At 40.7% G+C, this 52,521-nt stretch carries 47 protein-coding genes and 1 pseudogene; 25 read left to right on the top strand and 23 right to left on the bottom strand.

From position 1 onward, the window contains the following. Positions 1–210 precede the first annotated feature (210 nt). Positions 211–1,425, bottom strand: coding sequence for a tyrosine--tRNA ligase (tyrS, locus tag J2Y37_RS14775; protein WP_004672280.1), 1,215 nt, complete (start codon positions 1,423–1,425; stop codon positions 211–213). A gap of 79 nt (positions 1,426–1,504) precedes the next feature. On the opposite strand from tyrS, the gene J2Y37_RS14770 reads away from it, so the two are divergent. Beyond that, the gene (locus tag J2Y37_RS14770) at positions 1,505–2,638 is read left to right on the top strand and encodes an anhydro-N-acetylmuramic acid kinase (RefSeq protein ID WP_004672279.1); all 1,134 of its coding nucleotides are present in this window, start codon (positions 1,505–1,507) and stop codon (positions 2,636–2,638) included. 51 nt (positions 2,639–2,689) lie between these two features. On the opposite strand, the gene erpA is transcribed toward J2Y37_RS14770, so the two are convergent. The 4 genes from erpA to J2Y37_RS14750 form a co-directional block, all read right to left on the bottom strand. Further along, positions 2,690–3,025, bottom strand: coding sequence for an iron-sulfur cluster insertion protein ErpA (gene erpA / locus J2Y37_RS14765; RefSeq protein WP_004672277.1), 336 nt, complete (start codon positions 3,023–3,025; stop codon positions 2,690–2,692). Between the two features lie 124 nt (positions 3,026–3,149). Beyond that, positions 3,150–4,154 carry a putative solute-binding protein gene (locus tag J2Y37_RS14760; protein WP_004672275.1) on the bottom strand — a complete coding sequence of 335 codons (1,005 nt, stop codon included), beginning with the start codon at positions 4,152–4,154 and terminating at the stop codon, positions 3,150–3,152. 286 nt (positions 4,155–4,440) lie between these two features. Next, positions 4,441–5,451 carry a putative solute-binding protein gene (locus J2Y37_RS14755; RefSeq protein WP_005194339.1) on the bottom strand — a complete coding sequence of 337 codons (1,011 nt, stop codon included), beginning with the start codon at positions 5,449–5,451 and terminating at the stop codon, positions 4,441–4,443. 142 nt (positions 5,452–5,593) lie between these two features. Further along, on the bottom strand, positions 5,594–6,595 hold the full coding sequence (locus tag J2Y37_RS14750) for a putative solute-binding protein (RefSeq protein ID WP_349033295.1): 1,002 nt from the start codon (positions 6,593–6,595) through the stop codon (positions 5,594–5,596). A gap of 254 nt (positions 6,596–6,849) precedes the next feature. Here J2Y37_RS14750 and J2Y37_RS14745 point away from each other — a divergent pair, with 254 nt between their 5' ends. Together J2Y37_RS14745 and J2Y37_RS14740 are read left to right on the top strand one after the other, a co-directional pair. Then, positions 6,850–8,775: an ATP-binding cassette domain-containing protein gene (locus J2Y37_RS14745; protein WP_349033294.1), complete on the top strand. Its 1,926-nt coding sequence runs from the start codon at positions 6,850–6,852 to the stop codon at positions 8,773–8,775. A gap of 322 nt (positions 8,776–9,097) precedes the next feature. Beyond that, a complete protein-coding gene (locus J2Y37_RS14740) occupies positions 9,098–9,655 on the top strand; it encodes a VTT domain-containing protein (protein ID WP_005194342.1) in 558 nt (185 codons plus the stop codon). 120 nt (positions 9,656–9,775) lie between these two features. Here J2Y37_RS14740 and gyrB read toward each other — a convergent pair whose 3' ends face one another. The 4 genes from gyrB to dnaA all read right to left on the bottom strand — a co-directional run bounded on the left by gyrB (position 9,776) and on the right by dnaA (position 16,079). Next, positions 9,776–12,244 carry a DNA topoisomerase (ATP-hydrolyzing) subunit B gene (gyrB, locus tag J2Y37_RS14735; protein WP_005194344.1) on the bottom strand — a complete coding sequence of 823 codons (2,469 nt, stop codon included), beginning with the start codon at positions 12,242–12,244 and terminating at the stop codon, positions 9,776–9,778. 50 nt (positions 12,245–12,294) lie between these two features. Then, positions 12,295–13,389, bottom strand: coding sequence for a DNA replication/repair protein RecF (gene recF, locus J2Y37_RS14730; protein WP_349033293.1), 1,095 nt, complete (start codon positions 13,387–13,389; stop codon positions 12,295–12,297). Between the two features lie 28 nt (positions 13,390–13,417). Then, positions 13,418–14,566 carry a DNA polymerase III subunit beta gene (gene dnaN / locus J2Y37_RS14725; protein ID WP_121930795.1) on the bottom strand — a complete coding sequence of 383 codons (1,149 nt, stop codon included), beginning with the start codon at positions 14,564–14,566 and terminating at the stop codon, positions 13,418–13,420. A 112-nt stretch (positions 14,567–14,678) separates the two neighbouring features. Then, positions 14,679–16,079, bottom strand: coding sequence for a chromosomal replication initiator protein DnaA (gene dnaA, locus J2Y37_RS14720; protein WP_004672259.1), 1,401 nt, complete (start codon positions 16,077–16,079; stop codon positions 14,679–14,681). Between the two features lie 668 nt (positions 16,080–16,747). Between dnaA and rpmH the strand changes: the two genes are divergently transcribed. From rpmH to mnmE, 5 genes and pseudogenes are all read left to right on the top strand, one after another. Next, positions 16,748–16,882 (top strand): 50S ribosomal protein L34, encoded by a 135-nt coding sequence (rpmH, locus tag J2Y37_RS14715; protein ID WP_000831329.1) that lies wholly within the window; start codon positions 16,748–16,750, stop codon positions 16,880–16,882. Between the two features lie 27 nt (positions 16,883–16,909). After that, positions 16,910–17,305, top strand: a complete 396-nt coding sequence (rnpA, locus tag J2Y37_RS14710; RefSeq protein ID WP_004672256.1) for a ribonuclease P protein component — start codon at positions 16,910–16,912, stop codon at positions 17,303–17,305. Positions 17,306–17,314: 9 nt separating this feature from the next. After that, a pseudogene (gene yidD / locus J2Y37_RS14705) lies at positions 17,315–17,521 on the top strand (membrane protein insertion efficiency factor YidD); the annotation flags it as partial. Positions 17,522–17,640: 119 nt separating this feature from the next. Then, on the top strand, positions 17,641–19,398 hold the full coding sequence (gene yidC, locus J2Y37_RS14700; protein WP_004672253.1) for a membrane protein insertase YidC: 1,758 nt from the start codon (positions 17,641–17,643) through the stop codon (positions 19,396–19,398). A gap of 88 nt (positions 19,399–19,486) precedes the next feature. Next, positions 19,487–20,842: a tRNA uridine-5-carboxymethylaminomethyl(34) synthesis GTPase MnmE gene (gene mnmE / locus J2Y37_RS14695; RefSeq protein WP_349033292.1), complete on the top strand. Its 1,356-nt coding sequence runs from the start codon at positions 19,487–19,489 to the stop codon at positions 20,840–20,842. Positions 20,843–20,925: 83 nt separating this feature from the next. Here mnmE and J2Y37_RS14690 read toward each other — a convergent pair whose 3' ends face one another. Further along, complete coding sequence (locus J2Y37_RS14690) at positions 20,926–21,486, bottom strand: GNAT family N-acetyltransferase (RefSeq protein ID WP_004672232.1); 561 nt, start codon at positions 21,484–21,486, stop codon at positions 20,926–20,928. Positions 21,487–21,660: 174 nt separating this feature from the next. Here J2Y37_RS14690 and J2Y37_RS14685 point away from each other — a divergent pair, with 174 nt between their 5' ends. Both J2Y37_RS14685 and J2Y37_RS14680 read left to right on the top strand, forming a co-directional pair. Next, positions 21,661–22,512, top strand: coding sequence for a helix-turn-helix domain-containing protein (locus tag J2Y37_RS14685; RefSeq protein ID WP_349033291.1), 852 nt, complete (start codon positions 21,661–21,663; stop codon positions 22,510–22,512). A gap of 188 nt (positions 22,513–22,700) precedes the next feature. After that, positions 22,701–23,399, top strand: coding sequence for a DsbC family protein (locus tag J2Y37_RS14680; protein WP_349033290.1), 699 nt, complete (start codon positions 22,701–22,703; stop codon positions 23,397–23,399). Between the two features lie 54 nt (positions 23,400–23,453). Here the strand turns inward: J2Y37_RS14680 and J2Y37_RS14675 are convergent, their stop codons facing one another. The 3 genes from J2Y37_RS14675 to guaD form a co-directional block, all read right to left on the bottom strand. Next, positions 23,454–23,705 (bottom strand): GlsB/YeaQ/YmgE family stress response membrane protein, encoded by a 252-nt coding sequence (locus J2Y37_RS14675; RefSeq protein ID WP_004672229.1) that lies wholly within the window; start codon positions 23,703–23,705, stop codon positions 23,454–23,456. Positions 23,706–23,872: 167 nt separating this feature from the next. Continuing rightward, positions 23,873–24,400 carry a hypoxanthine phosphoribosyltransferase gene (gene hpt, locus J2Y37_RS14670; RefSeq protein WP_004672228.1) on the bottom strand — a complete coding sequence of 176 codons (528 nt, stop codon included), beginning with the start codon at positions 24,398–24,400 and terminating at the stop codon, positions 23,873–23,875. 222 nt (positions 24,401–24,622) lie between these two features. Next, the gene (guaD, locus tag J2Y37_RS14665) at positions 24,623–25,939 is read right to left on the bottom strand and encodes a guanine deaminase (RefSeq protein ID WP_349033289.1); all 1,317 of its coding nucleotides are present in this window, start codon (positions 25,937–25,939) and stop codon (positions 24,623–24,625) included. Between the two features lie 181 nt (positions 25,940–26,120). Between guaD and J2Y37_RS14660 the strand changes: the two genes are divergently transcribed. Beyond that, positions 26,121–26,720: a nucleotidyltransferase family protein gene (locus J2Y37_RS14660; protein ID WP_349033288.1), complete on the top strand. Its 600-nt coding sequence runs from the start codon at positions 26,121–26,123 to the stop codon at positions 26,718–26,720. Between the two features lie 48 nt (positions 26,721–26,768). On the opposite strand, the gene J2Y37_RS14655 is transcribed toward J2Y37_RS14660, so the two are convergent. Both J2Y37_RS14655 and J2Y37_RS14650 read right to left on the bottom strand, forming a co-directional pair. Then, complete coding sequence (locus J2Y37_RS14655; protein WP_349033287.1) at positions 26,769–27,722, bottom strand: TerC family protein; 954 nt, start codon at positions 27,720–27,722, stop codon at positions 26,769–26,771. A 363-nt stretch (positions 27,723–28,085) separates the two neighbouring features. Beyond that, positions 28,086–29,003, bottom strand: a complete 918-nt coding sequence (locus J2Y37_RS14650; protein WP_349033286.1) for a LysR family transcriptional regulator — start codon at positions 29,001–29,003, stop codon at positions 28,086–28,088. 106 nt (positions 29,004–29,109) lie between these two features. Between J2Y37_RS14650 and J2Y37_RS14645 the strand changes: the two genes are divergently transcribed. The 4 genes from J2Y37_RS14645 to J2Y37_RS14630 are packed head-to-tail and all read left to right on the top strand — an operon-like array spanning position 29,110 to position 32,934. Beyond that, positions 29,110–30,342 carry an acyl-CoA dehydrogenase family protein gene (locus tag J2Y37_RS14645; RefSeq protein ID WP_349033297.1) on the top strand — a complete coding sequence of 411 codons (1,233 nt, stop codon included), beginning with the start codon at positions 29,110–29,112 and terminating at the stop codon, positions 30,340–30,342. A gap of 12 nt (positions 30,343–30,354) precedes the next feature. After that, on the top strand, positions 30,355–31,476 hold the full coding sequence (locus J2Y37_RS14640; protein ID WP_349033285.1) for a phosphotransferase family protein: 1,122 nt from the start codon (positions 30,355–30,357) through the stop codon (positions 31,474–31,476). Beyond that, complete coding sequence (locus J2Y37_RS14635; protein WP_349033284.1) at positions 31,473–32,171, top strand: histidine phosphatase family protein; 699 nt, start codon at positions 31,473–31,475, stop codon at positions 32,169–32,171. Before J2Y37_RS14640 ends, J2Y37_RS14635 begins: the two co-directional genes overlap by 4 nt. A gap of 19 nt (positions 32,172–32,190) precedes the next feature. Further along, the gene (locus J2Y37_RS14630) at positions 32,191–32,934 is read left to right on the top strand and encodes an SDR family oxidoreductase (RefSeq protein WP_349033283.1); all 744 of its coding nucleotides are present in this window, start codon (positions 32,191–32,193) and stop codon (positions 32,932–32,934) included. A 247-nt stretch (positions 32,935–33,181) separates the two neighbouring features. On the opposite strand, the gene mpl is transcribed toward J2Y37_RS14630, so the two are convergent. Continuing rightward, entirely contained in the window at positions 33,182–34,543 is a 1,362-nt protein-coding gene (mpl, locus tag J2Y37_RS14625; RefSeq protein WP_349033296.1) for a UDP-N-acetylmuramate:L-alanyl-gamma-D-glutamyl-meso-diaminopimelate ligase, read from the bottom strand. Positions 34,544–34,750: 207 nt separating this feature from the next. Here mpl and J2Y37_RS14620 point away from each other — a divergent pair, with 207 nt between their 5' ends. From J2Y37_RS14620 to J2Y37_RS14605, 4 genes are all read left to right on the top strand, one after another. Further along, positions 34,751–35,107, top strand: a complete 357-nt coding sequence (locus tag J2Y37_RS14620; protein WP_349033282.1) for a DMT family protein — start codon at positions 34,751–34,753, stop codon at positions 35,105–35,107. A 136-nt stretch (positions 35,108–35,243) separates the two neighbouring features. Beyond that, positions 35,244–35,756, top strand: a complete 513-nt coding sequence (purE, locus tag J2Y37_RS14615) for a 5-(carboxyamino)imidazole ribonucleotide mutase (protein ID WP_005194389.1) — start codon at positions 35,244–35,246, stop codon at positions 35,754–35,756. A gap of 11 nt (positions 35,757–35,767) precedes the next feature. Further along, on the top strand, positions 35,768–36,889 hold the full coding sequence (locus J2Y37_RS14610) for a 5-(carboxyamino)imidazole ribonucleotide synthase (RefSeq protein WP_349033281.1): 1,122 nt from the start codon (positions 35,768–35,770) through the stop codon (positions 36,887–36,889). Between the two features lie 640 nt (positions 36,890–37,529). Continuing rightward, positions 37,530–38,831 (top strand): lytic murein transglycosylase, encoded by a 1,302-nt coding sequence (locus J2Y37_RS14605; RefSeq protein WP_241324026.1) that lies wholly within the window; start codon positions 37,530–37,532, stop codon positions 38,829–38,831. Between the two features lie 50 nt (positions 38,832–38,881). Here the strand turns inward: J2Y37_RS14605 and J2Y37_RS14600 are convergent, their stop codons facing one another. The 4 genes from J2Y37_RS14600 to J2Y37_RS14585 all read right to left on the bottom strand — a co-directional run bounded on the left by J2Y37_RS14600 (position 38,882) and on the right by J2Y37_RS14585 (position 42,928). Continuing rightward, a complete protein-coding gene (locus J2Y37_RS14600) occupies positions 38,882–39,253 on the bottom strand; it encodes a hypothetical protein (RefSeq protein ID WP_004672197.1) in 372 nt (123 codons plus the stop codon). 133 nt (positions 39,254–39,386) lie between these two features. Then, entirely contained in the window at positions 39,387–40,241 is an 855-nt protein-coding gene (locus J2Y37_RS14595) for a matrixin family metalloprotease (protein ID WP_349033280.1), read from the bottom strand. A 426-nt stretch (positions 40,242–40,667) separates the two neighbouring features. Further along, the gene (locus J2Y37_RS14590) at positions 40,668–41,582 is read right to left on the bottom strand and encodes a matrixin family metalloprotease (protein WP_349033279.1); all 915 of its coding nucleotides are present in this window, start codon (positions 41,580–41,582) and stop codon (positions 40,668–40,670) included. 437 nt (positions 41,583–42,019) lie between these two features. Further along, positions 42,020–42,928 (bottom strand): matrixin family metalloprotease, encoded by a 909-nt coding sequence (locus tag J2Y37_RS14585; protein ID WP_349033278.1) that lies wholly within the window; start codon positions 42,926–42,928, stop codon positions 42,020–42,022. Positions 42,929–43,171: 243 nt separating this feature from the next. Between J2Y37_RS14585 and J2Y37_RS14580 the strand changes: the two genes are divergently transcribed. Next, the gene (locus J2Y37_RS14580; protein WP_349033277.1) at positions 43,172–44,056 is read left to right on the top strand and encodes an MBL fold metallo-hydrolase; all 885 of its coding nucleotides are present in this window, start codon (positions 43,172–43,174) and stop codon (positions 44,054–44,056) included. A 282-nt stretch (positions 44,057–44,338) separates the two neighbouring features. On the opposite strand, the gene dnaK is transcribed toward J2Y37_RS14580, so the two are convergent. The 3 genes from dnaK to J2Y37_RS14565 form a co-directional block, all read right to left on the bottom strand. Beyond that, complete coding sequence (gene dnaK, locus J2Y37_RS14575) at positions 44,339–46,285, bottom strand: molecular chaperone DnaK (RefSeq protein ID WP_004672183.1); 1,947 nt, start codon at positions 46,283–46,285, stop codon at positions 44,339–44,341. A gap of 202 nt (positions 46,286–46,487) precedes the next feature. Beyond that, positions 46,488–47,036: a nucleotide exchange factor GrpE gene (gene grpE / locus J2Y37_RS14570; RefSeq protein WP_004672181.1), complete on the bottom strand. Its 549-nt coding sequence runs from the start codon at positions 47,034–47,036 to the stop codon at positions 46,488–46,490. Positions 47,037–47,195: 159 nt separating this feature from the next. Then, on the bottom strand, positions 47,196–48,089 hold the full coding sequence (locus tag J2Y37_RS14565; RefSeq protein WP_349033276.1) for a LysR family transcriptional regulator: 894 nt from the start codon (positions 48,087–48,089) through the stop codon (positions 47,196–47,198). Positions 48,090–48,197: 108 nt separating this feature from the next. Here J2Y37_RS14565 and J2Y37_RS14560 point away from each other — a divergent pair, with 108 nt between their 5' ends. From J2Y37_RS14560 to J2Y37_RS14540, 5 genes are all read left to right on the top strand, one after another. Further along, positions 48,198–49,061 carry an MBL fold metallo-hydrolase gene (locus tag J2Y37_RS14560; RefSeq protein WP_241324020.1) on the top strand — a complete coding sequence of 288 codons (864 nt, stop codon included), beginning with the start codon at positions 48,198–48,200 and terminating at the stop codon, positions 49,059–49,061. A gap of 388 nt (positions 49,062–49,449) precedes the next feature. Beyond that, the gene (locus tag J2Y37_RS14555) at positions 49,450–49,680 is read left to right on the top strand and encodes a hypothetical protein (RefSeq protein ID WP_004672175.1); all 231 of its coding nucleotides are present in this window, start codon (positions 49,450–49,452) and stop codon (positions 49,678–49,680) included. Positions 49,681–49,969: 289 nt separating this feature from the next. Continuing rightward, positions 49,970–50,167, top strand: a complete 198-nt coding sequence (locus tag J2Y37_RS14550) for a hypothetical protein (RefSeq protein WP_005194417.1) — start codon at positions 49,970–49,972, stop codon at positions 50,165–50,167. 242 nt (positions 50,168–50,409) lie between these two features. Continuing rightward, positions 50,410–51,480, top strand: coding sequence for an alpha/beta hydrolase (locus J2Y37_RS14545; protein WP_004672170.1), 1,071 nt, complete (start codon positions 50,410–50,412; stop codon positions 51,478–51,480). A gap of 130 nt (positions 51,481–51,610) precedes the next feature. After that, the gene (locus J2Y37_RS14540) at positions 51,611–52,168 is read left to right on the top strand and encodes a peptidylprolyl isomerase (RefSeq protein WP_349033275.1); all 558 of its coding nucleotides are present in this window, start codon (positions 51,611–51,613) and stop codon (positions 52,166–52,168) included. Positions 52,169–52,521: the final 353 nt, after the last annotated feature.

Genomic DNA, 52,521 nt, shown 5'->3' with positions numbered 1-52,521 from the left:
CCAAATCCTTGTTTCTCAACAAGTTTTTATCTGCATCACCGCCGATGGATGTGCATTCTACAGCATTTCTAACTCCACACAACCCCTTTTTTTAACTTTTACTTTCGCTTGTTTCTTTTTTCTACTAATTCGGTGTTTCCGTTGTTTTTATCATCTATTTATGGATAAAAAGCAGGCTCAAAGCCTGCTTTTTATTTATTTTTATTTGGTTTAGTCGGTAAATGTCACGCGTGCAATGGCTTTTTTACCCGATTGGATGATTAAAGTGACATTCTCTTTTACAGAGAAACTCATATCGACCACATTCCAATCCACTTTAACGGCACCACGACCAACCGCATCTTTTGCAGCCGCCGCATTCGCGTTTAAACCTGCCACACGCAAAATGGTTGCAATGAATAACTCGCCACCAAACTCACCACGTGAGATGGTCACTTCAGGCGTATCTTCTGGTACTTCACCTTCAGTAACACGGTTACCTGCGCTCTTATGCGCATTTTCAGCCGCTTCCGCATCATGGAAACGTTCGACCAGTTCAAGCGCCAAGATACGCTTAATTTCCTGTGGATTTCGTCCTGCTGCCATTTCATCAAGCAAAACTTTGATTTCATCCAGTGATTTAAAGCTCAGTAAATCAAAGTAACGTTCAATCAAGCTATCTGGCATCGACAAGATTTTTTGGTACATCGCACCCGGTGTGTCAAATACACCAATATAATTACCCAAAGATTTAGACATTTTATTGACGCCATCTAAACCTTCAAGAATCGGCACAGTGATGCAGACTTGTGATTCTTGACCATAGCGACTTTGTAAAGTACGCCCCATCAGCAAGTTAAAAGTTTGGTCTGTTCCACCTAACTCCACATCTGCTTCAAGTGCAATGGAATCATAACCTTGGACTAACGGATACAAGAACTCATGAATCGCAATAGGCTGATGGTTGTTATAGCGCTTGGTAAAGTCATCACGTTCTAACATACGAGATACGGTTTGTTGACTTGCCAATTGAATTAAATCGGCCGCAGTTTTTTGATTAAACCACTCCGAGTTAAAGCGTACTTTGGTTTTGTTTGGATCTAAGATTTTAAAAACTTGTTCTTGATAAGTTTTGGCATTGGCTTCAACTTGTTCACGAGACAACGGCGGACGTGTCGCACTTTTCCCAGATGGGTCACCAATCATCGCAGTATAGTCACCGATCAAGAAGGTCACTTCGTGTCCCAAATCTTGAAAAGTTTTAAGCTTATTAATCAGCACCGTATGTCCTAAGTGTAAATCAGGAGCCGTTGGGTCAAAGCCTGCTTTTACACGCAGTGGACGATTCTCTTTGAGCTTTTTCAGTAAATCTTCATCAGAAATAATCTCGTGCGTGCCTCGTTGAATGAGAGCAAGCTGTTCTTCGGCTGGCAAGAAATTTGACATCACAAAACCTAAACACATCAGTTATTCAATTTGTGCGATATACTAACATTTTTTCAGCGTCTTGCAGGGGAAGTTGTACATGAGCGCAATCTATATTGGTGTAATGACAGGCACAAGCATGGATGGTGTTGATATTGTTGCAACTTCATTTGAACCTTTAACCGTACATGCCACTTTAACAGTACCTTTTGAGCCTGAGTTACGTGACGAACTCATGGCATTAACGCTACCAGATGACAATGAAATTGATCGTATGGGCAAAGCGGATGTTGCTTTAGCGAAAATGATTGGGCATGGCATTAATGCACTGATTGAAAAGAATCATTTAGATCGAACGCAAATAAAAGCAATTGGTTCACATGGGCAAACCATTCGCCATCGTCCTGAATATGGTTTTACCTTACAAATTGGTGATCCAAACATCATTACTGAGATCACCCAACTCCCTGTTATTTCCGATTTTCGTCGACGTGATATGGCTGCAGGTGGACAAGGTGCACCATTGGTACCAGCATTCCATCAAGCATTATTCCAACATGACAGTATCCATCGTGTCATCTTGAACTTAGGCGGTATCGCCAATGTCAGCATGCTGCCTGCGAATAATCCAAACGCGGTTTATGGCTTTGATACAGGCCCTGCCAATATTCTCATGGATGCTTGGTGTCACCGCCATACTGGTCATCCCTATGATGAAAATGGCGATTGGGCCGCGTATGGACAACCGATTCGCTCACTACTTGATCGTTTACAAACACATGAATATTTTTCTAAAGAGCCCCCAAAAAGCACGGGGCGTGAAGACTTTAATCTTGAATGGTTAGATGATCAGATCAGCGATTGGCGCAATGATCTCGAATATGAAGAACTCGAAGATACACCTGAAAATGTCCAAGCCACGCTAATGAAACTGACCACACGTGCGATCAAGAAAGCGATTTATCGAAGCAAAGATTTGATGCCGACAGGTGAGGTCTATGTCTGTGGTGGCGGGGCTTATAACTCATTTCTACTTGAACAATTACGCTGGCGTTTACGTAAACATAATTGGTCAGTGCAAACAACTGATGTACTTGGTTTAGCGCCCACGTGGGTCGAAGCAACTGCTTTTGCTTGGCTGGCAATGCGCTTCGTTGAACAGCTCAGTGGCAATTTACCAGCCGTCACAGGCGCATCAGGCGATCGTATTTTAGGCACGATTACGGCGGTATAAGCAATAAAAAAGCTTCTCAATCGGAGAAGCTTTTTCGAGATCAAGCATTTATTAGATCGAAAAAGATGACCCACATCCACAAGTGGTCGTCGCATTCGGGTTTTGTATCACAAAACGAGAACCTTCCAATCCTTCAAGATAATCAACCACTGAACCAACTAAGTATTGATAGCTTAACGAGTCGACCAAAACTTTGACATCACCGTTGCTGAACTCAGCATCATCTTCATTGACACTTTCAGCAAAATTAAAGCCATAAGAGAATCCTGAACAACCGCCACCCGTGACATAAACACGTAGCATGAGGTCGTCATTCCCTTCACTTTCGCGCAATTGGCGAACTTTTTTGGCAGCATTATCTGACAATTCGAGAGCTTGGGCGTTCATGGTGGATATTCCTCAGACTTCAATACGTCTTTAACAAATTAAAAGACCCGATATTAAGTATAGCATACTCAATATCGGGTCTGTCTTTGAAGTTTTAAAGTGCAGTTAATGACTTTTTACAAGATTATTTATAATTCTCATCTTGTAAACCACACTCAAAATTCTTGGCATCTTCACGACAACGGAACTGCCATAACAATTTCATCATGCGTTTGTCATAAATACCGCGTTTGGTTAAATCAATACGCGCTTCACGCATTAATTTTTGATAGCCAGGTTTATCCGATGCAGGGACTTCCATCCAGTATTTTTGTGGAATGTCTGCTTTCATTTTGCCTAAAATATCAACCGCACGTGGCAGTTGTGAACTGACCCATTGTCTTGATTTTTGCCCGTACCCTTCTGGGAATTTATCTGAGCGAATAATAATATTTCCAGTCACTTGTAAAATTGGATAATTGACAATTGCGCCTTTAGTACCCAAACCTTTATGCAGTTCCAAAGGTTTAAATGCAGCTGCTGGTGCACCAATGATGTCCACTTGGCCATTATTAAATTTGGCACCAAAGTTAGTGACGTCTGAACTCACCGCCTGAGCACCGACTTGAGACGCCATAATTTTCTGGGCTTCATCATAGTCCAGAACCGCAATTTTCTTTCCTGCAGCTTTCGCAACCGTATTAATCTCGCGATCGTTGACCATCAGATAAGCATCACCAATCGGAATGACACCGACCACTTCATATTTACCATTGACCATTGCTTTGGCAAAGGTCTGGCTCGACAAACCTTGCATCACTTTGACTGCAAACTTTAAATCGGTAATTGCCCCAATGGCATCGAGTGAACCTGTAAATTGATTAAACTGGCGACCACGCATCCCTGTAATACTGACAGCATCACATTTACCTGCTTTAAAGTCTTCAGCAAGTACAGCTTCATTTTGTCCTACACGTAACTCAATGTCTGCACCCCATGCTTTCGCAGCAAGTTGATAGTCTTTCATCAAGGCGTATACATCGCCATTCCTTCCAACCAAATCAAATACACAAAGCGTTTGTTTTGCATGTGTGCTCAGAGAAAATGTTGCTACGCTTGACGCGAGTAAAAACGTTTTAAACCATGGCATTTTATTTTTTCCTTTGCAGCGAGGCTAATTGTTGTTGCATGAGATCAAAAAACCAAACAATGAGTTAGTCTCGAATCGAAGTTTATCAAATGAATATGGGCTTAAATTTAATGGTGTTTCATCTTCCTGATCAAACATATTTTTAAATCTTCACGATTTCATCTGATTCTTATATCTCTATGATTACGGTCTTTCTAAGTAAAGACAATGACTGAAATGACACAAACAAAAAAACAAAAAGCCTAGATAAATCTAGGCTTTAAGTATGCTCTATAGCAATCGATGATTATTCACCCGGCAATGCACACTCGAAGTTTGCTTTGTCAACTGAACAACGTGCTTTCTTCAATACAGACATCATGCTCGCATCATAGATACCACGCTTGGTTAAATCCATACGGCCATCACGGAGTAATTTTTGATATTTAAGTTTATCTTCATCACTTAATTTCATTTTGTATTTTGCTGGGATTTCAGCTTCTAAACGCTTGATCATTGCAAATGCTTTCGGTAATTGCTTCACATGCCAATCACGAGATTTTTGACCAAAACCAGCTGGGAATTTTTCTGGACGAAGGACGAGATCAGCAGTCACATGCAATACAGGAAAATCAAACATCGCACCATTTGCACCTAGACCTTTGCTCAACTCTAATGGCTTATACGCATAGGCTGGCGCACCAACCATGTCGACCTGACCATTATTAAATTTCGCAGCAAAGTTCGAAATATCAGAAAGTACAGCTTGAGCGCCTACGCGTTGAACCATGATTTTTTGTGCATCGTCATAACCCAATACCGCAAATTTCTTACCTGCTGCTTTTTCAATTGAGTTGATGTTCTTGTCACGTACAAAGATATACGCAGAACCAAGTGGCGCGATACCACCGATTTCATATTTGTTGCCACCCAAATTGGTTGTCATTTTTGCAGCATTACGTGTATCTAAAACAAAGGTAATTGCACGTTGTGCAATCTCATTGCTGGTTACACCACCTAACGAATCGATTGAACCCGCAAATTTATTGTATGGGCGAGCACGCATCGATGTCATCGCAACTGCATCACATTTACCTGCTTTGAAGTTGTTATCCGCAACAGCCTCATCCGTCATTGCAACCAAGTTAACATCTGCACCCCAACCTTTGGCTGCCAGTGCCCAATCCTGCATCATTTTGTATGATTCACCAGATCTACCCAATAGATCAAATACACAAACTTCAACTTTATTTGCTTGCGCCGAAGCAGAAAAACCAACGATTGATGCGGTGATCGCAGCTAATGCAATTTTTTTCATTTTTTCATCCCTCTACAAACTAATGTGTCTGTACTCCATGTTCAAAGCAAATATTAATCATGTTTTATGGAAAAAAATAGAGCTAATGCTCTATTTTTTGTGTCGGTATTGCTATTTTTTGTCATTTTTTAACCAGTTTATTTTACTCACCACTTAAAGAACATTCAAAATTGGTTCTTTCAACGGTACACCGTGCCCGTTTCAGTACATTCATCATGGTGGCATCATACACGCCCTGCTTGGTTAAATTCATGCGTCCATCACGTAACATTTTTTGATAACGCACCTTGTCATCATTTGACAAGGTAATTTTTGCGGCATCCATACCAGCTTCTAGACGTTGCACCATTGCAAAGTTGGCAGGTAACTTCCGAACAAACCATTGTCGAGATTGAACTGCGAAAGCGGTCGGGAATTTTTCAGGACGAATAATTAAATCACCGGTAATATTCACGACAGGGAAATTAAATAATGCGCCATTGGCTAAACCTTTATTGATCTCTAAGGGTTTATAGGCATAAGCAGGTGCTGCAATCACATCAACTTGACCACGATTAAATTTCTGCGCAAAGTCTGAAATATTCGAGGGCACAGCAATCAGATTCATACTTTCAACAATGGTTTTTTGCGCTTGGTCATAATGTAAATAAGCAAATTTCTTACCTTTGGCTTTTTCAATGGTATTTATATTTTTATCGCGTACAAAAATATAAGCCAGCCCCACTTGAATGATTCCAGCAACCTCAAATTTTTCGCCATTTAAAGTCGCGATTAGACGGTGCTGATTACGTTTATCAAGTACAAAAGAAATTGCTTTTTGCGCAATTGCATTACTGGTTACAGCACCAACGGCATCAATCGAACCTGCAAATTTATTGTATTTCCGCGCTCGCATAGAGGTCATGTACACGCCATCACACTTGCCCGCATCAAAATCACGCTCAGCTTTTTCTTCATCCTGATATGGAATAAGCTCGATATCCCCTCGCCAAGTTTGAGCCGAAAGTCGCCACTCCTCAATCAGCTTATACGACTCTCCTGCTCGTCCCAATAAGTCGAATACACAAACTTTTTGTTTTGCTTGCACTTGCGTGCTCATGACGAATAGAGTCGCGGCACTCAATGCCCAAAATCCTTTTTTCATCTTGTTTTCCCTTATTTACTATTTTGCATATTTTTCCATCAGCATCGAATGAATATAGTCAAATTTTGATCAAAATCATAGTGCTTTTATATACATACGTCGGGTTCTTATCAGTTTTAATCATATTGATCACATTTCGAATGGGTACGCTTAGGGGTCTGTGAAAGGTCACTCGCCCCTAATCTACAAGATAAAATTTGCATTCACGCCCGATCACCTTAAAATGCAGCAATCTATCGCTATTTTGCATGCTCATGATCCAATTTGACCAAGTTTCATTACGCCGTGGTGGGCGAGTCCTCTTTCAAAAAGCGTCAATGCAGCTTCACCCGGGCTGGAAGATTGGTCTTACAGGTGTAAATGGCGCAGGAAAATCGACTTTATTTGCTGCATTTTTAGGTGACGTCGTGGCAGATGAAGGCAATCTAACGCGTCCAGCGGTTTGGACTGTGGCGCATATGGCACAAGAAATTAAAGCCTTAGAAATGGCAGCAATCGATTTTGTGCTTTCAGGAGATGAGGAGTGTTGGGGAATACAACAAAAATTGGCCGATCCAGATCAGCTCAGCAATGATGAGTTAGCGCATCTGCATGGTCGTTTTGATGAGATTCATGGCTATGCCGCCCCTGCTAAAGCCGCTCAACTGATGGCTGGTTTAGGTTTCCTCGATCACCAACTCCAATTAAATGTCTCTAGTTTTTCTGGTGGATGGCGAATGCGTTTAAATTTGGCGCGCACGTTGATGAGCCGTTCAGACTTACTCTTACTGGATGAGCCAACCAACCATTTAGATTTAGATGCTATTTTATGGTTAGAAGACTGGTTAAAAGCCTATGAAGGAACATTGGTTCTTATTTCACATGACCGCGATTTCTTGGATGCCATTTGCGATCGTATTCTGCATATTGAAAATAAAGAATTAACACTGTACACAGGCAATTATTCAACCTTTGAAACCACACGCAGTGAACGCTTGGCACAACAACAACAGTCGTTTGAAAAACAGCAAGAAACGCGTGCACATTTACAAAAATATATTGATCGTTTTAAAGCCCAAGCGACCAAAGCACGTCAAGCACAAAGCCGTATTAAACAACTTGAACGGATGCAACAACTTGCACCTGCACACGTCGATACCCCCTTTACCTTTAGTTTTCGTGAGCCCACCAAAATGAGCTCGCCGCTACTCAGTCTAGATGCAGCCAGTATTGGTTATGGCGAGACCATCATCGCAGAAAAGATTCGCCTGCAAATCACCCCAAGCTCTCGTATAGGCTTGTTGGGAATGAACGGTGCAGGTAAATCAACATTGATCAAAACATTGGTAGGTGACTTACCTTTACTGGCAGGTGAATACAAAGCGTCCGAACTGCTCAATATCGGTTATTTTGCTCAGCATCAAATGGATGCCTTGGATGCAAATGCCAGTCCAATGCTGCAATTGGCTCGCATCGCGGATAAACAGATCAGTGAAGCCGCTTTACGTGCCTTTTTAGGTGGCTTTGGCTTTAGTGGTGAACGGATGGACACCCCTTGTGAAAGCTTCTCTGGTGGTGAGCGTGCGCGTTTGGCATTGGCATTGATCGTTTGGCAGCGTCCAAATGTATTGATTCTGGATGAGCCAACCAACCATTTAGATTTGGATATGCGCCATGCGCTCAGCATGGCATTACAAGACTTTAATGGTGCGGTGGTATTGGTCTCGCATGAGCGTCAATTGATTGCCAGTGTCTGTGATGAGTTACTATTGGTCCATGCGGGGAAATGCACCGAATTTGATGGCGATTTGCAAGACTACGCCAAATGGTTACGTGAAGCGCGTCAGCAACAAATCAATGCTCAAAAAGCCTTGCAACAAACATCGACCACTCAAATGACATCGGTAAAGTTAGATAAAGACGCGCAACGAAAAGCTGCGGTACGCCACCGTGAACTCACACGGCCGATCCGTAAAAATATTGAGAAAACTGAGGGACAAATTGAGAAACTTCAGCCTCGTTTAGCCGAAATTGAGAATTTGTTAGCTGACACTGCACTGTACGAAGAAAGTCGTAAAGACGACCTCCTTAAGTTGATGAATGAACAAAATGAACTAAAAGCCAAACTTGAGCTGCATGAAGAACAATTGTTAACGCTCATGATGGAATTAGAAGAGCTAGAAAGTGCTTTTGTAGGCTAATCTAATCAAGTATTCATAGATGCTCAAATCTAAGAGCATCTGTGGATACTTGATTTTTATCGTCACGTATAAAACTAAATCAATCACTCAAGTGCTTCATCATTAAGAAAAACCGTTCAAGATGTCATGATTTTTTCAATAAGCTCAGTTACAGTAACAATTGGAATATTCCCAAAAAATTGAGCTTTGGCTTCAGGCTCGATATACTCAACCCCCTATTATTGTAAAGTTATCTCTTACAAATGAATCCTGAGGGTGTGATTCATTTAATATTTTTGTACTCCAATGTGGTGAGTACGCTATTTGGGACAACGCAAACTGAATGAATTCTTTAGACTTTATTTTTAATTTCGAGCACTTCCTGCCAATTTTAGTTCAAGAATATGGTTTATGGATTTACGCCATTCTATTTCTGATTATTTTTTCTGAAACTGCTTTCGTTTTTATGTTCTTTTTGCCTGGGGATAGTTTACTACTCGCAGTCGGTGCGCTGTGTTCTGTGGTTGAAATTATGCATCTCGGCTATATGATCAGCTTACTTTTTTTTGCTGCTGCGCTCGGCTATATGGTGAATTATCATATTGGTCGCCACTTTGGCGATCGTATCTTCAATACCGAATCGCGCTTTATTAAGCAAGCCTATCTACAGAAAACCAATACCTTCTTTTTAAAGCACGGTGGAAAAACCATTCTGCTTGCTCGCTTCATTCCCTTTGCGCGTTCATTTGCCCCTTTAGCGGCAGGTTCTAGCAACATGAATTACAGCCACTTTGTCATCTATAATATTTTAGGTGCTTTGCTGTGGATCAGTGTCTTAGTCACGGCGGGTTATTTATTTGGCCATGCAATTATTCAAGTCAGCGATTTTGTAGAAAGCTAATTAAGAATAACGTTTCACGTGGAACGTAAAGCAATTAAAAAAAAGGCGACACCCATCTTGGTATCGCCTTTTTTTCGCTCAGGATATGAAAGCTGAGCTAGATCATGAATAACTATTTAATTAAGCATCAATGTCCGCATTGAGTGCATTTTCCTCAATGAATGCTCGACGTGGTTCTACGTCATCACCCATCAAGCAAGAGAACATACGATCTGCTTCAATCATATCATCAATGGTGACTTGCAGCATGTGACGGTTTTCAGGATCCATCGTGGTTTCCCAAAGCTGTTCAGCATTCATCTCACCCAAACCCTTGTAGCGTTGGATCATCATGCCACGACGCGAGTCTTGTAAAATATGCTGCCATACTTGATGGAATGTATTGACCTGAATACGACGCTCGCCTTTTTGTAAGTAAGCACCTTCTTCAAGCAAGGTAAACCAGCTCTTCGAGTTTTTAAGTAAACGCGCATATTCAGCAGAATTTAACAGACCAGCATCCAGTAAATAAGAGGTCGGTAAGTTATGCACATAAACCGTTACACGCGGCCAATAATGTGCTGATTTTTCACCTTGTGCATTTTCACGATCAAACGCTTCAAAGGTAATTTCAGGACGCAAACTTGGTTGCAATTTCACAATTGCACCACGTAATTGCTCAGCCCATGCTTCGACATATTCACGTTCATGCGTGTGATCAATCTTAAATGCATCTAGCTCAAGTAAAGCATCCAATAAACTTGCAGGATAACGCTGGGTTAAACGCAGCAAACTTTTTTGCGATACTTGATAATCAGCAATCACACTTGCCAATGCTGCGCCTGTGATAGCAGGTGCATCTGCGCTGACATGTAATGAAAGTTCATCAATCGCATTGGAGATCAAGAAGGTTTCCAATGCATCATTGTCTTTCATGTACTGCTCATGCTTGCCTTTTTTCAACTTGTACAAAGGCGGCTGTGCAATATAAATATAACCGCGCTCAACCAACTCTGGCATTTGACGGAAGAAGAAGGTCAGCAGCAAGGTACGAATATGTGAACCATCCACGTCCGCATCGGTCATAATAATGATTTTATGATAGCGTAACTTGTCTGGATTATATTCTTCACGCCCAATACCACAGCCCAAAGCCGTGATCAGCGTACCTACTTCCTGACTCGAAATCATCTTGTCAAAACGTGCACGCTCAACGTTTAAAATTTTACCTTTTAACGGTAAGATCGCCTGCATTTTACGGTTACGACCTTGCTTAGCACTACCACCAGCAGAGTCACCCTCGACCAGATAGAGTTCAGAAAGTGCAGGATCTTTTTCCTGACAATCTGCCAATTTACCTGGCAAGCCTGCAATATCAAGTGCGCTCTTGCGACGTGTCATTTCACGTGCTTTACGTGCCGCATCACGCGCACGTGCCGCATCAATAATCTTGCCAGCAATTGATTTCGCTGCTTGAGGATTTTCAAGCAAATAAGCAGAAAATTCCTTGTTCATCGCCTGTTCAACCGCAGGCTTCACTTCACTTGAAACTAATTTTTCTTTGGTTTGCGATGAGAATTTTGGATCAGGAACTTTAACCGAAATGATCGCCGTTAGACCTTCACGGGCATCATCACCAGTGACCGCAACTTTTTCTTTCTTGAGGATATTTTCGCTTTCAAGATACTGGTTTAAACCACGCGTTAAAGCTGCGCGGAAACCAGCAAGGTGCGTACCACCATCTTTTTGTGGAATATTGTTGGTAAAACAACGAACATTTTCCTGATAACTTTCATTCCATTGCAATGCAACTTCCACTGCAATCCCACTATCGGTATCCGTAGTGAAATGGAAAATCTCATTTAAATGGGTTTTGCCTTCATTAATATATTTAACAAACTCAGATAAACCACCTTCGTAATCATAGACGTGTTCAAAGTTGACTCGCTCATCACGCAGTACAATACGTACACCAGCATTTAAGAACGACAACTCTCGTAGACGACGCGCTAAAATTTCAACGCTAAAAATGGTTTGGCTAAACGTCAACTCACTTGGCCAAAAACGAATGACTGTACCGGACTTATCCGTTTCGCCAATTACTTTTAATGGATATTGTGAATCACCATGACAATATTCCTGCTCATGGGTCTGTCCTGCACGATGAATAATCAGATGTAATTTTTTCGACAAAGCATTGACGACGGATACCCCGACCCCATGCAAACCACCCGATACTTTATAGCTATTATCGTCGAATTTACCACCAGCATGCAGAATCGTTAGAATAACTTCGGCAGCGGATATTCCTTCTTCTGGATGGATATCCGTCGGAATACCACGACCATTGTCTGAAACACTGACAGATTCATCTTCATGGATGGTGACGACAATTTCATCACAATGGCCAGCAAGTGCTTCATCGATGGCATTATCCACCACCTCGAACACCATATGGTGCAAACCAGTACCATCGTCAGTGTCACCGATATACATACCAGGACGTTTACGAACTGCGTCTAATCCACGTAATACTTTGATACTAGAGGAATCATAAGCCTTTTCATTTGTTTGTTCTGTTTGAGAGACGGATTGAGACTCTGAACTCATGGTTACTCCCTAGTAAAAATTAATCTATCAAAAAAGATGAGGAAATAAAATTATGGCGCAGCAAGGCTGACTTGACCGTGAACAACATGGAATAATTGAAAAGAAATCGACAAATCATGCAAGTGTTTTAATACCGACGTATGGTCTAAGGTGGTCATAAAAACTTGACTCCCCAACTGACTCAATCGCTCAATTAAACGTTGTTGTGCAGCTAAATCCAACTCTGCTGTCAGATCATCTAATAATACCACAGTTTCCTTATTACTCGCATGTAGCATTGCAATTTGTGACAGTTTTAATGCCATGATTAACAACTTTTTTTGTCCACGCGATAACACATGAACAGCATCGCTGCGCAAGGCATCGCCTCCTGTTTTTAAGCGTAAATCTGCACGATGCGGACCATACTCAGTATAGCGTCGCTCAAGGTCTCGGTGATGTTGAGAAATCAGATCTTCCATCAAACCTTGCTCGGTATGAAAACCAGCACTGTACTCAAGTTCGATCTGAACATCAGGCAACAGTTGCTGTAGATCTTCTTTAAAAAATTGATTCCATTGCTCAATAATACCTACCCGTTGTGAGTGCAAAATCTCACCATAATCGCTCAGCATTTTATTCCATGGCTCTAAATCAGCCAAAGTTAAATTACGCCGTGTCTTTAGCAAGCTATTCCGCTGTTTTAATGCACGCGAGTAATATTGCCATGCAAAATAAAACTCAGGTTCCACGTGGAACATCAGCCAATCTAACAGCTGTCGCCGTGGTTTCGCCCCATGGTCAATAATATCGGTACTTTGTGGATCAATATGCTGCAAAGGCAATAGTTTTGCCAACTGTCCTTGCGTGGCAATGGTGTCACCATTGACCTTGATCAGTTGCTCACCAGAAGCCAGCTTTTGCATCCCAATCCGCTCATTGATTGATTGAGCAAATACGATTGAGTCAGCCGCTTCATACTGAATATAGTGCTTAGGAATGTGGGTGCGAAATGACCGTCCTGTGGCCAATAAGTGAATTGCTTCTAAAATAGAGGTTTTACCAGAGCCATTTGCCCCGTAAAAAATATTAAACGGTTGCAACTCATTCAGTGCAACCGCTTTTAAATTCCGTACACGTTCGATATTTAAACGCGTGATTTGCATGATTTAAAACTCAAATGATCAATGCAAATTAAACTCGCATTGGCATTACAACATAAGTTTGATCTGGGTGTGCTGGATCTTGTACAAGAACAGACTGATTCGCTTCAGTCATAGTCATCTTGACATCATCACCATCCAATACACTGAGAACTTCGAGAATATATTGTGCATTAAATGACATTTCCAAAGGTACATCCTGATATTGAATGGCGATATCTTCTACCGCTTCATCTTGTTCAGGATTGTTGGCACGCAACTGCAATGAGTCTTGATTAAAGTTCAAGAACACACCACGTAATTTTTCATTACTTAAAATCGCCACACGTTGCAATGATTGTTTAAACACGTCTTGTCCAATAAATACGTGTTTGTCACCACCACGAGGAATCACACGGCGATAATCCGGGAACTTACCATCAATCAATTTGGTGGTAAAACGGACAATAATATCGCCCTGCTCTTTATCTCGACTCGGCGTATTAATGGTGACATTGAGTAATTCACGTCCAATCAACAACGTCAGTTGTTCATCTTCAATACTGAGTAAACGTTGCAACTCACCTACGGCTTTACGCGGCACAATCGCCTGAATCGGTGAAGATGCGGTTGACGATGCCAACACTTCACACAAAGCTAAACGATGCCCATCTGTTGTTACGGTACGTAATTGATTTTGATCAATTTCAAGTAAAGTTCCTGTTAGATAAAAACGAACATCTTGCACCGCCATCGCAAAGGCTGTTTTTTCAAAAAGACGTTTTAATTCGCGTTGGGTGACTTGCACTTGCGTGCCTTGACTATTTTCAGTGGTGAGCAGTGGATAATCTTCAGCAGGAAGCGTTCCCAAAACAAAACGACTATTTCCCGATTTTAAAATACAGCGTTGATCTTCGGTAATTTGTAGATCAATCAGTGCTGCGCTCGGAAGTGACTTACAAATCTCGACCAGTTTACGTGCTGGAACAGTCGTTTCCCCTGCTTCTAAACAAGCGCCTTCCGCCAGTGTGGTACTCGCCACCAATTCAACTTCTAGATCTGAGCCAATAATGGTTAAGGCATGTTGCGTGGTTTGAATTTTGACATTTGAAAGAATATTCAAGGTATGACGGCGTTCAACAGCTCCTACCACATGTGATAAAACATTGAGTAAACTTTCTTTAGCGATTTTCAAACGCACGATTTTATTCCTCTTACAACAGAAGCCGATATGAATGTTAGCAGTGTACTATGCTGCACTTAAAAGCAGTTTGCAACTCTGAAAGTAGGGTCTATTGTCATTAAACCCGCGATTAACTTTGTAATAGACGCATTAAGTTTTTATAGTCTTCATTAAAAATTGGATCTTCTTGACGTAGGCTATTCACTTTTTCACAGGCATGCATCACCGTACTATGATCACGACCACCGAAAGCCATTCCAATTTCAGGAAAGCTATCGCCTGTCAGTTCGCGCGCTAAGCCCATCGCCAACTGACGAGGGCGCGCATAAATACGCGTCCGTTTTGGTCCAACCAATTCTTTTAATGGAATACGGAAATATTCACTCACGACGCGTTGGATATTTTCGACACTAATGGTCCGTGCTCGAATTGCCAACACATCTTTTAAAGATTCACGCACCACATCTAAATCAATGACGGTACCTTTAAAACGTGAAATTGCCACCACTTTATTCAATGCACCTTCCAGCTCACGCACGTTGGCAACAACTTGTTGAGCAATAAACAAAGCACAGTTTCTTGGTAAATCAACACCACTATTTTCAGCTTTTTTCAGTAAAATTTCGATACGCGTTTCAATATCAGGCGGCTCGACACCAACCGATAATCCCCAAGAAAAACGAGAAACCAAACGTGGATCCAATTCGGTTAACTCTTTTGGATAGCGATCAGAAGTCAAAATAATTTGCTTAGACTCATCGAGCAAGGCATTGAAGGTATAGAAGAATTCAACCAAACTCGCTTCTTTACCCGCCAATAAATGAATATCATCGACCAACAATAAATCTAAAGAACGACAATTTTTCTTAAATTCTTCAACTTTGCCTTTTTGCAAAGAACTCACAAAGTCTTGTACAAAACTTTCAGAGGTCATGTACATGACACGTGCATTGGGTTTTGCTTGCAATAATGCGTTGCCAACGGCTTGCATCAAATGCGTTTTACCCAAACCCGTAGGACCATATAAAAATAGAGGATTGTGCTGTGAAGCACCTAATTGCGTGAGTACTTTACGACAGGTTTCTGCCGCCATCTGGTTAGAGCGCCCCTCAACAAATAGTGAGAAGCTAAACAACGGATTTAATTGTCTTTTCTTCGCTATTTTGGTTGGGTTTTGACTCGGTTGGGCTAAATCAGATTCTTTTTTGATTTTAATAGGTGTGGGTTGGCTGCTTAACGCGGCTGTCGTGGTGGCAGGTTGTTCACGTTGTTCACTCGAAGACAAAATGGTCCCTGGACGCGAATCAACTAAAATCTCGACCTGACGTATCCGCCCTTCAGACAATTGTTCTGCCAGTATTGAAATCAGCTCTAAATGATTGTCTTGAATATAACGCGTCCAATAAGGGTTCGGCGCATATAAACGCATTACATCATCAACTTCTTCAGCAACCAAGGGACGAATCCACATCGCAAAGACGTTATCAGATAGCTCTTGTCGCAAGCGAGTTAAGCAGTCCGTCCAGAGCATGTGCATCCCCTATATATCCATTTTAAATTTAAAAAAACAAAAACCGCCCCTTCACTTTTCAAAGGGGTCGCCATTCTAACCAAGTTATCCACATCTGTCAGGCACATTCAGGCGAGTTTCGCTGAAAAAAAAAGCATTCGTGAATTAAATTCAAATTTAAACCGATTGTGCATAACTTTTAGCACATCCTGTGGATAGTTTTAAGTCTAAAGTTATCCACAATGTATAAAATCAATAGAAACATGGTTATCCACAGAGTAACTTTATGTTTGTCTTAAGAAATACTCGACTTTCCACAGAAAAAAGCCTTACTAATAATAATAAACTTAAATTTTAAAATTTGAATTTACTTATAAGGATCACTGCAAATGTGGATAACTGAGCATATCGAAATTTAAATTCAAAATCCAAGGTTTAAATTTAAAACAGCAATTGAAGTGTGTATAAGCTTGTCGATAAGCTGTGAATATAACGCAATACTGATATAATTTAAATAGATAGCTTGTGTATGTTTTTTGTTTTCGATGTTTTTGTATAAAATTAGAATTGTTCGCTTTATGCCAAACAATAAAAACAATATGTAAAGTTTTAGCTTTTTGATTGACAGCGGACCCTTTGCCCCATAAAATCGCGGACCTTACAGAAAGATCAATTTTGGGAGTTTCAATATGAAACGTACTTTCCAACCATCTGAATTAAAGCGCAAGCGTGTTCATGGTTTCCGTGCTCGTATGGCAACTAAAGCTGGTCGTCAAGTTTTAGCTCGTCGTCGTGCAAAAGGTCGTCATAGCTTAACTGTTTAATACTGTTAAGCTGACCAGATTTGGGTGATGTCACTTTACAGTTTTAGCACTGAATTCCGTATTCGTTGTGCTGCAGATTATAAAAGTGTGTTTGATGGTGCGCTTTTTAAAGTGCATCAGCCCCATTTCCTTTTTTTAGCAAAATTAACCGAACAGCCGAATAGCCGTTTGGGTATTGTCGTTGCTAAAAAAAAGGTACGTCGCGCACATGAGCGAAATAGAATAAAACGCCTTGCTCGGGAGAGCTTTCGTTTACATCAAGCTCAATTTAATGCTGATATCGATATTGTCGTGATGCCTAAAGTAGGTATAGAAGCAATTTCAAATCAAGAATTACATCAACAATTAGATTTAGCTTGGCAAAAATTACAGCGTTTAGCTAAAAAGCATTCCAAAGTCGTTGTAACACCTCTCCAAAATTAGAGATCTCCAATGGTACGTTTACTGCATTGGTTGATAAGATGCTACCAAATCGCAATTAGTCCATTATTGGGGCCGCGTTGCCGCTATATTCCAACTTGCTCTCAATATGCAATTGAAGCTTTACAGACCCATGGTGCTGTAAAAGGTGTATGGCTATCGACCAAGCGCGTTTGCCGTTGTCATCCTTGGGGTGGTTCAGGTTATGATCCCGTGCCACGCAAAGCACTTCGTTTCATTTCGTTTCATCAAATAGATTCTCAAATGCATCACGTTGCTGTACCCTTTCGTGATCGTTTATTTAAGCAAAATTTCTCTAATCATTTGGGATATTAGATATGCAACAATGGGCCAGATTTGCAATTCTTGGAGCCATGTTTGTTACCGCATATTTGCTTATTTTGGCTTGGCAAAAAGATTATGGTCATGCTGCAACAGCACCGCAACAACAAGCGGCTGTTGTCACCACGCATGAAGTATCTGCAGATTTGCCAAATGCTCAAAATGCAACCGCGGCTTCAGACTTGCCACAAGCAAATGTGACTGCATCACAAGCCACAGAAAGTCCTTCTGTGAGTCAGCAACTGATTTCAGTACAGACCGACCTTTACCATCTTTGGATCAATCCTAAAGGTGGCGATATTGTTCGTATTGAGCTATTAAGCCACGATCAAAGCAAAAACGGTGATCAGCCGTTTGTGATGCTTGAAAATGATGCGAACCGTACTTACGTCGCTCAATCTGGTTTAATTGGTTTAAACGGACCGGACAGTAGCCGTAGCGGTCGTCCAATGTATGATGTTGAAAAAACAACTTATACCTTGGCAGATGCGAAAAGTGTGGCGACCAAAGACGGAGCAACTAGTCAAGTCTTGACGGTTCCATTGGTCTTTAAAACGCCTGAAGGCGTTGAAGTGATTAAGACCTTCACTTTTAGCCAAGGTGAGTATCCGATTACGGTTAAACACCAAGTCATCAACCGCAGTCAGCAAAACTGGCAAGGTCAGATGTTTGGTCAATTAAAGCGTGATAATTCTGATGATCCAGGCAAATCTGACCAAGGGATTTTCACTTTAGGGACTTTCTTGGGTGGCGCATGGGGTACACCTGAAGCAAATTATAATAAGTTAAAGTTTGCTAATTTCTCTGATGAGAAATTGAGTCTTGATGCGAAAGATGCTTGGGTTGCGATGGTGCAACACTATTTTGTCAGTGCTTGGATTCCAGGTCATTTAAAGCTGACTCAAGCAGATGGTCAACCTTATGTTGCTAAGCTAGAATCACGTCAGTCTGCTGATAAGATGAATATTATTGGTTTCACTTCTCCAGTGATTAATGTACCTGCAGGTACATCAATGGAAGTGGATGCTAAATTTTATTCTGGCCCAAAAATCCAATCTGAGTTGAAAGATCTTGCTGTTGGTTTAAATCAAACAGTGGACTATGGTTGGTTATGGCCAATTGCTAAATTATTGTTCTTAGGCTTACAGTTCTTCCATAACATCGTAGGTAACTGGGGTTGGTCAATTATCTTATTGACGATCTTGGTGAAATTGATTTTATGGCCACTTTCTTCGAAAAGTTATCGCTCTATGGCGAAAATGCGTGTGATTGCACCTGAAATGCAACGCATGAAAGAAGAGTTTGGCGAAGATCGTATGCGTTTTTCGCAAGAAATGATGGCGTTGTATAAGCGCGAGCAAGTCAATCCATTGTCTGGATGTTTGCCGTTATTGCTGCAAATGCCAATTTTCTTAGCTTTGTATTGGGTCTTGATGGAATCAGTTGAACTCCGTCATGCGCCATGGTTGGCTTGGATTCAAGATTTATCTGCGATGGATCCTTGGTTTATTTTGCCGTTGATCATGGGGGTTACCATGTACGTGCAGCAAATGTTAAACCCACAACCGACTGATCCAATGCAGGCTAAAGTATTCCGTATCATGCCAATCATGTTTACGGTCTTCATGTTGTTCTTCCCTGCAGGTTTAGTGCTGTACTGGATCGTCAACAACAGTATTACGATCCTACAACAGTCATTTATCAATAAAAGCGTAGAGAAAGATCGTCTTAACAAGGTTGAGACAACCTCTTAATCTTGAACTTTTACTGAATAAATCCGCTTAAGATGGTAATCTTAAGCGGATTTTTTTGGCTGAATATTAGGGTTGTTAGGTGAATAATATGCAACATCAAACCACAATTACTGCGATCGCTACACCTTTAGGTCGTGGTGGTGTGGGGGTGATTCGTCTGTCTGGACCGAAAGCCTATGTGATTGCCGAACAACTTACACAAAAAACATTACCTGCTGCACGTATGGCTGGCTTTCGCAAGTTTTATGATGCGGATGGTTCAGTGATGGATGAAGGCATTATCTTGTGTTTTCCAAATCCGCATTCTTTTACAGGGGAGGATGTGGTTGAAATCCAAGGACATGGTGGTCCTGTGATTCAAAATGCATTGCTGGCACGCTTACTTGATTTAGGTGCAATTGCAGCCAAAGCCGGTGAGTTTTCTATGCGCGCCTTTGAAAATGGCAAAATGGATTTGGTTCAAGCTGAAGCGATTGCTGATTTGATTGATGCCACGTCTCAAGCGGCAGCACGTTCAGCAGTACGATCATTACAGGGTGCATTTTCAACCAAAATTAATACCGTTTTAGAAAAACTCATTCACTTACGGTTGCATGTTGAAGCTGCAATTGATTTCCCTGAAGAAGAAATTGATTTCTTGGCGGATGGTAAAATTTTAGCGTTATTGGATGATGTGCAAAGTTCTGTTCATGCAGTTCAGCAATCTGCGCGTCAAGGGCAGCTGTTACGTGAAGGTTTACAGGTGGTGATCGCTGGTAAACCGAATGCAGGTAAATCGAGTCTGTTGAATGCATTGGCGGGGCATGAGCGTGCCATTGTGACTGATATTGCAGGAACAACCCGTGATGTGTTGCATGAAAAGATCAGTTTGAATGGTTTACCGATGACCTTGACCGATACCGCTGGTTTACGTGAAACAGGTGATATTGTGGAACAAGAAGGCATTCGTCGTGCCATCAAAGAGATTGAGCAAGCGGATTTATTGCTGTTGGTGTATGACTTAAATCAAGGTGATGAACCGTTGCAATTGGCGCGTGAATATTTTGCTGACCATCTTGAACCGAAACGATTACTTTTGATCGGCAACAAGTGCGACTTAACGGGGCAACGTGCTGAATTAAGCGATTATCAAGGTTTCCGCCATATCTGTGTTTCTGCCAAGCAAGAAATGGGCGTTCAGGCGCTCATAGATGCGATCACAGCGCATGCAGGCTTCCAGCCAGAAGAAGATACCTTTATTGCTCGAACACGCCATTTAGATGCAATGAAGCGTACTCAGCGTTATTTGGCTGAAGCCCGTGAGCAACTGGTGGTGTTTAATGCGGGTGAGTTGGTGGCTGAGTCGTTACGATTAGCTCAAAATGCCCTCGGTGAAATCACCGGTGATTTTAGTGCCGATGATTTATTGGGTAAGATCTTTGGTTCATTCTGTATTGGGAAGTGATACCTTCGCATCAGATTTATCGGACTTGAGTCTAATCAATTGAGATAAGACTCAAGACGCTAATGATAAAGCTCAGGACGCTATTAGGTCTGCGTAGCGAATTGGACTTGCCATGTGGCTTGATCGATACGGCTCAAGTGTTCAATACGGTGTTCATCAACGAGCTCGATATACTGTAGGTCAGTGCTGTGGTCATAGCGAAAACCACATTTTTCCTGGGCGATTTTAGATTGTATATTGCCATCAAAGTAGCCACACCAAAGTTGAGTTAAGTGAATATCTTGAAAAGCGTAACGCATAACTTCATGGATAGCTTCTGGTATAAATCCCTTACCCCAATGGGGTACTCCAATCCAATAAGCGAGCTCACCTTCTTGATCAGATAAGTCAAAATTACTGTTCTCGCCGATTAATAAACCGATGCAACCAACAACTTGTTTAGTTTCCTTAAGTTCAATAGCAAAGACGTGGTCTTGCTGAAATACATTTTTGATGATTTCAGCACTCTCTTCCATATTTTGGTGTACTGGCCAACCAGCGATGGGGCCGACACGTGGGTCTTTAGCGTATAAATATAAGTCTTCAGAGTCCGTTAGTTGCCAAGCGCGTAGAACAAGACGTTCCGTAGTTAATGTTTGTGACATAGGTCAATATTCTCAATAAAATGATGATCCAATCAAATATGGATCACTACCCTGTGGTGGGGGATATTTTAGGTTTTGGTTTTACATTGGAGTGAGAGCAAAAACTTGGTATGTTCGGTAATTATGAAAACAAAATTATATTTTTAGCAGCTAAATAAGAGATAATCCGTCAATATGGAAAGTAATATAGAGACGATCCTACAGCAGATGATGCACGATCATGCGCCGATCGTCATAGGAAAAAGTGATTTTCAGGAAAGCCTTGGTTATCCATTGCCTTTAAGTTATTTGGTGATTTTGATTTGTCATAAAGGTAGCGCACTGATCAATATCAATATGCAAACTTATACTGTGAAGATAGATGATGTTTTGGTGTTATCTGATGATTCCTTTGCATTAGTCCTAAAAAAGTCGAGACAGTTTGAGGTCACATACTGTTTTATTGATCGTAGTTTGGCTGCTGATATTGCTTTCCAGTTACCTCATCAGTTATTTTCATTTTTAAATGATGTACCACGTTTACGTCTCGATCAAGACCATCATGTCTGGTTAAGTCTGTGGCTAAAGCAATGTAACTTGATTAATCAGGAAGCTCATGCTTACCGTATGTTGATGCTAAAAAATCACTTGCAGAACTTTTTTCTAAAAATTACAGCCGACATGCCTACTGCTTTACAACGCAAAGCACAGCAGTTTAGCCGTCAGGAGCAGCTTTGTTGGCGGTTTTGGAAATTACTACAACATCAGAGTAAGCAACATCGTAGTGTCAGTTACTATGCAGGACAGTTAGCAATTACGCCATTTTATCTTTCACAAATCTGCAAGGCTGTATTTAATGATTCACCTAAAGATTTAATTTATCGTCAGGTAATTTTAGAGATAAAGGTTCTACTCAGCACGACTAACAATAGTATTGAAAGTATTGCTAGTGAGATGAATTTTGTTGATCCATCTTATTTAAATCGCTTTTTTAAGTGTCAAACAGGTTTATCCCTGAGTCAATACCGTAAGCAGCAAGGAATATGATGTTGTACCAAAGATTCAGAAGGACAGAAAATAAAATGTAATAAAACTTGAATACCACTTTGAAGCAGATGTTCCACGTGAAACATCGCGAGAATTGGTTTGATTTTGGTTGCGACTCAGTAAGTCGAGCTGTTTAGCTATGAGAGACGGATTACAATAGCTGCTGATTTTTGATTCGAGTATCAGTCATGTTAAAAAAAATTGGGATATTCTCATTATTGAGCTGTGTTTCTGCTCTGAGTTTAGCCAATGTGGAAACGCTCAAAAGTAATTTAAATAAAAACTATCCCAATATCCAAGTGACCAATATTCAAAGCACTGAAATGGCAGGTTTATACAGTGCAAGTCTGGATAATCAAATCATATATCTCGATGACAATGCAGAGCATATGTTTATTGGATCAATGGTGCGCTTAAAAGATCAGAAAAATCTCACCAAGGATTTAGTATTAAAGCAAAATTCAATTGATTGGAAACAACTTCCCTTACAGGATGCGATCAAAACGGTCAAAGGCAATGGCAAACGTCAGCTCGCTATTTTTTCAGACCCAAACTGTCCGTACTGCAAGCAATTAGAAGCTGAATTAGACAAGCTCAATGATGTGACGATTTATACCTTTATCTATGCTTTAAAACCGCAATCTATCGCTGTTTCTAAGCAAGTTTGGTGTGATGCAAATCCATCGTACGCATGGAAAAATTTACTGCAAAAGAATGTTCAACCTAAAGCCAAAACCTGTGCCAATCCGATAGAGCGAAATCTAGAGTTAGGACGTAAGTTGGGTGTGAGTGGTACACCAACTTTAATCTTCTCAAATGGTTTGAAAATGGTCGGTGGACGTAGTGCTGAAGATATTCAAATGATTTGGAAGGAATTAGGACTATAAAAAATAATACGCCCAATTCATTATTTTGGATGAATTGGGCGTGATCCAACGATTTTAACTTTTCTTGGTGGCGAGGTTATAAACAAATAAAATAATCACTGCACCGATCACGGATGCAATAAATCCTGCTGCTGAATTTTCCCCGTATAAACCGAGTAATCGCCCCCCATAGGTCGCCAATAAAGAACCCGCAATACCGAGTAAAGTGGTGACGATAAAACCTGCTTTATCATCCCCTGGATGTAGGGCTCTGGCGATTAGACCTGCAAAAAAACCTACGACAATTGCAACAATCAGCGTCCACATTGTTTTTCTCCTTGTTTCATAAAGCGATTTATTTTTTTATCCTGCTAGATCAAGCGCGTGCTGTCTGTAGTAGATTGCTTATTTATGTCGTATTTTTGTGCAAGATTTAGCGGTCTCTGATGAATATAGTTATAAAAAAGGCGCTTAATAGCGCCTTAACTTATCGTTTAAAGACCAATCTCACCAATAAAAGGCAAATGACGATATTTCTGATCGAAATCGAGACCATAACCGACAATAAAGCGATCTTCGACTTCAAAACCTAAGAATTTTACGTCTAAATCAATCTCACGGCGTGATGGTTTGCTCACTAGGGTACACAGTTCAATTGAATTTGGTTTACGCGTTTGCAGCATTTGCATCACTTTGTTGAGGGTATTACCTGAGTCAATAATATCTTCAACCACCAATACATCTTTACCGTGAATTTCGCCATCCAAGTCCTTTAGGATTTTGACATCACGGCTAGAGGTTGTACCACCGCCATAGCTAGAAACAGTCATGAAATCGAGTTCGTGGGGTTTTTCTATAGCACGGCATAAGTCTGCCATGAAGATGACTGAACCGCGCAGTAAACCAATTAATACCAGTTCTTTATCACTTTGAGCATAGTGTGCATTGATTTTTTCGCCAAGCTCTTTCACTTTGGCTTGAATCTCTTCACTTGAAATCATAATGCGCATTGCAATGGTCATCGGCAGATTCCTAAAACATTAAATATGGGAAAATAAAAAAGGTGTTGACCTGCAACACCTCGAAAATTTGAGCGAATGGGAGAATTTTAAAACAAAATCAGCTTTCATGCATCTTTTGATGATGAATATCTGCCATTTTGCCGAGAAGTGCTATCTCGTTTCAGCAAGATTGCAGTTCCAATCGCCAACAATATCAAACCAAGTTTTCGTTTGTTTGAGGCTTTAGTTTTGGCTATAGGCTTTTTGTCCATAGATATAAGTGGCCTCAATATTGCGGTCATCGCCCATGGTAAACAGTGCAAATAAGCTGTCATCAATGGATTTTGACCGTGACTGACGCAGTTGTTGTAAAGCGGTTGCTTGCAGATTTAGCACCACAAAATCCGCTTCTTTGCCGACATTGAAGTTCCCTAATTTATCATCCAAATCGAGTGCTTTTGCTCCACCCAAAGTGGCATGATATAGCGATTCAAAAGCGGAGAGTTTGTCGCCTTGTAACTGTTGTACTTTGTAGGCTTCATTGACCGTTTGCAATAAGCTAAATGAAGTCCCCGCCCCGACATCAGTGCCTAAACCAACTTTGACTTGTTGATCCCATGTTTTTTTCAATGGAAATAATCCGCTGCCTAAAAACAGGTTTGAGGTTGGGCAGAAAGCAATTGCGGAGTCTGTGTCATGCATGCATTGCCATTCTGTATCTTCTAAGTGAACACAATGCGCGAATACCGAACGCTGACCTGTTAGACCATAATGATGATAGACATCGAGATAGCCATTTTGCGCTGGGAATAAATCTTTGACCCATGCAATCTCATCTTTATTTTCACTTAAATGCGTATGCACATAGACATCAGGAAACTCTGCTTTAAGTTGTCCTGCTTTTTCTAATTGTTCTGGTGTAGAGGTGGGCGCAAAACGCGGAGTGATCGCATACAAGGCACGACCCTGACCATGCCACTTCTGAATCAGTGCTTTAGAATCGTCATAGGCGCTCTCTGCTGTATCACAAAGGGCTTCAGGTGCATGACGGTCCATCATTACCTTACCTGCAATTAAACGCATCTGGTGCTGTTGTGCGGCTTCAAATAAGGCATCAACTGATTCAGGATGGACGGTACAGAACACCAATGCGGTGGTAGTACCGTTTTTGAGCAGTTCATTGACAAAGAATGCGGCAATTTCTTGCGCATAAGCAGGGTCTTTAAATTGGATTTCGGTTGGGAAAGTATAGGTATTTAACCAACTGAGGAGTTGTTCGCCGTATGCACCGACCATTTCTGTTTGTGGAAAATGGATGTGGGTGTCAATCATCCCCGGAATGATCAATTGCTCAGGATAATGCTGAATGTCAACGTTTGTAGGAAGGTGGTCTTGGGCTTCATTCCAAGCGCCAAACCAGCGAATTTTGCCATTTTCGGTGATGAGTACGCCATCTTCGATATAACGCACTTGATCGGCGATTTCTGCTGCTTGGGAAACGGTTTTTTGAATATCTAAGAAGCGACCACGAACAACCGTGATCTGAGTAGCCAACGTCATAACAACCTACAGTTTTACTTTTTTCGGTTGATTGTACCTGATTTTGCCCAAGTTACTGGAATATTCGCCTAAATTAAGCGGCTAAAAAGTGTATAAATGTGAGTAATCTTTTGAGTCAATTCACTCTACTTTTGGGTGAATATGGGGAAGCTGTTTGGATAATTTAAGGATTTAAACAACAATGACACTGTATCAAATACACCATCGAAAAATTCTTTTCGATTTGATCCTAAATACCCCCGAACTCTATGCAATGTTAAAACAACTTGCACGGATCGAACCACGTGCATATTTAAGTGCAGGTGTGATTCGCAATACAGTTTGGGCATTTTTGCATGGTCAGACTTTTGATTTAAAAGATAGCGAAATTGACGTGATTTATTATGATGGGCAGGAACGCAATAACGATGTACATCAGCGATTAAAACAAAAATTAGAAGACTTATTCCCTCAGCAGCAATGGGATGTGGTGAATCAAGCTTTGGTGCATACATGGTATCGCAAGGAACGTGGCGAACAAATTCAGCCCTTAGCATCCATCGAACATGCTTTATCGTTATGGCCTGAAACGGCAACCGCTATCGCGCTTCGTTTGAACTCATCTGGAGAGCTGGAGCTGATTGCACCATTTGGTTTACAAGATTTATTTGAATTACGACTCTGTTGGAATCCTGCACTGGTCAGCTATACCACCTTCAAAAATCGTGTTGAGTCTAAAAAATGGTTGCAACAATGGCCTAAATTAAAATGGGTTGATCCAATGGAAACACATGATGCTTAAATGGAAAAAAGGGACTTGATTGAAGTCCCTTTTTTCATGTTCAGCGTATTATTGCGCTTGACGCTTATTGTGACGTAACGATAAATACGCCGTAATACTTAATACTATGATGATAAAACCGAGTGAGATCCAAATCGGCATGTGGAACACATCCAGCAACAGCATTTTTGTCCCAATGAACAACAAGATAATGCCCAAGCCATAAGGTAAATAATGTAATTTCGTTGCAGCACCTGCCAGTAAAAAGAACATCGCACGTAAGCCTAAAATCGCCATTAAGTTTGCTGTGAGGACAATAAATGGGTCAGTGGTCACGGCGAATATTGCAGGAATCGAATCCACCGCAAAAATAACATCGGACGCTTCTACCAATACCAACACCAAAAATAACGGCGTCGCCCACAAAAGTCCGTTTTGACGAACAAAGAATTTGTTACCTTCAAGTTGAGGGGTGATCCGGAGGTGTTTGCGTAACCATTTGAGTAAAATATTGTCTTCAATATTGCTTTCTTGCTCTTGTCCTTTCAGGAATTTAAAGCCTGTATACACAAGGAATGCGCCGAAAATATACAGTACCCAAGAGAACTCTTGAACGAACCAAGCACCGATGAAAATGAAGATCGTTCTCAGCACAATCGCACCGAGCACACCATAGAGCAAAATTTTGCGTTGTAAGGCTGGTGGGATGGCGAACGCGGCAAAAATCATCAACCAAACGAAGACATTATCAATCGCCAATGATTTCTCAAGCAGATAACCTGCGAAGTACTCCATGGTTTTTTGATTGGCGATATTTGTCCCGATGGTTTGCTGTAAATACAGCCATAGACCTCCACCAAATAGGATGGCCGCAGTAACCCACGCCACACTCCAATAAGCGGCTTGCCGAATCGGCACGTCTTGGTTTTGTTTCTGTTTAAAGCCTAAAAAATCGATCAATAGCATCACAGTGACGATGCCAAAGAATACAAGATACAACCATAAGTTGCCGATAGATTCCATTACCACTCCTGATCTGGCAAATGGAAGCGGCATAAAAAAACCTTGACCAGTTGCCAGATGAATTAAAAAAAACATCTGTTTCAACATGATCAAGGTCTTGCCTACATCATCCTTGGGGATGATGCTCAGAGTCCGACTTTTTGCAAAGTGTAATGACGGAACTCTGACACCGAAGCATTTTAATTTCAGTGCTTCGGTTTGAAGGAGGCTACTCCCCTTGTCAAACGAATTTCGTATGGATGGTGACATCCAAATCTGCGCGTAGCATTACATATTTTTAGATGTACCGCAAATGATTGTGTGCAAGGCTCGAATCGCCGATATCCTCCACCTCTGTGGCTTGTGTGCATAGTGCTTATGAGCTTAATTAAAAATTTTTAAGATCTCTTGACGTAAAAACTGATGACGTGGATTTTGTTTCACATGGTCATGCCAATACATGCCCATGCTGATTTTTGGCAGTTCGATCGGTAAGGCATGAATATGCAGATTTTCTGCATAATTGAGGTGCTTTAAAATGCTTTGTGGAATGGTCAAAATCGAACTTGGATACTGTGAGAGGACTTGCAAAGCGGTTGAATAATGCTGACAACGCAGAAAAATTTGGCGAGACAGTTGTTGGCGATTGAGATAAATATCCTCCAACAGTATGCCTGTGCGCCGTGAGGAAACCCCGATATGCGGAGAGGATAAATACAGCGATAAATCCATTTCCGCTTGTTGAGTACACACCACAAAGTGATCTTCAATCAGGTTTTCAAATTGTAAATTCGCTTGATAGGGTTGCACTAAATCAATCACAAAATCGATTTGTTGGGCGGATAAATCCGCCAGCATGTTTTTACGATCCAGTTTTGAGCTGAGAAACTGAATATCGAGATTCAACGCTGCAAAGTGATTGACCAATTGTGGAAAAATAATCGGCTCGATTTCATCGTGAATGGCAATTTTAAGGCTTTGTAGCATACTCGGTACAAATGTTTGTTGCGGCATAGCAATACTTTGAATACTCAGCAAAGCGGTTTGAATCGGTTGGTAAATCTGCTCGGCATAAGGTGTCGGTCGCATTTTCTGACCACTACGCACAAACAGTTCATCATTCAATTGCGTGCGTAAGCGTTGTAAGGCATGACTCACTGCGGATTGACTAATACATAGCAGTTGTGCAGCTTTAGAAATGCTTTTTTGTTCAAAAATCGCAATAAAAAGCGGGTATAAATTAATATCAATACGATGGAAATGCCCTACTTCTAAAGGGGTTGTATTATGAATATTGTTCATAGTTCTAAATAAAATAAAATCATTTCATTCATAATAAAATTTCGCTTATGGTGATGTAAAGCAGCGAATGATCTTTCGCCACATTTTTACCTTGAGGAAGCTGATGATGTTTGCATTATCTGAACGCGCACAGGATTTTATTGCACGAACGCAAGCCTTTATTCAACAAGAAATAGAACCGATTGAAAAAGCGTTTTGGGATGAGGTACATCAACTCAATGTCGATGGCGATTGGACCAAATGGCAATGGCCTGAACAATTACAACAACTGAAAAGCAAAGCCAAAGCCGCGGGTTTATGGAATATGTTTTTGCCTGATGCCGAGCTAGGTGCTGGTTTATCGGTACAGGAATATGCACGTATTGCTGAACTTACCGGACGTAGCTTACTTGCACCGACGGTATTTAACTGTAATGCACCTGATACTGGCAATATGGAAGTATTGTGGCGTTATGGGAGTGACGCGCAAAAGCAACAATGGCTGCAACCTTTATTGAATGGAGAGATTCGCTCGGTATTCTGTATGACTGAACCTGCTGTGGCATCCAGTGATGCCACTAATATGCAAGCCACGGCGGTTATTGATGGTGATGAGATTGTATTAAATGGGCGTAAATGGTGGTCATCTGGTTTGGGCGATCCCAATGCCAAAGTGATTATTTTTATGGCTTATACGCCTGATCCGAGCAAAGACCGTCATCATCAACACTCTATGGTGTTGGTGCCGATTGGTACGCAAGGCGTAACGATTGAGCGAATGTTGCCTGTATTTGGTGATTACGATGCGCCGCATGGTCATGGCCAAGTCAGTTTTGACAATGTCCGTGTCCCTGTCAGTAGTTTTATTGGTGGTGCAGGACAAGGCTTTGAAATTGCTCAAGGGCGTTTAGGGCCAGGGCGGATTCACCATTGTATGCGCTGTATTGGCGCAGCAGAAAAAGCCTTGGAGTTGATGATTGATCGGGGCATGTCACGTAAAGCTTTTGGTCAAGAACTCCTGAAATTGGGTGGAAATTTAGAGCGCGTGGCTGAAGCACGTGTACAAATCGACCAAGCTCGCTTATTGACGCTGTATGCCGCATATAAGATGGATACCATGGGCACTATGGCTGCATTGACTGAAATTTCTGCGATTAAAGTGGTTGCTCCAACGGTATTGCAAAATGTGGTGGATATGGCGATTCAGATCCACGGTGGTGAAGGTGTATCACGAGATACTCCACTCACGGGATTCTTTAATCAAGCACGTAGTTTACGTTTAGCCGATGGACCTGATGAAGTTCATAAAGGCATGATTGCCAAATTAGAACTAAAAAAACGTGGCTATGGTCGTAAATAAGGATATAAGAAAATGACAGTGATTGATGTGGGTGGACAGGTTCGTCATGGTGAAGAGCTGGATATTTCCGCAGTGGAAACATGGTTAAAAAAACAAGCTGTGGTGCTACAAGGGCAAGCGCAAGTGACCCAATATTCAGGCGGTGCTTCCAATTGGACTTATCGTGTGCAATATGACAATGCAGATCTGATTCTACGCCGCCCACCCAAAGGCACCAAAGCCAAATCCGCGCATGATATGGCCCGTGAATACAATGTGCAAAAGCACCTCGCCCCGTTCTATCCAGTACTGCCTGAAATGGTTGCGCTATGCCAAGACGAGAGAGTCATCGGTTGTGATTTTTATGTGATGAAGCGGATTGAGGGTATTATTCCGCGTGCCAATTTACCCAAAGAATTACAACTTGATGAGCAACAGGTACAGCAACTTTGTCTGAATGTCTTAGATAAATTGATTGAACTACATCAAGTCCCTTATCAGGGCACTGAATTAGAAAAAATCGGTAAAGGTGACGGCTATTGTCGACGTCAGGTGGAGGGCTGGGATGCGCGGTATAGCAAAGTACTGACCCCGAACGTGCCTGATTTTGCTTTTGTGCGTCAATGGTTGCAAGTGCATATCCCTAACGACGTGAAAACCTGTGTGATTCATAATGATTGGCGTTTTGATAATGTGATTTTAAATCCAAATCAACCGACTGAAGTGATTGGTATTTTGGACTGGGAAATGGCGACCTTGGGCGATCCGTTGATGGATTTAGGTAGCGCCCTCGCCTATTGGATTCAGGATGATGATGATGCGTTGATGAAGTCCACTCGCCGTCAGCCCACCAATCTAAAAGGCATGCTGACGCGTCAACAAGTGGTGAATTATTATCTTGAGAAAACAGGCTTACAACCTGAAAATTGGGCTTTCTATGAAGTGTTTGGTCTGTTCCGTTTAGCCGTGATTGCGCAACAAATTTATTATCGCTACTACCATCAACAAACCGATAATCCAGCCTTTAAAGATTTCTGGATCATGATTCATGCTTTGCATATTCGGGCCTTAAAACTGATTGCTCAAGATAATACAGAGGCGCAGCAACTTATTCCTGAATGTGTGGCGAAATTAGAGGATATTTTAAAGCCATGAGCACAATATATTTGGTGCGACATGGGCAAGCGTCCTTTGGTGCAGCAAGTTATGACCAGCTCTCAGCCAAAGGCGAGCAACAAGCGCAGATGGTGGGTGATTTTTTTAAGCGCAGCTTAAAGCAAACCCCATTTGTGCTTGCAGGTTCAATGCAACGTCATCAACAAACCGCGCGATTAGCTTTGGCACAAAGTTTTCAGAATGTGCTGATTCAGACTGAGTCTGCATGGAACGAGTTTGATCATCAGCAGGTGTTTGCACAATACGAACCGCGTTTTAAGCAACCTGAATTACTCAAACAGGATATTGCACAAGTGGCAAACCCACGTGCTTATCTGGCTAAAATCTTTGATGGTGCGATTGATCGTTGGATTGGAGAGCAATACGACCATGAGTATCATGAAACGTGGTTAGGCTTTCAATCACGAGTGGAAACAGCGTTGCATGGACTGTGTGAAAGTATGGATGCCACACAGCAGCGTCAAGCGGTGGTGTTTAGCTCAGGCGGTGTGATTTCAGTGGCGGTGGGCAAGGTATTGGGTCTAAATGCCAAACAAATTTTTGCGCTGAATTGGTCACTTGCCAATGCCAGTATCACGACGTTGCGTTGGAACAATGGTCATTTGCAATTACTCAGTTTTAATGAGCATCATTATTTAAAAGCACAAGATGCAGAACTTTTAACATGGATTTAAACAAGAATAGGTGGCAGACATGGCAAAGACGATTTTAATTACAGGTGCAAGTTCAGGTTTAGGTGCCGGTATGGCGCGTGAGTTTGCTGCCAAAGGCTACAACCTTGCGCTTTGTGCACGACGTTTAGAGCGGTTAGAAACCCTCAAACAAGAGCTAGAAAACCAATTTTCGGTTCAGGTCAAAATTAAAGTTTTGGATGTCACTCGTTATGATGATGTTTTTACGGTGTTTAAAGACTTCCAACAAGAGTTCGGCACTATTGATCGTATTATTGTCAATGCAGGTGTCGGTGAAGGACGTCGCATAGGCAAAGGTCATTTTGAAATTAATCGCGCCACGGCAGAAACCAACTTTATTTCCGCATTGGCACAATGTGAAGCGGCGGTTGAAATCTTTAGAGCGCAGAATCAAGGGCATTTGGTGGTGATTTCTTCGATGAGTGCAATGCGTGGCTTACCGAAGCATTTATCGACCTATGCTGCGAGCAAAGCCGCAGTTGCACATTTGGCCGAAGGGATTCGTGCTGAGTTGCTGGATACACCAATCAAAGTTTCAACGATTTTCCCTGGTTATATTCGGACTGAGTTGAATGAGGGCGCAAAAAAATTGCCGTTTGAAGTGGATGAGAAAACGGGTTGTCGAGCTTTAGTGAAAGCAATTGAGAAAGCACCAATAAAAGCGTATGTACCACAGTGGCCGTGGTTGCCTGTGGGGATTGCAATGAAGATTTTGCCGTTGAAATTAGTGAATAAATTGAGTTGATTGAAATTTAAATAAAGAATTGATATGGGCTTTTTTAGTATGAATGCTCGGCTAAATATTGTTTGAATAGCAGACTTGTTTGGATGTAGATAATTCCTTACTTTTCAAAGATGAAAAGTAACAAAAATCTTTTGTTGGACTGATGGTATATCCTTATACTACAGTCCAACTGGCGGCATCCCTGCCGCCTGTCACGGTAGTAAATACCGTTACAAGATTAAATTATGAAAGTGGGATATAGGCTAGATTACGACAAAGCTGTAATCAATTTTTGGTGTAAACCACCAAAACCACCATTAGACATGATCACCACAGCATCGCCCTCACCTGCTTCATTCACCACACGGGCAATGATGTCATCCAAAGAACGGCTGACTTCGGCCTTATTTGATGATGCAGAAATGATGGGTTGTAAATCCCAATCCAAACCTTCTGGTTGATACCAAATGACTTCATCCGCTAACCGTGCTGAATGCGCTAGACCATCTTTGTGGCTACCCATACGCATGGTGTTTGAACGTGGCTCAATAATCGCCCAAAGTTTACGCTCACCTAGACGCTTACGTGCGCCGTCCAGTGTGGTTTCAATCGCGGTTGGGTGATGTGCAAAGTCATCATAGACTTCGATGCCACGGATTGTGCCTAACAATTCCATACGACGTTTTACACCGCCAAAATTCGATAATGCATCGCAGGCTTGTTCAAGGCTGACACCAACATGTTGCGCGGCAGCAATAGTCGCTAAAGCATTGGCAACGCTATGCTGGCCTGTCATGCTCCATTTTACTTCACCGATCACGTTACCGTGTTCAAGCACTTTAAAATGACTACCATCTGTATTGATCAATTCAGCAGATAAAGCGACTTGAGTATTAGGCTCTAGGCTGGTACGAACCACAGGTGTCCAGCAGCCTTGTTCCAACACTTCATCAATATTGGTTTCGGTAATCGGTGCAATAATACGCCCTTCGCTTGGAATGGTGCGCACGAGATGGTGGAACTGTTTTTGAATCGCAGCAAGATCATCAAAGATGTCAGCATGGTCAAATTCAAGGTTATTTAAAATCGCCGTTTTAGGGTGATAGTGAACGAACTTAGAACGTTTATCAAAGAAAGCCGAGTCATATTCATCTGCTTCAACACAGAAATATTTGCCACCGCCTAAACGCGCGCTTTCACTAAAACCAAGTGGCACACCACCGATCAAGAAGCCGGGGTTTAAACCTGCTTGATCGAGTACCCAAGCGAGCATGGTCGTGGTGGTGGTTTTACCATGTGTCCCCGCGACCCCCAGTACATGTTTACCTTGCAACACGTGATCTGCTAAGAATTGTGGACCTGATATATACGGCAAACCTTCATTGAGCATGTATTCGATCGCATCTATGCCACGTTTCATGGCATTGCCGACGATGACTAGATCTGGATGCGGTTGCAAATGGCTACGGTCATAGCCTTGCATCAGCTCAATGCCTGCATTTTCCAATTGAGTTGACATCGGTGGATAAACATTGGCATCTGAGCCTGTGACTTTATGTCCTAAATCTCGTGCTAATAGAGCCAAAGACCCCATAAATGTGCCACAAATACCCAAAATATGCAGATGCATCATGCTTCTCTCTTTATCCAATCACGCAATAAACGTGTGTAATGCAATTAAAAATTTGCCTCAAAAGATAGCAAGGCTGATATGGAAAAGATAGTCAAAATTCGTTGTTGTTGTTTACTTAAAATTAAAGCAAGAAGTGTTAATATTTCAGCGCTTTTATATTGACTCCAATCTCCCTATTAAGCTTGTATTCTGAATCAGAAGGACATGAACTTGAGCCCTACTCTTTTAGCATTGTGTCTATTGGTGATTTCCAATTGTTTTATGACCTTGGCATGGTACGGCCATTTAAAATATTTACATGATGCACCGATCTGGCAGGCGATTTTATTAAGTTGGTGTATTGCCCTACTCGAATACAGTTTTATGATTCCTGCCACCAAACTATTGAGTCAAAATGGTTGGGGTTTGGGGGAAATGAAAATTACCCAAGAAGTGGTGACCTTATTGGTCTTTGTCCCATTTTTACTGTTTATGTTTAAACAGCCTTTTAAGCTGGATTATGTCTGGGCAATGTTGTGTTTACTCGGTTGTGTCTATTTTGTTTTCCGTAATCAAAACTAAATTTTTTGACGGTTTTTAAAAGCGTTCTTTAGTTGGGGATGCTTGAAAAAACCGCTATAATATCTGCCAATTTATTCCTTTGTGCTTGGCGTAAGTCGAGACACTGCTCTATTTTTATCAAGTTTTGGAAAAGCCAATGAATGCGGTCGCAACAGATAGCCAACCTTTAGTCGGGATTATCATGGGTTCTCAATCAGATTGGGCAACGCTTGAACATACAGCAAATATGCTCAAACAATTGGGTGTTGCATTTGAAGCTGAAGTGGTTTCTGCGCACCGTACCCCAGACCGTTTATTTGAATATGCTGAAACAGCCCGTGATCGTGGTATCCAAGTGATTATTGCGGGTGCTGGTGGTGCAGCGCATTTACCGGGGATGTGTGCAGCCAAGACTGATTTACCGGTACTCGGCGTACCTGTTAAATCTTCTATTTTAAATGGTGTCGACTCATTGCTTTCAATCGTGCAAATGCCAGCGGGCATTGCGGTGGGAACATTGGCGATTGGTCAAGCCGGTGCGACCAATGCTGCAATCATGGCGGCTCAAATTCTCGGTTTAACTCGTCCTGAGATCGCAAAAAATGTTGCGGATTTCCGTACTGCACAAACTGAAAAAGTGTCGAGCAAAAACATTCCTGGTCAAGTATAACGAGGTTGATCATGAATAAAACCATCGGTATTTTTGGCGGCGGGCAACTTGGACGCATGATGGCGCAAGCAGCCCTCCCACTGAATATTCAATGTAGCTTTTTTGAAGCAGAAACAGATTGCCCTGCGGCGATTTTAGGGCCTGTGTTCTCAAGCAAAAATGAGCATGCTTTGCAGGATTTTATTGCCAGTGCAGATGTATTTAGCCTTGAGTTTGAAAATACCCCTGTCGCGGATGTCGATGTTTTGACCCAAACCAAGACATTGCACCCTCCTCGTCTTGCTTTGGCAACTGCACAAAACCGCTTAGCTGAAAAAAGCTTATTCGATGAATTAGGTATTCCAGTTGCGCCGTATCGTGCGGTAGACAGCTTAGATAGCTTAAAACAAGCTGTAACCGACTTAGGTTTGCCTATCGTACTGAAAACCGTGACAGGCGGCTATGATGGCAAAGGTCAATTTGTATTACGTTCAGAAGATCAAATCGATACCGCTTGGGCTGAACTTGGTCCTGCCAAAAGCTTGATCGCTGAAAGTTTCGTAAAATTCAGCCGTGAAGTATCGATTATTGCGGTGCGTGGTCAAGATGGCGATGTCAAAACATGGGCGCTCGCTGAAAACCACCATCACAATGGTATCTTGTCACACTCCATTGTGCCTGCGCCAAATAGCACGGATTTACAACCTGTTGCGCAAGACTATATTACCCGTTTGTTGAATCACCTCAATTATGTGGGTGTATTGACGCTTGAATTGTTCGTGACTGAACAAGGTTTATATGCCAATGAAATGGCATGTCGCGTACACAATTCAGGTCACTGGTCGATTGAAGGTGCGATTTGCTCGCAATTTGAAAACCATATTCGCGCAGTTGCAGGATTACCGCTTGGTTCAACTGAGGTGATTCGTCCTACGGTAATGATCAATATTATTGGTCAGCATCCTCGATCAGAAGACGTTTTGGCGCTCAATGGTGTGCATTTACATCTTTATAATAAGTCTGAGCGTGCAGGTCGTAAGTTGGGTCATATTACTTTGATGCCGAATAATCGCGATGATTTAACTGTTTTATGCCGCAAATTGGCAAAAATTTTGCCAGTACCTTTAGCGCTAACAGACGATATGCACCTATAAAGTTATCCACAAATGCTTGAAAAGCGATCTACGGATCGCTTTTTTATGCCCGTTATTTTTTTAAATTCAAAAAATGAATGCTGTTGGATTTATGCTGAGGTGTGGGTAACTTTATTTCCGACTTTTGAATTTAAATTATAGGGTTTGATTTGAATTCAAAACACGAGAAGTTGCTTATGTTGTTTTTGAATTTAAAAATGCGCTCAAGTTTTAAATTTAAAAGTGGTGAGTATCGTTGCTTTGAATTTAAATGATGGGCCTGTGGATATCTATTTTCTTGGGTTCTAAGTATTTAGAAGTGAGAAAAAAGCTATAAATCAGCAATTTTCTCTTCTGATCTCATCGGTTGGGTTGTTAAAATGAATTTAAATCGGAGTGTTTTTTGAATTTAAAACTGATGCGACGTTCTGGTTGTATTTTTAAATTCAAAGTTGATGTGTTGAGTTAAGCTTATTTTGAATTCAAAAGATGGGCTTCGATCTTTTTAAATTTAAATTAGCATCTGCATTTTGAATTTAAAAAGAGAACTTTAAATTTAAATCACGAAGAATGAATTCAAAGTTACGTTTCCAAACTATACATCTTGATAGAGCGTGTTAAGGTGAACAAGAAATTTGAATTCAAAAATTATGGTTAAGACATGAAACATTATTTCCCTTTTTTTCTAGGCTCTGCCTTGTTGACCTTATCTTATAGTGCCCATGCTGAGCTGATCATCAATGGCGCAAAAGTTACGACCACTACAACAACGCCAACAGCTGCAAATAACAGCAGTTTTGCGCCGACTCGGAATTTTCAGAGTTGTCTGGCGAGTTTACGATCTTCAGCTGTTGCTGCTGGTGTTTCAGCCGCGAATTATGACCGCTATACCCAAAATTTGACTGCGGATTATTCGGTGATTGATCGACTGAACTATCAACCTGAGTTTTCAACACCGATTTGGGATTATTTATCGGGTTTGGTCGATAACGAGCGAGTCCAAGCGGGACAGCAAAAATTAGCGCAACATCGTGATGTCTTAAGACGAGTAGAGCAAGCTTATGGTGTTCCCGCCGAAACCGTTGTCGCGGTATGGGGTGTGGAAAGTAATTTTGGTGATATTTCTGGACGCTATCCTTTATTACAAGCATTAGGGACATTGAGCTGTGAAGGCCGCCGTCAGAGTTATTTCCGTGGTGAGTTTTTTGCCACCATGCGTATTTTACAACGTGGTGATGTCACCCAAGATCAGCTCTTTGGTTCTTGGGCAGGTGCGTTTGGGCATACTCAATTTATGCCATCTACCTACGAGCGTTTAGCTGTAGATTTTGATGGTGATGGTCGCCGTGACCTTGTTTCCAGTATTCCAGATGCTTTGGCATCAACAGCAAACTTTCTAAAACGTGCGGGTTGGCAAACAGGGATGCCTTGGGGCTTTGAGGTGAAAATTCCACAAGGCATGTCGATTTCTGGTGAAAGCCGTCGTAATAAAAAGTCACTGAATAGTTGGATTGCTCAGGGCGTAACGCGTGCGGATGGTCGGGCTTTGGTGCAAGGAAATTTATCAGGCAGTACGCCTGCAGGTTTGATTGCACCTTCAGGTGCCAATGGTCCTGTGTTCTTGGTGTTTAAAAATTTCGATGCGATTTATAGCTATAATGCAGCTGAAAGTTATGGTTTAGCCATCGCACATTTGTCTGACCGTCTGCGAGGTGGGACGCCATTTTTAACGACATGGCCGACAGATGATGCGGGAACATCAAGAGCAGAACGTCGTGAAATTCAACAATTTTTGATTCAACGTGGTCATGATATTGGTGCTGTAGACGGATTAATTGGAGACAAAAGTCGTCAAGCGATTCGTCAAGAACAAACACGTTTGGGACTTAATCCAACAGGCCGTGCAGGACAGCAGATTTTAGCTGCGTTCCGTCAAGAACAAGCCAAAAAAATGATGCAGTAAATTGTAGTAATAAAAAAGGTCTGCTTATTGAATAGCAGACCTTTTTTTATTTATGGTGCGGCATCTAATTTTACAGCTTCTAAAATATCAAAAATCACCGCAGTCACATCTTGGCTCAAATCACGATCATTAAAAATTTCATAAGCGGTAATGGTGACATCAGTATCACTCGGCAATTGTTTTTGTTCTTCTTCGATTAAATGCTCAATCGGCAATAAGGTCTGTTTGACCTCTAAATGTAGAATTTCATCATGCGCAATATTTTCATCTTCAAGCTCGAGGATTTGCTCATTGAAATAAGGAATCAAAATCGAATGAAGATAGGGACTAATATTTTGAATATCCAAGATTTCGATATCACGAGTCTGCTCAATCGTACTGATGTGGTCATTCACTTCAATTAAGATATGATAATAACTCATGCTGATCTCCATTTAGGCTAAGATGATGTTTTCACTCCACAATAACATGAATAAATCAAAACAATCGACCCATTCTTATCATCTTACAAAAACATCAGCTTATAAATGTCCGTTAGCCTGTACAGCTCAAGCCTTAGCGAGAAAAACCCAATAGCTCCAAATCTGTATTGGTGAGTTTAAAATCTTTGGCATCTTGTGCTTTGATGCGCGGATACATCAAAGATTTTGGATCTTGGGTATGCTTTAGTCCTAAGGCATGTCCAAATTCATGCGCTAAAGTTAGCCGTAGGTCATCGATTGAAGAAAACTCATAGATAAAAATTTTGTCCCCATCAAATTGACCTTTGTGTAGAGTCTGAGGCTTAAAGGTTTGATTAAATTCAGCAATTGATTGGGTTAATTGTTGGTAAAGTTGTTTGGACTTTTCCGTTTGTAGGTCAAGTTGCTGAACCAGCTGCTGATGTTTAGCAATACGCGTTTGTAGCTGTGCAGACTGTTGTTCAAGATCTTGTTGTTGTTTTTGAATTGACGTAAATAAGGTTTTAATCGAGCTTCGCTGTTTATGTTTTTGCTGATTCTCAACACGGGTTTGATATTCAGTTTTCTGCAATTCAAGTTGCATTTTTGATTGCGCTACATTTTGTTTGAGCTGTTGTAATTGTTGATTTTCATTTAGCCAAATTTGTTGTTGATGTTCTAATTGATTCAAACTCTCAGCGCGTTTCATACTACGAATTTGACGCTGATCAAAGACTAAATGAATGGAAAACTCAGCTTCAGGGTCATAAACAAAATAATGTTGTCCTGTGTCTTTTTCCCAAATGGCTGCCGCCTGTTTGCTCAAATCAATCATTTGCTGCTGACTAATCTTTAAGCGAGGATCAAAATTGGCAATACGGTAGTGCAAAGGGCGCGCTGTGTTATAGCGGACTTGGTTCTGGGTAGAATTTGAGGAAATTTGAGCAAAAGCCGATGCTTGAGCCAGCACAAAAAAACATGTGGCCAATAGGAGAGAACATAAACGCATAGTAGGAGATAAAGATTGAAAAGGGCTGTATTTTAATCAGCTTTTATGATTAGTCAATTTGATGAAATGTATTTAAATTCACGGGGTTGAAAAATATTTATAGACAATGAATAAAAATACATCTGTAGAAAAATAAATGCTTAATTGAGCCAAAATTCTCTAGTTTTAAGGCTGGTTGAGCTAAAATTAATGTAGCAACAATTATTTATTTTTTATTCTCGAATTGGGAAAATGATAATTTTGGCAGAAATAATCAGTATAAATAGTGATAATTAACTGAATAAAATACGGTTTATATCATGTAAAATTAAAAATCTATTTGTCTAAAAAATAGACTGTCTGTCTGGTTGTATAGTTCAGCGCTGGAGGTATTTTTATACTTAGTATTTAGTATATTGCTTTTACCAGGTTTCTATCAGAATCAGTAAGTGAAAATCTTTGCAAATTTTGCTGTTGAATAACGGGATACATTAGCGACTTAGGATCATCCGTATGTGCCAATCCCAAAGCATGTCCAAACTCATGTGCGAGCGTTAAACGTAAATCATCTGCAGTCGTAAACTCATAAATAACAATCTGTTTGCCATTAAAATGACCTTTATGAAATAGACGAGGTTGAAATACTTGATTAAATTGATTCGCTGCGGCAACAAGCTGCTGGTTTTTTTGATTTAAGTTTTTAATCTCCTGATTAATTTGTTGTGTTTTTTGCTTATGCAATAACATGTCATGCTGTAGTGTAGCAGCTTGTTGTTGCAGTATTTTTTGGCGCTGTGTGAGCTGATTGGCTAAATTTTTTGACGATGAACGTTGTTGATTAAAATGCTGTACATCTGCGTTATATTGTTGAAATTGGGCGGTGAGCTGCGCTTGTTTATTGGTGAGCTGGGTTGTGGTTTTTTCGATTTCATCTTTGACGTGTTGTAGCTGCTGATGCTGATTTTCCCATTGTTTTTGTTGTTGTGAGATTTGATCCAAGCTTTGAACACGATGAGTGCTCTGTTGTTGACGTTCATCATAAACTAAGTGAATGCTAAATTTGGCGTGTGGATCATAAATAAAATGTTGCTTTCCCGTTTCTTGTGTCCAGATATTTGCAGCTTGTTGGGTTAACTCAAGCACCTGCTGGCTGCTTAAGTTGAATCTTGGGTCGATCTCTGCAATACGGTAATGTATGGGTGTTTCAACCGTATGGTGGTTATGGGGAGTTGCGCCATGCGAATGATTTTGGGCATAACTTGCATGAGGCACGCCCATGTATAAGCATGTCGCAATGACGATCATTAAACCTTGATCACGCATGTAAAGTCCCCAAAAATAAAATTTATTCTTGAGTAATTTTTTGCTTAGGTCAAAGTGCTATCTATTTAATAAATAAAGCTAAAAATTGTGATTTTGTTCTAATAAAGCGAACAATGAAACGAATGATATACACAATAAATAAATCAAAGAACAGGTTGTTTTTTTATCATAAGTCGAAAAATATCAAAGGATTAAGCTTTATATGACTAAAATTAAAGTAAAACTGGCTGTAAAATAATCAAATTGTTAACTTTTGTAAGAATTATCGCAAACTGAAAAGTTTTTTCCCTTTGGACGAAAAATTGTTTATTAGTGACATGAAAGGTCTACTGGTATTTTTGTCATGCGTTGCCTCTTAGCTAGAAATCACCATGCTTAACCTTGAGTAGAATTTTGATTAGATTCTTGCTTGATCAGATTTCAACAGGTTGGTTGGATTAACGTGCCAACAATAAATTCAGGTCGGCTGGTGTTAAACGAAAATGAGCAGCATCTTGATCTTTCATAATCGGATGCATGAGAGCATGCGGGTCATCACTGTGTTTTAGCCCTAGAGCATGTCCAAACTCATGCGCCAGTGTTAACTTTAGGTCATCCTTGGATTCAAGCTCATAAATGAGAATCTGTTTTCCGTTAAATAAGCCTTTATGAAATAAATGGGGTTGAAAACGTTGTTTATACTGACTGACTGAGGTGTTTAATTGTTGATCCAGTGCGTTTAGCTCATCAACTTTTTGATTTAGCTCAATAACTTTTTGATTGTATTGCGCTATTTCTTGTTTTAATAATTCAATATTTTGTTGTAAAACCTGTTGCCGTTGTTGGAAATATTGCTGATGCGCAGTCGATGACGGCTTGAGTCGAGCAGCATTTTGCTCTTGATTGTAATGTTGAATTTGCTGATCGAGCTGTTGTCGTTTTAAGTTTAGAGATTGTTTGTTTTGCATCATTGCTTGTTCGATTTGATCAAGCTGCTTCTTCTTATTTCGCCATTGTTGTTGGTTTGCATCTAGCTCAGTCAAATGTTGTCGACGTAGTTCACTTTCAATTTGACGTTCATCATAAATTAAATGGATACTCAGTTGAGCGTTAGGATCATATACAAAATATTCTTTTCCTGTCCCATCATTCCAAATTTGTGTCGCTTGTTGGCTAATCTCTTTCACTTGTTCAACACTGAGTTTAAAGCGAGGGTCAACTTCTGCTATACGATAGCGAAGCCGTGTATCGAAAGGGTGGGTGATCCGATCCAAAAGCGAGTTAAATTTAAGCTGAGGATGCTGGTAGCTTTGATAGCCAGACCATAAAATAAAGAGTGTAAGACATATAAAAACGATTCGTATCATTTAACATTTTTGAAAATAAAGGTTGATAGAGGCTTGGCAATAACAAGATCAGCTTTCATCTTTTATTTATATCATCATTTTAACATTTTGAATTATACATAAAGTTTGTGTGTATCAAGTTGGTGATCTGTGATACCGCTCCTTGAGCGTTAACATTGCACTTGTTATGTATGAGTACAGCTGCCATATTTAAGCTATTCTAAGCAAAAACGGATAAGTAAAATAAAATGAAAGGGGATCTAAATGCTGAAATATTTACTCAAAACACCTGATCCGACCTGGACAGCTTGCTCTCCAGCCGAAGCAAAAAACGAAAATTTAAAAATTAAATATTTAGGCACGGCAGGTTTTATCCTATCAGATCAATATCGTACGTTGGTTTTGGATCCATTTATTAGTCGCCCAAGTCTATGGCATACACTCACTCAGCCTTTACTCAGTGATCCAGAATTGGTTAAACAATACATTCCGCAGGCAGATGATGTGCTGATTGGACATGCACATTATGATCATATTTTGGATGCCCCTGAAGTGTGTAAACAAACAGGCGCACGGTTAATTGGTTCTCAAGCGAGTCTCATGTATGGGCGATCGGCAGGTTTGTCTGAACAGCAAATGCTAGAAACAAAAGGACGAGAGATTATTGCGTGTGGGCAATGGCAAGTTGTTGGGCTACCTTCGATTCATGGCAAAGCACTTTTTGGACGTGTGCCACTCCCTGGAGACATGACTACACCACCACCTTATCCACCCAAATTTCATCAGCTAAAGCATGGACAAGTCTTTAATTGGTGGATTGATACTGGCAAACTGAGCGTGGTACATATCGATTCAGCGGATTTTATCGAACAAGAATTGCAAGGGCGGCGGGCGGATATCGTTTGTTTATGTGCAATTGGACGTAAATACCGACCAAATTACGTCAGAGATGTGGTGCAACTGCTCAAGCCAAAATATATTATCCCATGCCATTGGGATAGTATGGTGACGCCGATTGATGAGACACCGCAGTTATTACCTGATGTGAATATACCTGAGTTTATAGAAGAAATTAGGGATTGTGGCGTGATTCCGTTATTTATGCCGATCTTAGGTGAACTGTATTTTGATCAATCTAAATCTAGCTAATAGTCACTTTCTAGAAATAAGATTTAATTCATTTATGAAAGTCACAGCCTCAAATTTTATGTAAAGTTTAAATGTTTTGCTTAGGCAAGATCATACTTTGTTTTTGGACAAAGTAGGCAAAACCATTTGTTGGGCTGACAGTACATCCATGTTACCGCAGCCCAACAGGGCGGCTTCCATGCCGCCTCTACTGTAGCTAAAACTAATTTGAATTTAAGTATTGATATAAAAATTTAATGCAAAAAAACCGCGCTTTCGCGCGGTTTTTTTTAGAGCGACAAATTATTTTTTGTCGTCTTTTACTTCTGTGAACTCAGCATCTACAACGCCATCGTCCGCTTTTTGTTGTTGACCCGCATCGCCACCTTGGAATGCATTTGGATCAAAACCTTCAGCACCGCCCGCAGCACCTTGTGCTTGTTCATAAGCACGTTGTGTGATTGGCATCAAGATGTTTTGCAAAGCTTCAGTTTTTGCTTTGATATCTTCAACATCATTTTCTTTTGTTGAAGCTTCAAGTTCAGAAACCGCAGTTTCAATCGCAGTTTTTTCATCAGCAGTCACTTGTTCACCAAGATCTTTCACTGCTTTGTTCGAGCTAGTAATTAAAGCGTCTGCTTCATTACGTGCTTTCGCAAGCTCTTCAAACTTACGGTCTTCTTCTGCATTGATTTCAGCATCTTTGATCATTGCTTCGATTTCAGCATCAGACAAACCTGAGTTTGCTTTAATCTGGATCGATTGCTCTTTACCTGTGCTCTTGTCTTTCGCAGATACTTTTAAGATACCGTCAGCATTGATATCGAATGAAACTTCAATTTGCGGCACACCACGTGGAGCAGGTGGGATGTCGCCGAGTTGGAAGTTACCTAATAATTTGTTTTGCTGAGCCATTTTACGTTCACCTTGGAACACAGAAATGTCTACAGCAGGTTGGTTGTCAGCAGCAGTTGAGAACACTTGTGATTTCTTCGCAGGAATCGTAGTGTTTTTCTCAATAATTGCAGTTAACACGCCACCCATTGTTTCGATACCAAGGGTTAATGGTGTTACGTCGAGTAAAAGTACGTCATTCTTGTCACCAGACAATACCGCACCTTGAATCGCAGCACCCATTGCCACAGCTTCGTCAGGGTTCACGTCTTTACGTGGCTCTTTGCCAAAGAATTCTTGTACTTTTTGTTGTACAAGTGGCATACGAGACTGACCACCAACTAAGATCACGTCTGAAATTTCAGAGGTTGAAAGTCCAGCATCTTTAAGTGCGATACGGCAAGGTTCAATGGTACGAGCAACTAAGTCTGCAACTAAACCTTCAAGTTTTGCACGTGTAACGTTGATCACTAAGTGCTTAGGACCAGTCGCATCAGCAGTGATGTATGGAAGGTTGATTTCAGTTGCGTTTGATGAAGAAAGCTCGATTTTTGCTTTCTCAGCTGCTTCTTTTAAACGTTGTAACGCAAGTGGATCATTTTTCAGATTTACACTTTGTTCTTTCTTAAATTCTTCAACTAAGAATTCGATCAATGCGTTATCGAAATCTTCACCACCAAGGAAAGTATCACCATTGGTTGACAGTACTTCGATTTGTTGGTCGCCATCAAGGTCTGCGATTTCGATGATTGATACGTCAAACGTACCGCCACCTAAGTCATAAACCGCGATTTTACGATCGCCTTCTTTTTTGTCCATACCGAACGCAAGTGCAGCAGCAGTTGGTTCGTTAATGATACGTTTAACATCAAGACCTGCAATACGACCCGCATCTTTAGTTGCTTGACGTTGTGCATCGTTGAAGTAAGCAGGAACAGTAATAACCGCTTCTGTTACAGTTTCACCTAAATAATCTTCTGCAGTTTTTTTCATCTTTTTCAAGATTTCAGCAGAAATTTGTTGAGGTGCTAATTTTTTATCATTCACTTCAACCCAAGCATCACCGTTGTCAGCTTTGATGATTTTGTAAGGTACAAGACCGATGTCTTTTTGTACCGCAGCATCTTCATAGCGACGACCAATTAAACGCTTGATTGCGAATAATGTATTTTTTGGGTTGGTTACAGCCTGACGTTTTGCACTTTGACCAACCAAGATCTCGCCATCTTTATAGGCAATGATTGATGGAGTTGTGCGTGCGCCTTCTGCATTATCGATTACTTTTACTTTATCGCCTTCAAGTACAGCAACACATGAGTTGGTAGTACCTAAGTCAATACCAATAATTTTCGCCATTTGGTGTGTTCCTCTAAAATTTTTTGAATCCCCTCATTTCCACCCTAAATTAAGGGGCTGAAAAGCGTTGCTTCCGAAAGGGGATTTGCTTGTTATTCGATATGAGAGTCATTCGGTTTTTTTCAAGCATTTTTATGAAAAAAAATCAAAAAACTCTCAAATTCTTTGTACTTTGAGCAAATTTACAGGTTGCTCTTGTGCTTTATTGACCAACCATGACCATCGCTGGACGCAAGAGACGACCAGACAAGGTATAACCTTTTTGTAGTACCGTGCCGATTTCACCTGCTTTGGCATTTGGGTCAAGACCGACGGCTTGATGATGATCTGCATTGAAGCCATTGGTAGTATCTACTGCAACCACATCAAATTTTTCTAGCGTGGTGAGTAATGATTTCAAGGTCAGTTGTACACCTTCAAGTAAAGGCGACTGCTCATCGCCCGCAGCTTGAATCGCGCGCTCAAGGTTGTCGACCGAGTCGAGTAAATCTTTGGCAAATTTTTCTAAAGCAAATTTTTTCGCAGTTTCAGCTTCACGTTCTAAACGTTCTTTCACTTTTTCTGCTTCATAGGTTGCATTCGCTGCACGTGCTTTTTCTAGTTTTAAACCTTCTGCTAGTGTGGTGATTTGCGCTTGTAAATCTTCAACGCTAAGCTCGTTTGTTGCTTGCTCTACACCTTCAGTTTGAGTTTGTTCAGGTTGTTGCTCATTTTGAATGTCTTGAGCTTGCTCATTGTGCTCATTAGCCATTGATGATCTCCGTTTAAAAAAGTTCTTAAACATGTACAGTCCTTTTGGCGTGAATGCTCATAGGATCAAACCCGAACTGCCACATATTGGTCATTCATAGATATGGATGAAGTATGGGCAACCCGACAAAATTCAAGCGTTCAGGTCGATTTAAATCTTTTAATTTTGCTGATCTAGGTAAAAATTTAAGTTTTCGATCACGAAAGCAATAAATTCTTGGGTTATTTTTGGTAAATGTTGTCTAGATGCATAGACTAAAGACAAAGTCAGATCGGGTGCAGAAAAATCTGTAAACACCTGTTGCAGACGGTTAGCTGCGATATCTTGACGGACGAGGAACGTCGGCAACATGGCGATCCCTTGCGCTGCGAGGCACATTTGATACAGCGCAATCACGTCATTGCTTTTAAAGGTCACATTTAAGGGATAGTTCTGAGGCTGTTGATCTTGATCAAACAAAGTCCAATATTGATTATGAGTATAGTGGGCAATACATTCATGCTGAATCAATTGGCTGGGGTGTGAAAGGGCCGTATGATCTTCTAAATAATGTGGATGAGCACAAAAAATAGAGCCAATTTGACAGACGGGACGTGCAATTAGTCCATCAGCGACTTTTTGAGTAATACGTAGGGCCAGATCAACTTGTGCATCGATCAAATCAACGGTATTTTCAGTCAAATACACATCAAATTGGATATGAGGATAGCGCTTTTTAAACTGTCGAATACATTCATTCACCCCGAGCTGAAATAAAAATAAGCCACAGGTAAAACGGATCGTACCTGTATGTTGCTCTGGAGCAGCCAAGCCGGCTAATAGTTGTTGCTGCTGTAAAATATTTTCGCAATACACCAGTGCTTTTTCGCCAGCAGGTGTCAGTGATACTTTACGCGTGTTACGTTGAAACAGTCGAGTTGAAAAGGTTTGTTCGAGGTGTTCCAGATAACGAGACACCATCGCTTTAGAATAATCTAAATGTTCTGCAGCTTTACTGAGATTGCCTTGATGTGCAATGCAAACAAAGACCTGAATGGCTTTTAATGTATCCATATTTATTTTTGATTGTTGCAAGATATGCAACATTTTATCTTAATTTAGGCTGTTTATTCAGTAGTAAATGCAATTTATAGTGTTTTCTATCAGATTGGAGACGAAAAAATGAACTTAAAACCTTATGCAATTGCATTCACTGCATTATCAACACTCGCGGCAGCATCAAACACCTTCGCACAAGAATTAAAAATTCAAAATTTTCTGGCGAAACCTGAGCACTTTGGAGTCACGTCAACTTTAATTGAAGGTGATAAAGAAGTTTTATTGGTCAATGCACAATTTTCTAAATCAGAAGCTTTGCGTATCGCGGCTGACATCCTTGATAGCGGTAAAACGTTAAAAACGATTTTTGTGAGTTATGGTGATCCAGACTTTTACTTTGGTTTAGATGTATTTAAGCAATACTTCCCAAATGTACAAATCATTGCGACGCCTGAAACCGTTAAACATATTCAAGATACACAAGCTTTGAAAGTGCAGTATTGGGGACCTAAAATGGGCGCTAATGCACCGACTCAAATTATCATTCCTCAAGCCTATACAGCGAAAACCTTAAAGTTTGAAAATGAAAGCATTGAAATTAAGGGTAAAAAAGAGCTGACGTATTTGTGGATCCCAAGTGCTAAAGCGGTTGTGGGTGGAATTCCAGTTTCATCAGGAATTCATTTATGGATGGCAGATACCCCGACCACAAAAGACCGTGCTGAGGTGATTCAGGCTTTAGAAAGTATCAAAGCGTTAAAACCGACAACTGTGGTACCAGCACATATGAAAGCAGGGGCGGCTGAAGGTTTAGACGCAGTGAACTTCTCGATTGACTATTTAAAGCAATATGAGAAAGCGGTAAAAGCCACCAAGGATTCAGCTCAGTTAATACAAACCATGCAAAAACAATATCCAGCTTTAGGTGAATCAGATAGTTTAAATTTGGGTGCTAAAGTGGTAAAAGGTGAAATGCAGTGGCCGTAAATTTATGGTCGAAAAACATAAAAACCGTGGCTTAGACCACGGTTTTTTATTGGTGCTTAATTCATTATCAATAAAAACTACGCAATTGTAATCTTTTAAGACGGTTGTACAGTATTTCTATGAATTATAAAAACATAATATAAACAACAATTTGCGATATAGAGCCAAAATAAAAATAAAAAAATGCTGTATTAATAGTTATTTAGTAAGGCTGTTTAAATGAAAAGATATGTGAATTGTGAAGACGGCTGATATAAGAAAAATTGCAAAATAATGCAGCTTCCACTACAAACTACAACCAATCCGCATCACGTCTGAGAAAAAAATTGTGAATCATAGGCAACGCAAAGGCGACTTTGCTTTTTGTCATAATGAAAGGAAGTAAGCAATGAAAAAATTAGCATTGATTTCAATGGTTGTAACAGGTGTAGCATTCACAGCGGTAGGTTGTACATCTCAAGGTGGTGTAGAAGCTTCTGGTTCTGCTCAAACCAGCGCAAGCCCAACTGGCGTGCAAGGCGGTGTAGGCATACAAGCGGATACTTCTATGGGTGTTGAATCAGCTAGCCCATCTGCTGACGTATCTGGTGCGGTTGATGCTGAGGCATCAGTACAATAATCTAAACTTAGTCGGGCAATAGATTGTCTGTTGATGCCAGCAGATCAATCTAAACATATACTGCTATATATGATGCCCTTAAGTGATACAGATTAATTGATAAATAAAAACTAGAATCAATAAAATGATTCTAGTTTTTTTACTTTTAGAGCGAATTTAAAACGCATAAAGATTTGCCAAACTGACAGTAAAAATAAGTCATGTGGACTTGTAGATTGATAGACAAAACAGCAATGATGATATTTCACAAACCAAATTGTTTGTATTGATCTAATTGAGAGAAAAATTTATGAAACAGTTCACTTTCATTTCGCTACTGTGTATTGCGTTAAGCCCAATGGTTGGTTGTGTTTCTGTGGAGGCAACTGGTTCTACAAATGTGGGTGTTGGTTCTCATGGTGTTAAAACAGGTGCTGGCGTAAAGGCACAAGTCCAACCAGGACAAGTTGGAGTTAATGTCTCAGGTTCAGCATCGGCTGGTCGTTAATAAAAATATAGACGTGATAAAAACTCAAAAAGCGGAATTTTGTTTTTTGAGTTTTTTATTTCTCATCAACGCAAAAACATTGATTGACCTAAAAATAGTATATAGATAAGCAGAATGGGTAATGACTTTTGAAGATCAGCCATTTAGCTTAGATTTTATTTTTAAATTCTTGATCTATGACTTTATAAGGGCATATAGTCGGATAGAACAAGAATGATGGACAACATGAGAAGGGGAAAAACGTGACAGCATTACCTCAAAAAATTCAAACAATTTTAGATAATGGACAAGGTCCTGCTGCACGAGTGCTGGATAAGCTGCCTAAAATCGTACAAGAATCTCTCGCGAAGGTTTTAGGCTATGCATATCAGTACCCAGATTTGGATGCATTTACCAAATGTTTGATGGCCGTCCAAATTAAACAGGGACGTATTGGTTTTTTGAGTGACGATCCGATCGAGTCAAGACGCCAATTTGATGCACAGATGCTGGCAATATTAAATAAGCCGACTTCGATTGAGTCGGTTGAAGATATTCGATTACCTTTGCAAAGTGGAACGGTTTTTGCCCGCCACTTCCACCCAGCACCAAATAAAAAACTACCGATGATTGTTTTTTATCATGGTGGTGGTTTTGTAGTGGGTGGTTTGGATACACATGATGAAGCATGCCGTTTAATCGCGAAATACGCAAAAGTACAAGTCTTGAGTATTGATTATCCGCTTGCACCAGAAGCATCGCCGCAACTACTGATTAAATCATGTGAAGATGCTTTGGCTTGGGTTTATCAGAATCGTCGCCAACTCAAGATCTATAAAAATCGTATTGCGGTTGCTGGCGACAGTGCTGGTGGCAATATCAGTACCGTTGTGGCACAGCACACAGTGGGCAAGGCATACGCACCACAAGCACAACTGTTAATTTATCCAACTGTAGATTTTAAAAGTAGACACCCATCTTTCTATGCGTATGGTCAAGGCTTAGTGTTGACCAGTAAGGATGTGGATTATGTGACAGACTATTATGTGACACAGCACAACGTTGCTTTAGATGATCCGCTTGTTTCACCTACCTATGGCAACCTTCGCAAGCTTGCACCTGCATACGTACTTACGGCTGGGCACGACTTACTCCATGATGAAGGGGAGATCTATAGTCATAAACTCAGACAAAGCGGTGTCAAAGTTCAATATGTCAATTATGTTGATCAGACTCATGGTTTTATCAACCTAACCCCAATTTCAAGCAAAGCTAAACGTAATACGATTGAGCTTGCGAGAAACTTTAGAAAATTTTGGGATAAACATAGTTAATTTGCCGATGAACCTATGTTTCACGTGAAACATAGGTGTTGTTTAGCGTAACAAATAAAAATAGCAAAAATGAATTTGTAAAACTAAGATGAATGTCCACAAAAAATCTATTTTCAAGTTGAGAAAAGCAATGATGAAAACGTTGTTCATTACAACAAGTTTACTTTTGGCCAGTGGTCATCTATTTGCAAATACAATGGTTGAAATGAAAACCAGCATGGGGAATGTTGAAATAGAGCTTTTTGATGATAAAGCGCCTATATCAGCGAAGAATTTTGAAAGCTATGTTAAAAGCAACTTCTATACAGGTACGATCTTCCATCGTGTGATTCCTGGATTTATGGTTCAGGGCGGTGGTTTAGATGAGAATATGGTTGAGAAGAAAACAAACGCACCTATTGTGAATGAAGCAGATAATGGTCTGAAGAATACCCGTGGCACATTAGCGATGGCTCGAACCAATAACCCTAACTCTGCAACGAGTCAATTTTTTATAAATGTTGCTGATAACAGTTTCCTCAATCGTTCACAAAGAGATGCTGGCTATGCAGTGTTTGGTAAAGTGACTAAGGGTATGGAGGTGATTGATAAAATCGTAAATGTACCTACAGGAAACCAAGGAATGCATCAAAATGTACCAAAACAACCGGTTAAAATCATAAGTGTTCAGATAAAGAGCAAAAAGTAAAAAATAAGGAAGAAATGTAAAATTAATATTTCTTCCTTAATATCATTGGTTTGTGGTGTTTTTGGTGGTTTGTTGTGCAGGCTTTGGTCTAAAAAAGCAACACTCAATAAATCATATGTTTAAAAAGACTTGCGCACCAAAAAAAATCTCCTATAATGCACACATCCCGACGCGATGAAGCAAACAGAACTTAGCTTTACTGGTTAAGTTTATGAGTATTTATTGCGTTGATTTGCCACTGATGAGGTGGTGAAAAATTCATTAAGAATTGAAGAAGAACAACTTGTGTGGATTTTTACTGGTTAATCGATCGAAATTATTTTCATTGATTAGATGGTAGAAATTACTCGAAG

The sequence above is a fragment of the Acinetobacter sp. 3657 genome (genome assembly GCF_031456775.1).
Lineage (GTDB): Bacteria > Pseudomonadota > Gammaproteobacteria > Pseudomonadales > Moraxellaceae > Acinetobacter.
The sequence above is the reverse complement of the archived record's forward strand: the minus strand, read 5'-3'. Positions and strand labels throughout refer to the sequence as shown.

Bases quoted from the DNA above. Each gene is read 5' to 3' on its own strand.
- tyrS (WP_004672280.1), bottom strand. From the start codon at position 1,425: ATGTCAAATTTCTTGCCAGCCGAAGAACAGCTTGCTCTCATTCAACGA.
- J2Y37_RS14770 (WP_004672279.1), top strand. From the start codon at position 1,505: ATGAGCGCAATCTATATTGGTGTAATGACAGGCACAAGCATGGATGGT.
- erpA (WP_004672277.1), bottom strand. From the start codon at position 3,025: ATGAACGCCCAAGCTCTCGAATTGTCAGATAATGCTGCCAAAAAAGTT.
- J2Y37_RS14760 (WP_004672275.1), bottom strand. From the start codon at position 4,154: ATGCCATGGTTTAAAACGTTTTTACTCGCGTCAAGCGTAGCAACATTT.
- J2Y37_RS14755 (WP_005194339.1), bottom strand. From the start codon at position 5,451: ATGAAAAAAATTGCATTAGCTGCGATCACCGCATCAATCGTTGGTTTT.
- J2Y37_RS14750 (WP_349033295.1), bottom strand. From the start codon at position 6,595: ATGAAAAAAGGATTTTGGGCATTGAGTGCCGCGACTCTATTCGTCATG.
- J2Y37_RS14745 (WP_349033294.1), top strand. From the start codon at position 6,850: ATGATCCAATTTGACCAAGTTTCATTACGCCGTGGTGGGCGAGTCCTC.
- J2Y37_RS14740 (WP_005194342.1), top strand. From the start codon at position 9,098: ATGAATTCTTTAGACTTTATTTTTAATTTCGAGCACTTCCTGCCAATT.
- gyrB (WP_005194344.1), bottom strand. From the start codon at position 12,244: ATGAGTTCAGAGTCTCAATCCGTCTCTCAAACAGAACAAACAAATGAA.
- recF (WP_349033293.1), bottom strand. From the start codon at position 13,389: ATGCAAATCACGCGTTTAAATATCGAACGTGTACGGAATTTAAAAGCG.
- dnaA (WP_004672259.1), bottom strand. From the start codon at position 16,079: ATGCTCTGGACGGACTGCTTAACTCGCTTGCGACAAGAGCTATCTGAT.
- rpmH (WP_000831329.1), top strand. From the start codon at position 16,748: ATGAAACGTACTTTCCAACCATCTGAATTAAAGCGCAAGCGTGTTCAT.
- rnpA (WP_004672256.1), top strand. From the start codon at position 16,910: ATGTCACTTTACAGTTTTAGCACTGAATTCCGTATTCGTTGTGCTGCA.
- yidC (WP_004672253.1), top strand. From the start codon at position 17,641: ATGCAACAATGGGCCAGATTTGCAATTCTTGGAGCCATGTTTGTTACC.
- mnmE (WP_349033292.1), top strand. From the start codon at position 19,487: ATGCAACATCAAACCACAATTACTGCGATCGCTACACCTTTAGGTCGT.
- J2Y37_RS14690 (WP_004672232.1), bottom strand. From the start codon at position 21,486: ATGTCACAAACATTAACTACGGAACGTCTTGTTCTACGCGCTTGGCAA.
- J2Y37_RS14685 (WP_349033291.1), top strand. From the start codon at position 21,661: ATGGAAAGTAATATAGAGACGATCCTACAGCAGATGATGCACGATCAT.
- J2Y37_RS14680 (WP_349033290.1), top strand. From the start codon at position 22,701: ATGTTAAAAAAAATTGGGATATTCTCATTATTGAGCTGTGTTTCTGCT.
- J2Y37_RS14675 (WP_004672229.1), bottom strand. From the start codon at position 23,705: ATGTGGACGCTGATTGTTGCAATTGTCGTAGGTTTTTTTGCAGGTCTA.
- hpt (WP_004672228.1), bottom strand. From the start codon at position 24,400: ATGACCATTGCAATGCGCATTATGATTTCAAGTGAAGAGATTCAAGCC.
- guaD (WP_349033289.1), bottom strand. From the start codon at position 25,939: ATGACGTTGGCTACTCAGATCACGGTTGTTCGTGGTCGCTTCTTAGAT.
- J2Y37_RS14660 (WP_349033288.1), top strand. From the start codon at position 26,121: ATGACACTGTATCAAATACACCATCGAAAAATTCTTTTCGATTTGATC.
- J2Y37_RS14655 (WP_349033287.1), bottom strand. From the start codon at position 27,722: ATGGAATCTATCGGCAACTTATGGTTGTATCTTGTATTCTTTGGCATC.
- J2Y37_RS14650 (WP_349033286.1), bottom strand. From the start codon at position 29,003: ATGAACAATATTCATAATACAACCCCTTTAGAAGTAGGGCATTTCCAT.
- J2Y37_RS14645 (WP_349033297.1), top strand. From the start codon at position 29,110: ATGTTTGCATTATCTGAACGCGCACAGGATTTTATTGCACGAACGCAA.
- J2Y37_RS14640 (WP_349033285.1), top strand. From the start codon at position 30,355: ATGACAGTGATTGATGTGGGTGGACAGGTTCGTCATGGTGAAGAGCTG.
- J2Y37_RS14635 (WP_349033284.1), top strand. From the start codon at position 31,473: ATGAGCACAATATATTTGGTGCGACATGGGCAAGCGTCCTTTGGTGCA.
- J2Y37_RS14630 (WP_349033283.1), top strand. From the start codon at position 32,191: ATGGCAAAGACGATTTTAATTACAGGTGCAAGTTCAGGTTTAGGTGCC.
- mpl (WP_349033296.1), bottom strand. From the start codon at position 34,543: ATGCATCTGCATATTTTGGGTATTTGTGGCACATTTATGGGGTCTTTG.
- J2Y37_RS14620 (WP_349033282.1), top strand. From the start codon at position 34,751: ATGAACTTGAGCCCTACTCTTTTAGCATTGTGTCTATTGGTGATTTCC.
- purE (WP_005194389.1), top strand. From the start codon at position 35,244: ATGAATGCGGTCGCAACAGATAGCCAACCTTTAGTCGGGATTATCATG.
- J2Y37_RS14610 (WP_349033281.1), top strand. From the start codon at position 35,768: ATGAATAAAACCATCGGTATTTTTGGCGGCGGGCAACTTGGACGCATG.
- J2Y37_RS14605 (WP_241324026.1), top strand. From the start codon at position 37,530: ATGAAACATTATTTCCCTTTTTTTCTAGGCTCTGCCTTGTTGACCTTA.
- J2Y37_RS14600 (WP_004672197.1), bottom strand. From the start codon at position 39,253: ATGAGTTATTATCATATCTTAATTGAAGTGAATGACCACATCAGTACG.
- J2Y37_RS14590 (WP_349033279.1), bottom strand. From the start codon at position 41,582: ATGCGTGATCAAGGTTTAATGATCGTCATTGCGACATGCTTATACATG.
- J2Y37_RS14585 (WP_349033278.1), bottom strand. From the start codon at position 42,928: ATGATACGAATCGTTTTTATATGTCTTACACTCTTTATTTTATGGTCT.
- J2Y37_RS14580 (WP_349033277.1), top strand. From the start codon at position 43,172: ATGCTGAAATATTTACTCAAAACACCTGATCCGACCTGGACAGCTTGC.
- dnaK (WP_004672183.1), bottom strand. From the start codon at position 46,285: ATGGCGAAAATTATTGGTATTGACTTAGGTACTACCAACTCATGTGTT.
- grpE (WP_004672181.1), bottom strand. From the start codon at position 47,036: ATGGCTAATGAGCACAATGAGCAAGCTCAAGACATTCAAAATGAGCAA.
- J2Y37_RS14565 (WP_349033276.1), bottom strand. From the start codon at position 48,089: ATGGATACATTAAAAGCCATTCAGGTCTTTGTTTGCATTGCACATCAA.
- J2Y37_RS14560 (WP_241324020.1), top strand. From the start codon at position 48,198: ATGAACTTAAAACCTTATGCAATTGCATTCACTGCATTATCAACACTC.
- J2Y37_RS14555 (WP_004672175.1), top strand. From the start codon at position 49,450: ATGAAAAAATTAGCATTGATTTCAATGGTTGTAACAGGTGTAGCATTC.
- J2Y37_RS14550 (WP_005194417.1), top strand. From the start codon at position 49,970: ATGAAACAGTTCACTTTCATTTCGCTACTGTGTATTGCGTTAAGCCCA.
- J2Y37_RS14540 (WP_349033275.1), top strand. From the start codon at position 51,611: ATGATGAAAACGTTGTTCATTACAACAAGTTTACTTTTGGCCAGTGGT.